Raw genomic sequence first — 53,736 nt, 5'->3', positions numbered from 1 at the left:
CGAGGACAGGTCCTGGTTGCCCGCGGCAATCTCGCCCGAGGCCGTCGCGATCGCATCGGTGCCCTGGCGCACGCCGCTCACCACGGTGGCCAGGCTCGCGTTCATGTTCTTCAATGCCAGCATCAGCTGGCCCGTCTCGTCGCGGGACGACGATTCGATGCGGCTGGTGAGATTGCCATCCGCCACGGTCTGCGCCACGCGCACGGCCTCGGTCAACGGACGCGTGATGCTGCGGGTCAGCAGCCATGCCAGCACGGCGCCGAGCAGCAGCGCGGCCACGGCCAGCACGATCACGTTCATGCGGCCCGCGCGGTTCAGGCTGTCCACGGCATCGGCGGCCTTGTCGATCCGCTCGGCCTGGTGCGTCAGCATGCCGCGGATGCTCGCGTCGTAGACCTCGAGCATCGGCACCAGCTTGTCGTTGGTGAGCCGGGCCGCCTCGTCCTGCCTGCCTTCGGCCTTGAGCTTGAGGATGGCGTTGCGCAGGCCCACGTACTGGCTGCGCTTTTCCTTGATGTCGGCACTGATCGCCTGCTCCTCGGGCGAATCCAGCATGGCCTCGAGCCTGGCCTGCGTCTCGGAGATGCCCGCGCTGGTCTTGCTCATCTGCTTCTGCAGATACTCCTGGACTTCCGCATCGTTGCTCTTGACCAATGCAAAGGTGCGCACGCTGTTGCTGCTGGTGTTCAGCAGCCAGTGGGCGGCCAGGCGCTCCTTCACGAGCGAGCGCTGCACCATCTCCTGCACCGCGTCGCCCACCCCCTGCAGGCGGAACACGCCGATGCCCGCGATGCAGGCCATGAGCGCCAGCACCAGCGCAAAGCCGATGCCCAGGCGCGTGCCGATCTTGAGGTTCTTCATGCCGGTTGCTCCTCGCGCGTCATGTCAGACGATCTTTTCGACCAGGCCCATTTCGTCGCTGGACATCAGCCGGTCGATGTCCACCAGGATCAGCATCCGCTCGTCCAGCGTGCCCAGCCCGATCAGGTAGTCGGTGTCCAGCACCGAGCCCATCTCCGGCGCCGGCTTGATCTGCTCCGCGCTCAAGGTGATCACGTCCGACACGCTGTCCACCACCATGCCCACCACCCGCCCTGCGATGTTCAGCACGATCACCACCGTGAACTGGTCGTAGCTCGGCGTGCCCAGCCTGAACTTGATGCGCATGTCGATGATCGGAACGATGATCCCGCGCAGGTTCACCACGCCCTTGATGTATTCCGGCGCATTCGCAATGCGCGTCACCGCGTCGTAGCCGCGCAGCTCCTGCACCTTCTGGATGTCGATGCCGTATTCCTCCTGGCCCAGCGTGAAGGTCACCACCTCCAGCCGGCTCGAGGTGGCAGGCGCCGCGGCGCCGCGATGTGGTGGGGGGGTCAGGATCTCTGCCATATAAATTCCTTCAGCTGAACTTCTGCATGATGCGAACGAGCTTCTGCCCGTACTGCGGATCGGTGGCGTAGCCGGCCTTCTGCAGGCCGTGCGCAGCCTCGGCGGGCGTGTCGGCGGCCAGCACGTTGGCGTAGCGCGGGTTGCGCGTGATGAACCGGGCGTAGTCGGTGAAGGCCTCGTCGTAGGAGGCGTAGGCCCTGAACTTCGCGCGCACGCGCTGCGGTTCGCCGTCCACGTATTCGGTCGTGGTGGTCTCCACCACCGGACCCTTCCAGCCGCGGTCGGCCTTGATGCCGAACAGGTTGAAGCTCTGGGTGCCGTCGTCGGCGCGGATCTCGCGCTTGCCCCAGCCCGATTCGAGCGCGGCCTGCGCCAGGATCAGCGGCGCCGGCACGCCGCTGGCCTCGCTCGCCACCTGCGCGGAGCCACCCATGCGCTGCACGAAGCTGTCGACGCTGCCCTGCAGCGAGGCCACGGCGCCCGCGGCCGAGCGGTCGCTGTTGCGCTGGTAGATGCCCAGGTCCACCGATGCGGCCGCTGGCCGGGGCGGCGCGGACGGCAAGGGCGACGAGCCGAGCGGAATGCCCGACTGCGGCGTGAGAGGAATCCCGGCGCGAGGCGCGAGCGAGATGCCTTCGCTGCCGCTGCCGTCTGCTTCGCCCGAGGGCGCCGCGCGGCTGAGCTGCGCGAGCATGGCTTCGGCCAGGCCCACGCCGCGCCCCGAGAGGTTCTGCGCGAGCTGCTGGTCGAGCATCGACATGTAGATCTTCTGGTCGCGGTTCTCGAGCAGCCCGCTCGAAGGCGTGGCCTCGTGCATGCTCTTGAGCACCATGTTCATGAACAGCGCCTCGAACTGCCGCGACACCTGCTTCAGGCCCTCTTCGGGCGAGCTGCGCACGGTGTAGCGCAAGGCATCGACGCCCTGCACGTCGAGTGCAAGGCGCTGGTCCAGCGCGCCGCTTCTGCTTTCGGTGATAGCCATGGCGATGCTCAGATGATCTCGAGCTCGGCACGCAGCGCGCCGGCGGATTTCATGGCCTGCAGGATCGACACCAGGTCCTGCGGATTGGCGCCCAGGCTGTTCAAGCCCTTGATCACGTCGGCCAGCGAGGCGCCGCCGCGCACCATCTGCAGCGCGCCGCCACCCTGGTTGATCGAGATCTGCGAGGTCTGCCCGACCACCGTGGAGCCGCCGGAAAACGCATTGGGCTGGCTCACCACGGGCTCGGTGTTGATGACCACCGAGAGGTTGCCGTGCGCCACCGCGCAGTCGTTCACACGCACGGCCTGGTTCATGACCACGGAGCCGGTGCGCGCATTGACCACCACGCGCGCGACCGCCTGCGTCGGCGTGACCTCCAGGCTTTCGAGCCGCGCGAGAAAGCCCACGCGCTGCTGCGCCGCGGGCGCCTGCACCTGGATCACGCGGGCGTCGAGCGCCTGCGCCGTGCCCGCGCCGAACTGCCGGTTGATGGCGTCGACCGCCTGCTGCACCGTGCCGAAATCGGAGCGGTTGAGTTCGAGCGTGAACGTGCTGTCGCCGCCCACCGGTGCCTCGACGCTGCGCTCCACCAGCGCGCCGGCCGGAATGCGGCCCGAGCCAAGCTGGTTGACCTGTGCCTTGCTGCCGTTGGCCGACGCGCCCGCGCCGCCAACCACCATGTTGCCCTGCGCGATCGCATACACCTGCCCATCGACCCCCTTGAGCGGCGTCATCAGCAGCGTGCCGCCGCGCAGGCTCTTGGCATTGCCCATCGAGGACACCGTCACGTCGATGTTCTGGCCCGGCCGCGCGAACGAGGGCAGCGTGGCCGTGACCATCACCGCCGCCACGTTCTTGAGCTGCATGTTCACGCCCTGCGGAATCGTGATGCCCAGCTGCTGCAGCATGTTGTTGAGGCTCTGCGTGGTGAACGGCGTCTGCATCGTCTGGTCGCCCGTGCCGTCGAGCCCGACCATCAGGCCATAGCCGATCAGCGGGTTGTCGCGCACGCCCTGGATGCTCGCGAGTTCCTTCAGCCGCTCGGCCTGCGCCGGCGAACACAGGGTGATGGCGCACAGCGCCGCGAAGCCGATCAACGAACGCACATTGCGGAAAAAATTCATGGTGGTATTCCCTTTCGCGGGACGCCGCGGAACCGGCTTTGCCGGGCCGCTGGCGTCGCCCCCGGCGAGGGGGTTGGCGTAGCGACACGAAGTGCGCGAAGACTGGGGGTGAGTCATCAGAACGGCATGACGTTGAGGAAGAAGCGCTGCATCCAGCCCATGTGCTGGGCCTCGTCGATGTAGCCCTTGGCCGTGTATTCGATGCGCGCATCGGCCACCAGCGTCGAAGGCACGGTGTTGGTTCCCGAGACCGTGCGCGGGTTGACCACACCCGAGAACCGGATGTATTCGGTGCCCTGGTTGATGCCCATCTGCTTCTCGCCGCTGACCAGCAGGTTGCCGTTGCGCATCACGTCCACCACCGTGACCGTGATCACGCCGTTGAAGGTGTTGTTGGCGTTGGCACCGCCCTTGGCATCGAGCTTGTTGCCGCCCGACAGCTTGGCGTCCTGCCCGTCGAGCAGCGAGCCCAGCAGCTTCGGAATGCCGGCGAAATCGGCAGCCATGCTGCCCGTGCGGCTTGCCGAGGCGCCCGAGTTCTTGCTCGCATTGACCCGCTCGCTGATGACGATGGTCAGGATGTCGCCCACGTTGCGCGGCCTGCGGTCCTCGAACAGCGCGCTGCCGCCGGGACCGTCCTGGAAGATCGCCCCGTTGGCGCGCCGCGGCATCGAAGCCATGTTGTCCGCCCGCGCCGTCATCGGCTGGTGCACCAGCGGCTCGCGCGGAACCTGCGCACATCCCGCTGCCGCCAACGCCCCCAACACCATCCACAGCCCGCGGCCCATTCCAGGGACACCGCGGAACCGGCTCTGCCGGGCCGCCGGTGTCGCCCCCGGCGAGGGGGTTGGCGCAGCGACACGAAGCGCGCGAAGACTGGGGGAGGTCATAACTGCGCCAAACGCTGCAGCATTTGGTCCGAGGTCTGGACCGCCTTGCTGTTGATCTCGTAGGCGCGCTGCGTGGCGATCATGTTGACCAGCTCCTCGACCACGTTGACGTTCGAGGCCTCCACATAGCCCTGGCTCAGGATGCCCGCGCCGTCGATCCCGGGGTTGACCTGGTTCGGCGCGCCGGAGGCGTCGGTTTCCGCATACAGGTTCTCGCCCTTGCTCTGCAGGCCGGCCGGGTTCAGGAAGGTGGCCAGCTGCAGCTGCCCGACCTGCACCGTGTTGGTCTGCCCGGCCTGCGTGATCGACACGATGCCGTCGCGGCCGACGGTCAGGCTGGTGGCGTTGGCGGGCAGCGTGATCGCCGGCTGCACCGGGAAGCCGCTGGCCGTGACGAGCTGGCCGTCGCGGTCGGTCTGGAACGAGCCGTCGCGCGTGTAGGCGGTGGTGCCGTCGGGCATCAGCACCTGGAAGAAGCCGCCGCCGTTGATGGCCACGTCCGTCGGCTTGTCGGTCTTGGTGAGGTTGCCCTGCGAGTGGATGCGCTCGGTCGCGACCACGTGCACGCCGGTGCCCACCTGCAGGCCCGAAGGCAGCCGGGTCTGGTCCGAGGTCTGGCCACCGACCTGGCGCAGGTTCTGGTACATCAGGTCCTCGAACACGGCGCGGCTTCGCTTGAAGCCCGTGGTGCCGACGTTGGCGAGGTTGTTCGACACCACGTCGAGTTGGGTCTGCTGGGCATCCAGGCCGGTCTTGGCGATGTAGAGCGAGCGCATCATGACGAAAAAATCCTTGGAAAGTTTGGGAGTGGGACGCGGGCTCAGCCGTACGCCAGCAGCTTGTTGGCCGACTGCGCGTTCTCGTCCGCGCTGCGCATCGACTTCATCTGCATCTCGAAGCTGCGGGCGTTGGCGATCATGGCCACCATGGCCTCCACGCCATTGACGTTGCTGCCCTCGACCGCGCCGGTGGTCACGCTCACGGCCGCATCGGGCTCGGCCGGCGGCAGGCCCTCGCGCATGCGAAAGAGGCCGTCGGCGCCGCGCACCAGGTCGGCCACGGGCGGGTTGACCAGCTTCAGCCGGCCCACCTCGGCAATGCCGATGGCCGGGTCGCCGGCGCCGCGTGCCGTGACCAGGCCGTTGGCGGCGATCGCGACGGTGGAGCCGGGCGGCACCACCAGCGCGCCGGCATCGCCGGCCACGGGCAGCGAGCCCATGGTCGTGAGCTGGCCTTCGGCGTTCACCTGCAGGTTGCCCACGCGGGTGTAGGCCTCGCCGCCGTCGGGCGTCTGCACCGCGAGCCAGCCGTCGCCGTGGATGGCGACATCGAGCGCGCGGCCGGTTTCCGTGAGCGGACCGTGGCTGAAGTCGGCGCCGGGCGTGGTGGCGACCACGTAGGCGCGCGTCGGTGCTTGCGTGCCACCGGTCACCGGCACGGCGCGAAAGCTGTTGATCTGCGCGCGGAACCCGGGCGTGGAGGCGTTCGCCATGTTGTTGGCGACCGAAGCCTGCTGCTCCATGGCCTGCTTGGCGCCGCTCATCGCGACATACAGCATGCGGTCCATGGGCGGCTCAGCGGATGTTGATCAGGGTCTGGACGACCTGATCCTGCGTCTTCACCGTCTGCGCATTGGCCTGGTAGCTGCGCTGCGCAACGATCAGGTTGACGAGTTCGGAGGTCAGGTCGACGTTCGATGCCTCCAGCGCGCCCGAGGCGAGCGAGCCCTGCTTGGTGCCCGCGCCCGGCGTGCCGGTGAGCGGCTGGCCCGAGGCCAGCGTTTCGCCCCAGACGTTCTCGCCCATCGGCTCCAGGCCGTTGGGATTGGCGAAGGAGGTCAGCACCACCTGGCCCATCAGCGTGGTCTGTTCGTTGGAGAACTTGCCGGTGATGGTGCCGTCGGGGTTGATCGAGAACGAGGTCAGCGTGCCCGAGGTGTAGCCGTCCTGCTTGAGCGTCTTGATCTCGTTGACGTTGCCGAACTGCGTGGTGCCCGAGAGGTCGACCGTGGCGTTGAGCGCCACCGAGCCGTTGCCGAAGTTCATGGCCGGCAGCGTCAGCTTGCCGCCGGCGGGCGTGAGCAGGTTGCCGTTGCCGTCGAAGCTCATCGTCGAGATCGGCGCGCCGCCATTGAGCGCGCTGCCGTCGGCCGCGCCATACACGTCCCAGGCATTGGCGCCGGTCTTCACGAAGAAGACGCCGAGCTCATGCGGATTGCCGAGCGAATCGAACACCGGGCCGAGCGCATTCGAATAATTGAAGGTGGCCGAATCGGTCGCGGAGAACGGCGTCTTGGTGGGCACCGTGCCGCGCGCGTCCAGGTTGAAAGTGGCGTTGATGGCGGTGGTCGCCTTCGGGCTCATGGCCGTGGTCTGGACCTGCAGCGGGCCCGGCGTGCCGCCGTCCAGGCCGCCCGTCGCGGAGACGCCGTAGCCCGTCAGGCGCAGGCCGGCGGCATTGACGATGAAGCCGTCCTTGTCGCGCGTGAACTGGCCATTGCGCGAATACATCACCTCGCCGCTCGGGCTGCTGAGGCGGAAGAAGCCGTCGCCGTTGAGGATCGCCACGTCCAGCGGCCGGCTGCTGGTCTGCACCGAGCCCTGCGTGAAGTTCTGCACGATGCCCGACACCGCCACGCCCAGGCCGACGCGCGAGCCTGCATACACGTCCTGGAAGGTCGCCGCGCCCGACTTGAAGCCGACCGTGCCGGAGTTGGCGATGTTGTTGCCGATGACGTCCAGGTTGGCGGCGGCTGCGGACAGGCCGCTGATGCCTTGGGAAAAGCCCATGATCGAATCCTTGTTTCAGTGCAATGAAGAAGAAGAAATGGCCTGCGGCGCACGGGCCGCTGCCGATGAGGAAGACAGCACGCGGCAGCTGCTCAGAGGAACATGCGCACGTCGGCCAGGCCGATGCTCTGGCCCGACATGAGTTCGAGCGTGACGCCGCTGGCGCCCTGCTTGACGGCGGCCACTTGCGAGAAGACCAGCGAAGTGGCCTCCACGCGCGTACCGTTGTTGGCAGCCGAGACACTGAAGCTGTAGGCGCCCGCCGGGGCCGTGGAGCCGTCGTCGGCCTTGCCGTCCCAGCTGACGGCATTGACGCCTTCGGTCATCGGGCCGAGCGTCAAGGTGCGCACGGTGTTGCCCGCGGCATTGACGATCTTCACTTCGACGGTGCCGGCGGTGGCCGGCAGCTGCACGGCAAAGGGCACGGCCGCCGGCGCCTCGCCGGCCTTCGGCTCCGCGGCGGCGATGGTGTTGCCGGGCGACAGCACGTTGTAGCCAATGAGCGATGCCGCCTGCAGCACCTGGTTGGCGCCGGTCTGGTTCACCAGTCCGCTGAGCGCGGTGTTGAGGCGCTCGATGCCGCTCACGGTGCTCATCTGCGCGAGCTGCGAGGTGAGCTCGGCGTTCTCCATCGGGTTGAGCGGGTCCTGGTTGTTGAGCTGCGTCACCAGCAGCTTCAGGAAGCGCTGCTCGCTGTCCGCTCCCGAGACGTTGCCGGCGCTCGAAGCGGCGGTGGCTGCGTTGAGCCCGGAGATGGAAGAGGTGTCGGAGATGGCCATGGTTCTTGTTGGGATGTGGGGGTTTACTGGCCGATGCTCAGCGTCTTGACCATCAGCGTCTTGGCGGTGTTGAGCACCTCGACGTTGGCCTGGTAGCTGCGCGAGGCGGAGATCATGTTGGTCATCTCCTCGACCACGTTGACGTTGGGCATGGCCACGTAGCCCTTGGCATCGGCATGCGGGTTCTTCGGGTCGAAGACCATCTTCAGCGGTGAGGGGTCCTCGATGACGCCGGCCACCTTCACGCCGCCGATGTCCTGCTGGCCCGAGGCGGCCACTTCGAAGACCACCTGCTTGGCGCGGTAGGGCTTGCCGTCGGGGCCGGCCACGCTCTCGGCGTTGGCGAGGTTGCTGGCCGTCACGTTCATGCGCTGCGACTGCGCGGCCATGGCGGAGCCCGCCACGCTGAAGATGTTCATGGATGCGCCGGGATGGGGCATGTGCGGCTCCTCTTCTTATTGCGCGGCGGAGAGCAGCGACTTGATCTTGGCGCCGACCACCGTGAGATTGGCTTCATAGCGCAGCGCGTTGTCGGCGAAGTTGATGCGCTCGGCATCCATCTCGACCGTGTTGCCGTCGATGCTGGCCTGGCTCGGCACGCGGTACAGCAGGTCGCGCTCGGGCATCGAGGGCAGCGCATCGGCCTGGATGTGGCGCGCCGACGTGGCGGCCATCTGCACCGGCTGCTGCGCTGCGCGGCCGTGCTCGACCGCCTGCGTCAGGCGGCTCGCGAAATCGAAGTCACGCGCCTTGTAGTTGGGCGTGTCGGCGTGGGCGATGTTGGCAGCCAGCACTTCCTGGCGCTGCGTCCGAAGGTTCAGCGCTTCGCGGTTGAAGCGAAGCGCCGCATCCAGCTTGTCGATCATGTGTTTCCATCTTTCGAGGCGTCGCGTCCCTGGCGGGGCATGGCGACAGATGGAAAGCGAGTCTATGCATGCACTGCGTTCGCAATGGCCCGAACAAAGGGGCATTTGGCGTGCACTTCGAATCTTCGGATCGGGTGCGCCTTCCTAGAATTGCCGGGCACCCATCATGGAAAAAATCTCCTGTCGCCCGCACCGCCTGAAGCTCGTGCTGCCAGCCCTGGCGGCGGGGTTGAGCGCGGCGATGTGCGTGGCTGCGGCGCCGCTCGCGGGCGATGCGCGCGCCGCCGTCGACCGGCTGCTGCAGGCCCAGGCCGCCGGACTGCCGGGCAAGGTCGCCATCCGCGTCGAGGCGCCGGCATCGGATCCGCTGCCGGCCTGCGATGCGCTCGAGGCCTTCCTGCCGCGCGGTGCCGCGGCGTGGGGCCGGGTGTCGGTGGGCCTGCGCTGCCATTCGGAGCTGAAGCCCTGGACGCGCTATGTGCTGGCCCATGTCGCGGTCGAGGGGCGCTACCTGGTGGCCGCGCGCAACATCGATACCGGCCAGGCCCTGTCTGCGGGCGACTTCACCATCCGCGACGGCGATCTCAGCGCGCTGCCGCGCTCGGTCGTGACCGACGCCGCCGAACTGCAGGGCGTGGTGGCCACCAACCGCATCGCGGCCGGCGCGCCGCTCAGGCGCGAACTGATGCGCGGCGTGGCCGTGATCCAGCAGGGCCAGACCATCAAGGTCGTTGCCGAAGGCCCGGGCTACGTCGTCAGCACCGAAGCGCGGGCGATGACCAGCGCCAGCGCGGGCGCGGCCGTGCGGGCCAGGACCGTGGACGGCCGCATGGTCAGCGGCGTGGCCGACGGGGAAGGCCAGATCCGCCTGCCGCAGTAGCCGCATTCATGCCGCGATGCGCACTGCCCTAAAGTTCTGGCCCGAACTGCCGATACATCAGGCAGCCCTTTGAGGAACCATCTTGAAAATCGATCCATTCGCCCCTTCGGCCACACCGCTCCCCCGAACGAACAAGGGCGCAGCGTCCTCGCCCGCCAGCGGCACCGATGCCGTCCAGGGCGGCAGGAACGCGGTGAAGCTCTCGTCGGCCCAGGTGCATTCGATGCCCGAGGCGCCCAATTCCGACTTCGACGCGGCGCGCGTTGCCTCGATCCGCGAGGACATCCGGGCCGGGCGCTACGAAATCCACCCCGACCGCATCGCGCGCGGCTTGCTCGCCAGCGTGCGCGACCTGCTCCACGAAAACGGAAAGCTCTGAACGCCATGCTGGTTCACCTGTTGGCCGAAAAAGCCTGTGTCGAGGAATTCCTGTCGGTGCTGGAGCAGGAGGCGCAGGCCATGAAGAACGGCCTCTTTGCCGAGCTGCCCGTGCTTATCGGGCGCAAGGCCGGCCTGCTCGACCGCATGGCGGCACTCGACCAGGCGCGCGAATCGGCCCAGGTGGCGCGGGGTTTCGAGCCCGGGCGCGCGGGTGCCGATGCCGCCGCCGCGGCAGACGGCGAGGCCTCGCTCGCCGCCTGGACGGCGCTGGTCGAACTGGCGCAGCAGGCCAAGGCCAGCAACCGCCGCAACGGCGCCATGGTGTACAGCCAGCTCGACTTCACGCACAACGCGCTGCACTACCTGCAGGCCGGCGCGCAGCCCTTCTACGGGCCGGACGGCATCCGCAAGCCCGCCAGCGCCGCGGGAACGCGGCTGGCGGTGGGCTGAGCCGCAAACCTACTTGCGGGACTTGCCCGACTTGGGCGGCGCCTCGAACAGCTCCGAGAAGAACGACGGATTCACCTCACCCGAGTCCTTGGCAGCGCGGCTCGGCTCGGCGGACGGCAGCTCCTGGAAATCCGACGACGCGAAATGCGGCGGCACATAGACCCCGTGCTCGTCCCTCCTGACCAGGCCGCGGCGTTCCAGGTCCCGCATGGTCTTGTTGACCTGCATCCTGGAAAGCCCCGAATAGGAGGCGATGACCGACTGGGTGATGCGCTTGTCGTAGCCGCCGTCGGTGCCCGGGGCCAGGACGGTGAGTTCGTGCAGGATGCGGCTGATGAGCCGCTCCGACGAAGCCGATGAAATCTGCCGGATCTGCCTGCGCAGCACCGTGGTGCGCTTCATCACCACATCGAGCAGGCCCATCGTCACGGCCGGATGGCGGTCGCATAGCGCCTTGAATTCCAGCGTGGGCACCAGGTACAGCGAGGTGGGCAATGCCGCCACCAGTGTCGCGCCGGCCTGGTAGCGCTCCTCGATCAGGGCCGAGTTCAGGAAGAAGTCGTCCTGGCGGATGAAGTCGGTCGTGACGTCGCCGCTGTCTTCGCTCCCCTGCACGACCACCCGCAGCAGGCCCGTGGCCACGCAGTAGATGCGGTCGGACCATTCGTCCGCCGCCAGCACGACTTCGTTGCGCCGGTAGGACCGAAGTTCGATGCGCTGGACAAAGGCTGTGCGCTCATCCGGGGGAACGCTGGCAATAAGAGGATGCAAATACATCTGTACCGTCCATGGGCTGCCTTGCCGCATATTGGCTCAAAGCGGCTGCCTGCAACTCTTCCCGCTCTTCAAAATGTGAATATTTACCAGATGAGATTCATATGCTAACAGTCAGTAACATCTGGACACGCGACATCATCGCATGACTTGACGAAAACTACTTGCGCCAGCCGTCCGAAACCAGCCATTGGCTTGTACCGCAGGCGACAACGAGTGCCGCGTAGGTCGCCATCGCGCCGTCGCGGCCCGAAAGGACCACCCCGACCAGCAACACCAGCGCTCCCACGCCTGAATTGATCGCGCCCTGGGCCCACCATGCCCGGCCGCCCGCCTTGCGCCGGAAGGCCCGGCCCATGAGCGCGCACAGGAAGCCGACGGTCAGCGCGGGCGCCACGAAGTTCAGCAGGTGATTGAGGAGATCCAGCAGGGACATGGGTAGGAATGGGTATCGAGGGCCGCCGGATAAAGCCAAGGGCGCTCGCGGCGCCCTTGTTTTATGTGGAGTTGCATGCGGCCAAGCCCCTCCGCGGCCGCACGGCTGCTGCTGATTTTATAATCAGTGGATATGTCAGTCTGGACCCTCGGGTTGAACCACACGACCGCGCCGCTCGATCTGCGCGGTCGTTTCGCGTTCGCGCTCGATCAGCTGGCACCCACGCTGCAGAGCCTGCGCAGCTCCTTCGCCAGCGGCCGCCATCCGCAGGTCGAGGCCGCGATCATCTCCACCTGCAACCGCACCGAGATCTACTGCGCCGCCGAGCATGCCGCGCTCGACCACACGGTCGGCTGGCTGGCCGAAAGCGGCGGCGTCGCGCCCGCGCTGCTGCGCTCGCATGCCTATACGCTGCACGACGACGAGGCCGCGCGCCACGTCTTCCGGGTAGCCAGCGGGCTCGATTCCATGGTGCTCGGCGAGGCCCAGATCCTCGGCCAGATGAAGGACGCCGTGCGCGCGGCCGAAACCGCCGGCGCACTCGGCAGCACGCTCAACCAGCTGTTCCAGCGTTCCTTCGCGGTCGCGAAAGAGGTGCGCACCGCCACCGAGATCGGCGCGCATTCCATCAGCATGGCCGCGGCGGCCGTCCGGCTGGCCGGCCAGCTGTTCGAAGACCTGCACCAGACGCGCGTGCTGTTCGTCGGCGCGGGCGAAATGATCGACCTGGCCGCCACGCATTTCGCGGCCAAGGACCCGAAGGCCATCGCCATTGCCAACCGCACGCTCGAGCGCGGCGAAAAGCTGGCTTCGCGCTTCGGCGGCGAGGCGATGCGGCTGGCCGACCTGCCGAACCGGCTGGCCGAGTTCGACATCGTGGTGAGCTGCACCGCCAGCACGCTGCCGATCATCGGCCTGGGCGCCGTCGAACGCGCGCTCAAGGCCCGCAAGCACCGCCCGATGTTCATGGTCGACCTGGCCGTGCCGCGCGACATCGAGCCCGAGGTGAAGGCGCTCGAGGATATCTATCTCTATACGGTCGACGACCTCGCCCAGGTGGTGCAGCAGGGCCAGGCCAACCGCCAGGCCGCCGTGGCGCAGGCCGAGGTCATCATCGACGCCGGCGTGCAGAGCTTCATGCACTGGCTGGGCCAGCGCGGCACCGTGCCGCTGATCCAGCAGCTCAATGCCCAGGCCGACGAATGGCGCGCCGCCGAAATGGCCCGCGCGCGCAAGCTGCTGGCCCGGGGCGAGCCGGTCGATGCGGTGCTCGAGGCCCTGTCGCGCGGGCTCACGCAGAAGCTGCTGCACGGCGCCATGGCCGAACTGCACGCGGGCGATGCGGCATCGCGCGAGCACACCGCGCAGACCATCTCGCGCCTGTTCCTGCGCAAAGAGCGTTAGCGACGCTCGCCAGCGGCCCGGCCTCGCCGGCCGCGGTCCCACATGCGCCCTGCCGCGGCACCGCGGCGCCCTTCCCCCCATTTTTTCGAGCTCCTTTCCGCCGTGAAGACCTTTCTGCGCCACCAACTCGAACGCTACGCCGCCCGCCTCGGCGAACTCGATTTCCTGCTTTCGCGCGAAGACATCATGAGCGACATGGCGCAGTACCGCACCATCTCGCGCGAGCATGCCGAGATCACCCAGATCGCCGGCCGCTACGAGCGCTACAAGCAGCGCGAAGCCGACATCGCCGGTGCGGCCGAAATGCTCGAAGACCCCGACATGGCCGAGATGGCGCGCGAAGAAATCGCGGGCGCGCAGGCCGAGCTCGTGCAGCTCGAGGAAGAGCTGCAGCGCCTGCTGCTGCCCAAGGACCCGGACGACGCACGCAATGCCTTCCTCGAAATCCGCGCCGGCACCGGCGGCGACGAGTCGGCGCTGTTCGCGGGCGACCTGCTGCGCATGTACACGCGCTACTGCGAGCGCGCCGGCTGGCGCTGCGAAGTGGTGAGCGAGAGCGAAAGCGAGCTCGGCGGCTACAAGGAAGTGGTGATCCGCATCGCCGGCAACGATGTTTTTGGCCGCCTGCGCTTCGAATCGGGCGGCCACCGCGTGCAGCGCGTGCCGGCCACCGAGACCCAGGGCCGCATCCATACCAGCGCCTGCACCGTCGCCGTGCTGGCCGAGCCCGACGAAACCGTGGCGGTGCAGATCAACCCGGCCGACCTGCGCATCGACACCTACCGCGCGAGCGGCGCCGGCGGCCAGCACATCAACAAGACCGACTCGGCCGTGCGCATCACGCACATCCCGACGGGCATCGTGGCCGAGTGCCAGGACGACCGCAGCCAGCACCGCAACAAGGCTAAGGCGCTGCAGGTGCTGTCCGCGCGCATCCAGGAAAAGGACCGCAGCGAGCGCGCCGCCAAGGACGCCGCCATGCGCAAGGGGCTGATCGGCAGCGGCGACCGCTCCGACCGCATCCGCACCTACAACTTCCCGCAGGGCCGGCTCACCGACCACCGCATCAACCTCACGCTCTACAAGCTGCAGGCCATCATGGAGGGCGACCTCGGCGACGTGCTGGACGCGCTGCGCGCCGCGCGCGAGGCCGAGCAGCTGGCCGAGCTCGAATCGAGCCTGCCGGCATGACGGCCACGGCCACCACGCCATCCACCGTGGCGCAGGCGCTGGCCGCGGCCGTGGCGCTGGGCATCGACCGGCTCGACGCGCAACTGCTGCTGCTGCATGCGCTCGGCCGCGCGCCGAACGACCGCGCCTGGCTGCTGGCGCACGACACCGACGCCGTTTCCGACGCGGCCTGGTCGGCGCTTTCGGCGCAGCTGCCGCGCCGGCTGGCGGGCGAGCCGGTGGCCTACCTGCTCGGCGAAAAGGAATTCCACGGCCTCGGCCTGCAGGTGGACGCGCGGGTGCTGGTGCCGCGCCCCGACACCGAAACGCTGGTCGACTGGGCCCTGCAATGCCTCGAGGGACGCAGTGCCCCGCGCGTGCTCGACCTGGGCACCGGCAGTGGCGCGATCGCGCTGGCGCTGCAGCATGCGCGCCCCGATGCAGAGGTCGATGCGGTCGATGCCAGCGCCGATGCACTGGCGGTCGCCGAGGCCAATGCGCAGCGCCTGGGCCTGCCGGTGCGCTTTCGCCGGGCCCATTGGCTCGACGGCGCGGCCGGCGGCTATGCGGTCATTGCCAGCAATCCTCCCTACATCGCAGCCGGCGACCCGCACCTGGCGGCGCTGCAGCACGAGCCGCTGGCGGCGCTGGTGGCCGGGCCCGACGGGCTGGCCGATATCCGGCAGATCGTGCAGCAGGCCCCCGCGCACCTTGCGGACGGCGGCTGGCTGCTGCTCGAGCACGGCCACGACCAGGCCGCGGCCGTGCGCCAGCTGCTCCAGACGCGCGGCTTTGCCGAGGTGCAAAGCCGCGATGACCTTGCCGGCATCCAGCGCTGTTCCGGCGGGATCTGGCGCACGGTGAAATAATCCCCCCAGCCCATTTTTCAGGAGTCCCCATGTCCGACGCCCAGCAACGCATCGACGATCTCGTCAAGTCCAACGACCTCGTGCTCTTCATGAAGGGCAACGCCAGCTTTCCGATGTGCGGCTTCTCCGGCCGCGCGATCCAGATCCTCAAGGCGGTCGGCGTCGACACCAGGACGCTCAAGACCGTCAACGTGCTCGAAGACGACGGCATCCGCCAGGGCATCAAGGAATACAGCAACTGGCCGACGATTCCCCAGCTCTACGTGAAGGGCGAATTCGTCGGCGGCTCGGACATCATGATGGAGATGTACGAGTCGGGCGAGCTGCAGCAGGTGCTGGGCGGCAGCAGCAACGCGGCCTGATTTCCGCGCCCGCCATGAGCCACGACCACGGCCATGACCACGAGGGCAAGGCCGCGCCGGCCTGGAAGCACGACGGCGTGCGCGTGATCGCGGCCAACCAGCTCGACGCCAACACGGCCCAGACGCCCGGCATGAACCGCGCCGCGGCCATCAATTTCGCCCGCGTCGGCGCGCAGAAGCTCTGGGCCGGCACCGTCACCATCCACGCCGACGCCAAGACCGGCGCCCACCACCACGGGCACCTCGAATCGGTGATCTACGTGGTGCGCGGCCGGGCCCGCATGCGCTGGGGCGAGAAGCTCGAGTTCACGGCGGAAGCCGGTCCGGGCGACTTCATCTACGTGCCGCCCTACGTGCCGCACCAGGAAATCAACGCCAGCGCCACCGAGACGCTCGAATGCGTGCTGTGCCGCAGCGACGGCGAGGCGGTTGCCGTGAACCTCGACATCGAACCGGTGGAAAAACCAGAATCGGTGCTGTGGGTCGACCCGACCCATCCGCACGGCGGAATCTAGGCTCTCCCCCAGGCTGCGCGCACTTCGTGTCGCTTCTCCCTCCCCCTTCCGGGGGCAACACCGGCGGCCCGGCAAAGCCGGTTCCGCGGTGTTCGCTGGAATGTGCCCCGGGTCATGGCACCATGGTGCACTTCGCCGTGCCACCATGACTCTCACCCAAAGCCTGCTCATCATCGTCCTGCTGATCGCGATGAGCGCGTTCTTCTCCCTTGCCGAAATCACGCTGGCCGCCTCGCGCCGCCTGCGCCTGCGCCAGATGGCCGACGAGGGCGATGCGCGGGCCGAGCGCGTGCTGCGCGTGCAAGAGCAGCCGGGCCACTACTTCACCGTGGTGCAGATCGGCCTCAACGCGGTGGCGATCCTCGGCGGCGTGGTCGGCGAGGGCTCGCTGAGCCCCTACTTCGCGCGCTTCCTCGAGGGCTGGATGAGCGTGGAGGCCTCGGCGAACCTGGCTTTCCTGTGCTCGTTCGTGATCGTCATCGCGGTGTTCCTGGTGTTTGCCGACCTGTTCCCCAAGCGCCTGGGCATGAGCGACCCCGAGCGCATCGCGGTTCGCATGGTGGGCCCGATGATGGTGCTGATCACGGCCTTCAAGCCGCTGGTGTGGTTCTTCACGCGCTCCACCGACATGCTCTTCAAGCTGCTGGGCATGCCGCTGGTGCGCGACGACAAGATCACCTCGGCCGACATCCTGGCCATGACCGAGGCCGGCGCGCGCGCGGGCGTGCTCGCGGTGCGCGAGCAGCAGGTGATCGCCAACGTGTTCGAGCTCGACACCCGGCTGGTCAGCAGCGTGATGACGGTGCGCGACAACATCGCCTGGTTCCTGCACGACGACCCGGAGTCGGTGCTGCGGGCGCGCATCGTGGCCGAGCCTTTTTCGGCCTACCCGGTGTGCGACGGCGACATCGACCATGTGCTCGGCTACGTCGACGCCAAGGAGATGTTCCAGCGCGTGCTCAGCGGCCAGCCGCTGGCCTTCGACCAGGGCCTCACGCTGCACAAGGCGCTGGTCATTCCTGACCGGCTCACGCTCACCGAAGTGCTCGAGCAGTTCCAGCAGGCGCATGAAGACTTCGCGATCGTGGTCAACGAATACAGCCTGGTGGTGGGCGTGATCACGCTCAACGACGTGATGAGCACGGTGATGGGCGACCTCGTGTCCATGCCCGACGAGGAGCAGATCGTGAAGCGCGACGAGAACTCGTGGCTGATCGACGGTGTCACTCCCATCCAGGACGTGCAGCGCGCGCTGCACATCGACGAGATGCCGCATCCGGACGACTACGAAACGCTGGCGGGCTTCCTGATGGTGATGCTGCGGCGCGTGCCCAAGCGTACCGACAGCGTGAGCTGGGGCGGCTACACCTTCGAGGTGATGGACGTCGACAGCTACCGCATCGACCAGGTGATGGTCACAAGGACTTAGCTCGCCCCCAGTCTGCGCGCACTTCGTGTCGCTTCGCCAACCCCCTACCGGGGGCAATACCAGCGGCCTGGCAAAGCCGGTTCCGCGGTATTCCTGAAACAGATATTCAGGCTGCCGAGCGGTCCCGCTCGCGTTCTCGCGCCTTGTCGTCGTAGGTCCACAGGCGCTGGTTCGCGAACACGGCATTCGGGTACGGCGCCTTGCCGCGGCTGCCGTTGTAGCGCCCGAGGGTCATGTACAGGTCGCCGTTCTCGCGGTCGAGGTAGTGGCGCAGGATCACGCAGCCGAAGCGCAGGTTGGTCTGCATGTGGAACAGCTTGGCCGGGTCGCTGTCGCCGATCACGCGGGTCCAGAACGGCATGACCTGCATGTAGCCGCGCGCACCGGCGCTGGACACCGCGAACTTGCGGAAGTTGCTCTCGACCTGGATCAGCCCGAGCACCAGGCTCACGTCCAGGCCCGAGCGCTTGGCTTCATACCAGACGGTCTGCAGGAATTCCTTGCGCGTGGGCCAGTCGGCAATCTTCTTCTTGAGGCGCTCGCTCATCTCGCCCAGCCATCGCAGGTAGGTCAGGCGGGCCTCGGTGTTCGAGAACTCGGGCACCGGCGGCGCCTTGTTGTGCACGGCCGAACTCAGCGCGGTGCGCACCGAGTCGATCAGCGGCTCCTCGATCTGTGCGCCGGCGCGCGCGGCCTGCGGCAGCGACAGCGCCGCCAGGGCGCCCGCCGCCGCCGCGCCACCCAGGCACTGGCGCCGCGAGAGGCCGCCCTGCAGGCTCATTTCGCGAGCTTGCCAGTGATGAATTCGGCGATGCCGGCCGCGGGCACCTTGGTGGCTGCCGTGTCGCGGCGATGCTGGTATTCGAGCTGGCCTTCCTTCAGGCCGCGGTCGGAGATGACCACGCGGTGCGGCACGCCGATCAGCTCCCAGTCGGCAAACATCGCGCCCGGGCGCTCGCCGCGGTCGTCCAGCAGCACGTCGACGCCGGCCGCGAGCAGCTGCTCGTACAGCGCCTCGGCCGCCACCTTGACCTCGGGGCTGCGGTCCATGCCGATCGGGCAGACCACCACCGTGAACGGCGCCAGTGCGTCGGGCCAGATGATGCCGCGCTCGTCGTGGTTCTGCTCGATGGCGGCGGCCGGCAGGCGCGTGATGCCGATGCCGTAGCAGCCCATCTCGAGGAACTGCGGCTTGCCGGCTTCGTCGAGGTAGGTGGCGTTCATGTCCTTGCTGTACTTGGTGCCGAGCACGAACACGTGGCCCACCTCGATGCCGCGCTCGATCGCGAGCACGCCCTTGCCGTCGGGCGAGGCATCGCCTGCCACCACGTTGCGCAGGTCGGCCACCAGTTCGGGCTCGGGCAGGTCGCGGCCCCAGTTGAGGCCGGTCATGTGGAAGTCGATCTCGTTGGCGCCGGCGATCCAGTCGGCCATGACCACGACTTCGCGGTCGACCACGAGCCTGACGGGCTTCTTGAGGTTCAGCGGGCCGAGGTAGCCGGGCTTGCAGCCGAAGTGGTCCTCGATCTCGGCCAGCGTCGCGAACCGGAAGCCCTTGTCCAGGCCCGGTACCTTGCCGACCTTGATCTCGTTCATGTCGTGGTCGCCGCGCAAGAGCAGCAGCCAGACCTGCGCACCCTTGGGGTTGCCGGCCTCGTCGAGGATGTCGGTGGCCAGCACCAGCGACTTGACGGTGGTCGAGAGCGGCACGCCGAGCAGTTCGGCCACGGCCGCGCAGGTGCTCTTGCCGGGGGTGGGCGTCTTCTCGAGCGCCTTGGCGGCCGCGGGGCGCGGGCCGGCCGGAGCAAGCGCCTCGGCCTTTTCCATGTTGGCCGCGTAATCGCTGCCGGGGCAGTAGACGATGGCGTCTTCGCCGGTGGCGGCAATCACCTGGAACTCTTCGCTCAGGTCGCCGCCGATGGCGCCGCTGTCGGCCGCCACGGCGCGGTAGCGCAGGCCGAAGCGGTCGAAGATGCGGCGGTAGGCATCGGCCATGACCTGGTAGCTGGCCTTGGCGGCATCCAGGTCGCGGTCGAAGCTGTAGGCGTCCTTCATGATGAATTCGCGCCCGCGCATCAGGCCGAAGCGCGGACGGCGCTCGTCGCGGAACTTGGTCTGGATCTGGTAGAAATTCTTCGGCAGCTGCTTGTAGCTGCGGATTTCCTGGCGCGCGATGTCGGTCACCACCTCTTCGCTCGTGGGCTGGACCACGAAGTCGCGGTCGTGCCGGTCCTTGATGCGCAGCAGCTCGGGGCCCATCTTGTCGAAGCGGCCGGTCTCCTGCCAGAACTCGGCCGGCTGCACCACGGGCATCGTGAGTTCGACCGCGCCGGCGCGGTTCATTTCCTCGCGCACGATCGCCTCGACCTTGCGGATCACGCGCAGCCCCATCGGCATGTAGGTGTAGATGCCCGTGCCGAGCTTCTTGATCATGCCCGCGCGCATCATGAGCCGATGGCTCGCGACCTCGGCGTCGGCGGGCGCTTCCTTGAGGGTGGAGACAAAAAATCGGGAAGCTTTCATCGGGATCGGCTGGTGGATTCGAAGATCGTGGGGAAGACGGATGCCGGCGGAGAGACCACCGGGAACCCGCGGGCCTCGAACTGGCCGCTTGCCGAGTGCAACCCGGCATGCATAATCGACTCAGTTCAAAAATTGGGGTTTGATTATGCTCGACCGGGACGGCTTCAGGCCCAACGTCGGCATCATCCTGCTCAACCAGAGAAACCAGGTTTTCTGGGGCAAACGCATACGCACGCATTCCTGGCAGTTTCCGCAAGGCGGCATCGACCGCGGCGAAAGTCCCGAGCAGGCCATGTTCCGGGAACTGCACGAGGAAGTCGGACTCCATCCGGAGCACGTGCGCATCGTGGCCCGTACCCGTGACTGGTTGCGCTACGAGGTGCCGGATCGGTTCATTCGCCGTGACGCACGGGGCCACTACAAGGGCCAGAAGCAAATCTGGTATTTGCTGCAATTGATCGGTCACGACTGGGATCTGAACCTGCGCGCGACCGACCACCCCGAATTCGACGCCTGGCGATGGCACGACTACTGGGTGCCGCTCGATGTGGTCGTCGAATTCAAACGCGGCGTCTACGAGATGGCACTGACCGAGCTTGCTCGCTACCTGCCGCGGCAGGATTTCCGCAACCGCTTCCTGCGCAGCAACGTGCGCGCCCGGGAGTTCGAGCGCCACATGCCCGATGGCGGCGCGCCCGCGGGGCTGGACCTGCCGCCCGGCGGCAGTTTCGACCCGCATCCCGACATTACTTCTGCGAGCGATGACCCTTCCCCTCCTCTCCCCCACAAAGCGCCCTTCCTTCCATCGCAGCGCTGAGGGCATCCTGCTCGCCGTGTGCCTGGCCCTGCTGGCCGGATGCGCATCGGGGCCGCACGACACCAGCAATCCCGACTGGGCGCAGGCCGGCATGCCGCCGCCGCCCAAGCGCTACGAAACCGATGCCGAATGGAAGGAAAGCGAAGCGCCGCCGCCGCCGGCCTTCGACGTCAAGCGCCTCGAGCCAATCGCGATGCCGCCCTACATGTCGCTGAAGTTTGGCGTCGATCCGGCCACCATCACAATCACCGGCGACGGTGTGGTGCGCTACGTGGTGGTCGCAACCAGCCGCAGCGGCGGGGACGCGGCGCTGAACGCCTTCTACGAAGGCGTGCGCTGCTCGACTGACGAGGTGAAGAGCTACGCGCGATACAACAACGGCGCCTGGAGCAAGGTCGAACGGTCCGAGTGGAAGAGCTTCCGCGACCTGAACTCGAGCTACGCCAAGCAGTTGGCGCAGCAGGGCCTGTGCCGCGGCCATGCGCCCCGGGTCTCGGTCAAGGACATGGTCACGAACATGCGGGACCCGGCGCGCCAGCTGCAATAAGGCCGGCTGCAGGCGGTGTTCGAACGGGGCCTCGAAAGGGCCCCGTTTCCATTTGAGCCCGGCCTCAGCCGCGCATCAGCACCATGTTGTCGCGGTGGACCATTTCCGGCTCCGCCACATAGCCGAGCAGCCGCTCGAACTCCGACGAGGGCTTGCGGCACAGCAGCCGGGCCTCGACGCTCGAGTAATTGGCCAGGCCGCGGGCCAGCTCCACGCCATCGGCATCGCGCACGGCGATCACGTCGCCGCGTGAAAACTCGCCCGAAACACCGGTCATGCCGATCGGCAGCAGGCTCTTGCCCTCGGCGCGCACCTTGGCGGCCGCACCGGCATCGACGGTGACCGCGCCGCGCAGCTGCAGGTGGTCCGCCATCCAGCGCTTGCGCGCCTGGTGCTTGGCCGTCTGAGCCACCAGCAGCGTGCCGATGGATTCGCCGCCAACGAGGCGCAGCAGCGCATCGGGTTCTCGGCCCCAGGCGATCACGGTGGAGGCGCCCGAGCCGGCCGCGCGCTTGGCCGCAAGGATCTTGGTGATCATGCCGCCGCGGCCGAGGCTGGAGCCCGCCCCGCCCGCCATGGCTTCGAGCGCGGGGTCGCCGGCCGCCGCCTCGTGCACGAACTTCGCGTCCGGGTCCTTGCGCGGGTCGGCCGTGTAGAGGCCCTTCTGGTCCGTGAGGATCACCAGCGCATCGGCTTCGACCAGGTTGGCCACCAGCGCGCCCAGCGTGTCGTTGTCGCCAAACTTGATCTCGTCGTTGACGACCGTGTCGTTCTCGTTGATGACCGGCACCACGCCCAGCCCGAGCAGCGTGACGAGGGTCGAGCGCGCATTGAGATAGCGCTCGCGGTCGGCCAGGTCGGCGTGGGTCAGCAGCACCTGGGCGCTGCCGATCCGGTTCTCGCGCAGCTTGGTCTCGTACATCTGGGCCAGGCCCATCTGCCCGACGGCCGCGGCGGCCTGCAGTTCATGCACCTCGTGCGGCCGCGTGCGCCAGCCCAGGCGCTTCATGCCTTCGGCAATGGCGCCGCTGGACACCATCACGACTTCGCGGCCGCCCTGCACCAGCACCGCCAGCTGCCGGCACCATTCGCCGATCGCCGCCTCGTCGAGGCCACGCCCCTCGTTGGTCACGAGGCTGGAGCCCACCTTGACGACGATACGGCGGGCATCCCGCAAGGCAGTGGATCCGGAGTTCGAGGTCATGGGAGGCGTGGCGGTCGTGAATGCGGCGTGCGGAGCGTCAGGAGGAGGAAGTCGAGGGATCGGGCGGCAGCTCGACGAAGCGCGGATCGACCTCGACCGGCACGTGTTCCGCCGCCTGCTGCGCCTTGACCTGCTGGTACACGGCCTGCACCAGGTGCTCGCAGCCTTCGCGCGTGAGTGCGGAGATCTCGAACACCGGGCCCTTGAAGCGCAGGCGCTTGACGAAGTCCTTCACGCGCGCGGCGCGCTCGTCCGCGGGCACCATGTCGAGCTTGTTCAGCACCAGCCAGCGCGGCTTTTCATAGAGCGCGGCGTCGTACTTCTTGAGCTCGCCGACGATGGCCTTGGCCTGCGCAACCGGATCAACGCTGTCGTCGAACGGCGCCATGTCGATCACGTGCAGCAAGAGCCGTGTGCGCTGCAAGTGGCGCAGGAACAGGTGGCCGAGGCCCGCACCTTCGGATGCGCCCTCGATCAGGCCCGGCAGGTCGGCCACCACGAAGCTCTGCTCCGGGCCGACGCGCACGACACCGAGGTTCGGGTGCAGCGTGGTGAAGGGATAGTCGGCAATGCGCGGGCGCGCGTTCGAGATGGCGCTGATCAGGGTCGACTTGCCCGCATTCGGCATGCCCAGCAGGCCGACATCGGCGAGCACCTTGAGTTCGAGCTTGAGGCTCTTCTTCTCGCCCGGCCAGCCCGGGGTCTTCTGGCGCGGCGCGCGGTTGATGGCGCTCTTGAAGCGCATGTTGCCGAAGCCGCCGTCGCCGCCCTTGGCGATGGTGACGACCTCGCCTTCCTTCAGCAGTTCGTACAGCACCTCGCCGGTTTCGGCGTCGCTGATGATGGTGCCGACCGGCATCTTCAGCAGGATGTCGTCGCCCGCGGCGCCGAACATGTCGGAGCCCATGCCGTGCTCGCCGCGCTTGGCCTCGTGGCGGCGCGAATAGCGGAAGTCGACCAGGGTGTTGAGGTTGGAATCGGCCACCGCGTAGACATGGCCGCCGCGGCCGCCGTCGCCGCCGTTGGGGCCGCCGAATTCCTTGTATTTTTCATGACGGAACGACACGCAGCCGTTGCCGCCATCGCCCGCGGCGATGTCGATGAAGGCTTCGTCGACGAACTTCATGGGGTATCCAGTGTACAAATGAAGAAGCCCCGACAAAGCGGGGCTTCGAGCTGATCGAAGTGACTCGGGCTTATGCCGGGGTCACGTTGACCATGTGCTTGTTCAGTGCGCCCTTGACACCGAACGACACGTGGCCGTCAACCAGTGCAAACAGCGTGTGGTCCTTGCCCACGCCGACGTTCACGCCGGGGTGGAACTGGGTGCCGCGCTGGCGCACGATGATCGAGCCTGCGCTGATCAGTTCGCCGCCGAAGGCCTTCACACCGAGCATCTTGGGCTTGGAATCGCGCCCGTTTCGCGTTGAGCCGCCGCCTTTTTTCTGTGCCATGGAATCTGCTCCTTAGCCGGCGATCGCGCCGATTTGCAGTTCCGTGAACTGCTGGCGATGGCCTTGACGTTTCTGATAGTGCTTGCGACGGCGCATCTTGAAGATGCCGACCTTGTCGTGCTTGCCGTGCGACAGTACCGTGACTGTCACCGTTGCGCCGGACACCAGGGGCGTACCGATCTTGATTTCGCTGCCGTTGCCGACTGCAAGAACCTGATCGATCACGATTTCCTGGCCTACATCCGCAGCAATCTGTTCTACTTTAATTTTTTCGCCGGAAGCAACGCGATACTGCTTGCCGCCGGTTTTTATGACCGCGTACATGTGAACCTCTTAAGGAATGAGCTCTACGGCGAATTCCGCAGAGCCCTAGATTCTAGCACGGTTTGCACGCGCTAACATGGTTCGGGCCGGAGAGCCGCCGGGACGGCGCGCGCTCCTCCCTATAATCTGCGCCTTCCGGCCTTGTGCCGCTGCCACTTTCGCATTCAGACGCGCCGCGCGCAAACGCCTTGCCAGTTCACGCCGCCGATACCTCCCCCACCGCCACCGTGCTGGATTTGATCGCCGGCGACATGGTCGAAGTCGACCGTGTGATCGCGCAGCGCCTCGACACGGGCGTGCCTCTGGTCAGCCAGGTGTCGAAGTACATCATCTCGGCCGGCGGCAAACGCCTGCGCCCGGCGCTGCTGCTGCTCATGTCGGGCGCGCTCGGCTACACGGGCGAGCAGCGCTTCAACCTGGCGGCGGTGGTGGAGTTCATCCACACGGCCACGCTGCTGCATGACGACGTCGTCGACGAATCGACCCTGCGGCGCGGGCGCCCGACGGCCAACGAATCGTTCGGCAACCCGGCCAGCGTGCTGGTCGGCGACTTCCTCTATTCGCGCGCCTTCCAGATGATGTTGGATGCAAACAACATGCGCATCATGCAGATCCTGGCCGAGGCGACCAACGTGATCGCGGAAGGCGAAGTGCTCCAGCTGATGAACATGCACGACGCGACGCTGGACGAATCCGCCTACCTGCGCGTGATCCGCTCCAAGACCGCCAAGCTTTTCGAGGCCAGCACGCGGCTCGCCGCCGTGCTGGCGGGCGCCACGCCCGAGGTCGAGGAAGCCTGCGCCACCTACGGCCAGGCCCTGGGCACGGCCTTCCAGGTGATCGACGACGTGCTCGACTACGCCGGCGACGCGCACGAAACGGGAAAGAACGTGGGCGACGACCTGCGCGAAGGAAAAACCACGCTGCCGCTGATCTTCGCCATGCGGCGCGGCAGCCCCGCGCAGGCCGCGCTGGTGCGTGCGGCCATCGAGGCCGGCGACACCGCCCAGCTGGGCAAGATCGTCGAAATCGTCCACGCCACCGGCGCCCTGGAAGCCTCGCGCGCTGCCGCGGCCGACGAGGCAAAACGCGCAATTCACGCATTGCGCGACTTTCCGTCCAATTTGCATGCCGACGGTTTGCTACAATTGGCGGCTCAGTTGCTTGAGCGACGTGCCTGAACACCTCACAAGAGTTGGCAAGGACGAATTCTCTTTTTTTGCAACCAATCGGGGTGTAGCTTAGCCTGGTAGAGCGCTACGTTCGGGACGTAGAGGCCGGAGGTTCGAATCCTCTCACCCCGACCAGCCTTTGGCTGGCACAAATAATGCCCGTGCCTGTTGCTGCGTAGCGATTTACAGGGACGGGTGGTTCAGCGATGATCGTGAAGCACTTTTTCACATCTCTTGCAATTCGCTGAATGGCTGCTGCCGAACTTCCTGTTAAAGAAAACACGCAAATCGCCCTCCCGGGCCTTGCGCGTGCCTTGGTCTCTGCTGGCAAGCTTCCGGCGAAGACCGCGGAAGACATCTACCAGAAGTCGCTGAACGGCCGCACCAGCTTCATTGCCGAGCTGACCGGCAGCGGCGCCGTCTCGGCCGCCGACCTCGCCCACACGCTGTCCAGCGCCTTCGGTGCGCCGCTGCTCGACCTGGACGCCATCGATCACCAGCGCCTGCCCAAGGACCTGCTCGACCCGAAGCTGTGCCACGCCTACCGGATCGTGGTTCTCAGCAAGCGCAACAACCGTCTCATCGTTGCAACGGCCGACCCTTCGGACCAGCAGGCGGTGGAAAAGATCAAGTTCGCCTCCCAGATGGGTGTGGACTGGGTCATTGCCGAGTACGACAAGCTGTCGCGCATGATCGAGGCCGCCGCAGTCACCGCAGCGGAATCCATCAACAGCATCGTCGGTGCCGAGTTCGAGTTCGACGACGTCACCGCGGACACTTCGGGCGATGCCAACGAACAGGCCATCGCCGAGGTCGAGGACGCGCCGGTCGTGCGCTTCCTGCACAAGATGCTGCTCGACGGCGTCAGCATGCGGGCCTCGGACATCCACTTCGAGCCCTACGAGCACAACTACCGCGTGCGCTTTCGCATCGACGGCGAGCTGCGCGAGATCGCGAGCCCGCCCACGCTCATCAAGGACAAGCTGGCCTCGCGGATCAAGGTCATCTCGCGGCTCGACATTTCCGAGAAGCGCGTGCCGCAGGACGGCCGCATGAAGCTCAAGATCGGGCCCGACCGCGTCATCGACTTCCGCGTCAGCACGCTGCCCACGCTGTTCGGCGAGAAGATCGTGATCCGTATCCTCGACCCGAGCAGCGCGCGCCTGGGCATCGACGCCCTGGGCTACGACGCCGACGAAAAGGAGCGCCTGCTGCATGCGATCAGCCGCCCCTATGGCATGGTGCTGGTGACGGGCCCCACCGGTTCGGGCAAGACGGTGTCGCTCTACACCTGCCTGAACCTGCTGAACCAGCCGGGCGTCAACATCGCGACGGCGGAAGACCCCTCTGAAATCAACCTGCCGGGCGTCAACCAGGTGAACGTCAACGAGCGCGCCGGACTTACCTTCGCGGCGGCGCTGCGCGCCTTCCTGCGGCAGGATCCCGACATCATCATGGTCGGCGAAATCCGCGACCTCGAAACCGCCGACATCTCGATCAAGGCCGCGCAAACGGGCCACCTGGTGCTCTCGACGCTGCACACCAACGACGCGCCGACCACGCTCACGCGCATGCGCAACATGGGCATTGCGCCGTTCAACATCGCCTCCAGCGTGATCCTGATCACGGCGCAGCGGCTCGCGCGGCGCCTGTGCCACATGTGCCGCGCGCCGGCCGACGTGCCGCGCCAGGCGCTGCTCGATGCGGGCTTCAAGGAAGAACAGCTTGACGGTACCTGGAAGCCCTACCGGCCGGTCGGCTGCGCAGCGTGCAGCAATGGCTACAAGGGCCGGGTCGGCATCTACCAGGTGATGCCGATCTCGGAGGCGATCCAGGCCATCATCCTGCGCGACGGCAGCGCACAAGACATCGCGCGACAGTCCGAGGCCGAGGGCGTGCGCTCGCTGCGGCAGTCTGGCCTGAGAAAAGTCATGCAAGGGCTCACCTCACTCGAAGAAGTGGTGGCGGTCACGAACGAATAACGAACACACTGCAAGAAATCGGAGATCGAATGGCAACAGTGGCATCCACCCGCACCCCGAACACGCTCAAGGAATTTGTCTACGAGTGGGAGGGCAAGGACCGCAACGGCAAGCTGGTGCGCGGCGAGCTCCGGGCCGCCGGCGAGAACCAGGTGCAGGCCGCCCTGCGGCGCCAGGGGGTCCTCGCGTCCAAGATCAAGAAGCGCCGCATGCGCTCGGGCAAGTCCATCAAGCCCAAGGACATCGCGATCTTCACGCGCCAGCTCGCAACCATGATGAAGGCCGGCGTGCCGTTGCTGCAGTCGTTCGACATCGTGGGCCGCGGCAATGCGAACCCGAGCGTGGCCAAGCTGCTCAACGACATCCGCAGCGACGTGGAGACCGGCACCTCGCTGTCATCCGCCTTCCGGAAGTTTCCAAAGTACTTCGACAACCTCTACTGCAACCTGGTGGAAGCCGGCGAAGCGGCCGGTATCCTGGAAGACCTGCTGGACCGGCTGGCCACCTACATGGAGAAGACCGAGGCGATCAAGTCGAAGATCAAGTCGGCGCTGATGTATCCCACCTCCGTGGTGGTGGTTGCGTTCGTGGTGGTGGCCATCATCATGATCTTCGTGATCCCGGCCTTCAAGCAGGTGTTCACCTCGTTCGGCGCCGACCTGCCCGCGCCCACGCTGTTCGTGATGGCGATGAGCGAATTCTTCGTCTCCTACTGGTGGCTGATCTTCGGCGTGATCGGCGGCGGCACCTACTTCTTCCTGCAGGCCTGGAAGCGCAACGAGCGCGTGCAGCGGGTCATGGACCGTGCGCTGCTGCGCGTGCCGATCTTCGGCACGCTGATCGAGAAGTCGTGCGTGGCCCGCTGGACCCGCACCCTTGCCACCATGTTCGCCGCCGGCGTTCCGCTGGTCGAGGCGCTCGACTCGGTGGGCGGCGCCTCGGGCAACACCGTCTACGGCGACGCCACGGCCAAGATCCAGCAGGAGGTCTCGACCGGCACGAGCCTCACGACGGCCATGACCAACGTCAACCTGTTCCCCTCGATGGTGATCCAGATGACGGCGATCGGCGAGGAGTCCGGCTCGATCGACCACATGCTCGGCAAGGCCGCCGACTTCTACGAGTCCGAGGTGGACGACATGGTGGCCGGCCTGTCGAGCCTGATGGAGCCCATCATCATCGTGTTCCTGGGCGTGATCATCGGCGGCATCGTGGTGTCGATGTACCTGCCGATCTTCAAGTTGGGCCAGGTCGTTTGATGCTGGTGTCGCAGGAGTTCGACGCCGCGTTCGCCGGCGTCCTCGGGTTGCTGGTCGGCAGTTTTCTCAACGTGGTGATCTACCGCACCCCGGTCATGATGTACCGGAGCTGGCTGGCCGACGCGGTGGCCAACCTGATGTCGTCCAAGGACGTTCCGTCGCTCTGGTCGCTGGTGTTCGGGCCGAAGGCGCAGCCCCCGGCCGGGCTCGAGGCCGCGGCGGACAAGGCGGCCGTGGCCATCGAGGCGCTGCCGCCGTTCGATCTGACCCGGCCTGCCTCGCGCTGCGGCGCCTGCGGCCACAAGATCCGCTGGTACCAGAACATTCCGGTGCTGAGCTACCTGGTGCTGCGGGGCCGCTGCGCCGCCTGCGGCACGCCGATCAGCCCGCGCTATCCGCTGGTCGAACTGGTGACCGGCGCGCTGTTCGCGCTGTGCGCCTACCGCTTCGGCCTCACGCCCACCGGCGCGCTCTGGGCGGCGTTCGCGGCGTTCCTGGTCTGCCAGTTCCTGATCGACTTCGACACCCAGTTCCTGCCCGACGCGCTCAACTATCCGCTGCTCTGGCTCGGGCTCGTCGGCGCGGCCATGGGCTGGACCGGCACCGCGCTGAGCTCGGCGGTCTGGGGCGCCGTGTTCGGCTACCTGAGCCTGTGGCTTGTGTACCATGGCTATCGCCTGGCCACGGGCAAGGAAGGCATGGGATATGGCGACTTCAAACTGCTGGCGGCGCTCGGCGCCTGGCTCGGGGCCGACTACCTCATTGCCATCATCCTCGTCTCATCGCTGGTGGGCGCCGTGATCGGCATCACGCTGCGTCTTGTCGGGAAGCTGGCGCACAAGGACATTCCCATGGCCTTCGGTCCCTTTCTGGCCGGTGCCGGCCTGGTCTGCCTGGTGGCGGGCCCGGAGCTCGTGAGGCAATGGATTCCCTTCGCCTTCCCGCTCGGCGCATTCGCTCGCTGAGGAGCGCGTGATGCGGCGCATCGGCCTGACGGGCGGCATCGGGAGCGGCAAGAGCACGGTCGCGGCCCTGCTGGTCGCCGAAGGCGCCGTGCTGGTCGACACCGACGCCATCGCACGCCGCATTGCGCTGCCCGGAGGCATCGCGATGCCGGCCGTCGAGGCCGCCTTCGGGCCCACCGTCATCGCGGCGGACGGCGGACTCGACCGCGCAGCGATGCGGCAGCTCGTGTTCGCCGACAACAGCGCCAAAAAGCGCCTCGAATCGATCCTGCATCCGCTGATCGGCGCCGAGACGGAACGCATGGCCTCCAACGCCGGCCCGGACGCGGTGGTGGTCTTCGATGTGCCGCTGCTGGTCGAATCCGGCCGCTGGCGGGCCCTGGTCGACCGGGTGCTGGTGGTCGATGCCACCGAGCAAACACAGCTGCGGCGCGTCGTGGCGCGCTCCGGCTGGACGCCCGAGGCGGTGCGCGCGGTGATCGCCCAGCAGGCGCCGCGCGGGCTGCGCAGGACGGCCGCGGACGCGGTCATTTTCAACGAGTCGCTCTCGCTGGAGGAACTCGCTGCAGAGGTCCGGAGTCTCTGGAAGCGGTGGGTCCCGCCCGGCACGCGATAATCCGGGACTGGCCGCCAGAGCGGCCGCATAACGACCAAGACAAAAAAGGCGCTCGCCGGAGTGCCCTCACCTCCTGCGATGCTTTTCAATTCGTATCCCTTCATTTTTGTCTTCTTCCCGCTGGTACTGATCGGGTTCTTCCTGATCGGCAAGCGCAACGCCCGGTCCGCCGCAGGCTTCCTTGCCCTGGCTTCGCTGTTCTTCTACGGCTGGTGGAGCGTCAAGGCGCTTCCGCTGCTGGTGGCGTCGATCTGCATCAACTACTGGTTCGGGCTGCGCCTGTCGCCCGCGCCGGGCCGGGACGACCGCAAGCGCAAGTCGCTGCTGGTGGCGGCGCTGGTGGTCAACCTGGGCGTGCTCGCGGTCTTCAAGTACGCCAACTTCTTCGTTTCGAACGTGAACGACGGGCTGGCCGCAGCGGGCCTGTCGCAGATCCCGCTGCTGCACATCGTGCTGCCGATCGGCATCTCGTTCTACACCTTCACGCAGATCGCCTTCCTGGTCGACTGCTGGCAGGGCAAGGTGCATGAGCGCAGCTTCATCCACTACGTGCTGTTCGTCACCTACTTTCCGCACCTGATCGCGGGCCCGGTGCTGCACCACGCGCAGATGATGCCGCAGTTCGCCAACGCGGCCACCTACCGGTTCGACCCCAACAAGGTGGCGCTCGGCATTGCGATCTTCACCTTCGGCCTCGCCAAGAAGCTGCTGATCGCCGATCCGGTGGGGCAGTACGCCGACATGATGTTCAACGGCGTGCACAAGGGCATCGAGCCCACGCTCTACACCGCGTGGTTCGGCGCGCTCGCCTACACGCTGCAGATCTATTTCGACTTCTCGGGCTATTCGGACATGGCGGTCGGCCTGTCGCTGTGCCTGGGCGTGCAGCTTCCGCTCAACTTCCGCTCGCCCTACAAGTCGACCAACATCATCGAGTTCTGGCGGCGCTGGCACATCTCGCTGTCGAACTTCCTGCGCGACTATCTCTACGTGCCGCTGGGCGGCAACCGCAAGGGCCCGGCCCGGCGCTACCTGAACCTGTTCCTCACGATGCTGCTGGGCGGGCTCTGGCACGGCGCCGCATGGACCTTCGTGATCTGGGGCGCGCTGCATGGCGTGTTCCTGATGATCAACCACCTCTGGAACGCCAAGGTGCGGCGCAACATTCCGGCAGGGCCGGTCGCGCGCGTGCTGGGCTGGTTCCTGACCTTCCTGTGCGTGGTACTGGCCTGGATCGTGTTCCGCGCCGATGGCGTCCACACGGCCATGGCCATCTACAAGGGCATGCTCGGCCTGCACGGCGCACCGCCTTCCGCGTTCAGCGAGTTCGGGCCGGTTCCGTTCCGCAAGCCCGAGTTCTTCCAGACCATGCTCGTGGGCATCGTGATCTGCCTCGCATTGCCGCCGACGATCACGCTCGAGCGCTGGATTCCCCACCCGAAGGCGGTGGCCGGCCAGCGCGTCATGGCGTGGTGCTCCTCGGCCGTGCTGGCGATCGGTACCTTCGCGCTCTTCGCCTGGTGCGTCTCGAAGCTGGGCAACTACAGCCCGTTCCTCTACTTCCAATTCTGATTCGACATGACGACGCCCGCGAAAGTCTGGCTGCGGTTCTTCCTGATCGGCTACATCGTCCTGATGGCGCTGTGGATCGTTTCGCTCACCAGCCCCGTGCCTTACGGCGACCTCACGCGGATCGGCCGCCTGTCCGAGCGCGAATTCGGCTGGACCGCCCCGCCGCCCAAGGTCGACCCCGCCTATCTCAAGGGCACGCCGGTGGACCAGGCCGACATCATGGTGATCGGCGACAGCTTCTCCATGACCTTCCGCTGGCAGTCGGTGCTTGCCAAGGCCGGCTACCGCGTCACGACCACCTATTGGGGCCAGTACGAGAACGCGCTGTGCAGCGACTTCGACCAATGGATCGAGCGCACGGGCTTCAAGGGCAAGCTGATCATCATCGAGAGCGTGGAACGCCTGCTCGGCGACCGCACCAAGGACAGCATGAAGTGCCAGAAGATGATCCGGCCCTACGACGCCATGGACCATCCGCTGATCACGCCCGACGAGACCGTGCCCAGCCCCGCGCCCAACTGGAACGTGCAGTTCCTGACCGGCATCACGACCTACTACAACACCTGGAAAGCGAAAAAGTCTGCAACAGACATCCACTTCGACTGGAACACCTGGGTGCGCCCGGTGCCCGACGGTTGCAAGCTCTTCTCCCACCGCCTGTGCGACAAGATGCCCTTTTTCGCTGAAGATGACGACAATGGGCCGCTGACCCTTGCGCACCTGGAATGGATGAAGAATTTCACAAAGGCGCACAGCAAGCTTCCTATCATGTGGATGGTGATTCCCAACAAGACCACCGTGTACCTGAAGCCCGACTACTCGAAGGATTTCGAAGCCGGGTTCCGCACCTCCGGGCTGGCGGGACCGGATCTCTACGCGTTCACGCGCGAGAAGCGCACGCAGATCCACGATTTCTATTTTTCGAACGACACCCACATGTCCATGCATGGCCAGCTCGCGCTGGGAGAACGCATGCTGGCGGCCGTGCGCGAGGTGGTGCCGACGCCTCCCTCGAAATCGCCCTGAAGCTATGATGGCTCGACAGGAAAGCTATAGAACCGCGTGATCCTCTACGAGTACCCCTTCAACGAGCGCATCCGCACCTACCTGCGGCTGGAGCACCTGTTCCGCCGCCTCGGGGAGCTGGTGCCCTCGGAGTCCGCGCTCTCGCACCACTACGCCCTGGTCACGATCTTCGAGATCATGGATGTCGCCGCGCGCGCCGACCTCAAGGCCGACGTGATGCGCGACCTGGACAAGCACAAGAACGTCTTCAACAGCTACCGCGGCAATCCGGCCATTGCCGAGGCCGTGCTCGACCAGGTGGTCGGCCAGCTCGAACGCAACTTCGCCACCCTCAATGCCGTTGCCGGCAAGGCCGGCCAGTCGCTGACCGAGAACGAGTGGCTCATGAGCATTCGCAGCCGCGCGGGCATTCCGGGCGGCACCTGCGAATTCGACCTGCCCGCCTACTACGCCTGGCAGCACCGCAGCGCGGCCAGCCGCCGCGCCGACCTCGAACGCTGGTCGGCCACGCTTTCGCCGCTGGCCGAATCCATCTACCTGCTGCTCAAGCTGCTGCGCGATGCCGATGTGCCCTACAAGGTCATCGCCACCGGCGGACAATTCCAGCAGAACCTGCCGCAGGGGCGCAGCTTCCAGTTGCTGCGCCTGCGCATCGATCCGCAGCTGGGGCTGATTCCCGAAATCAGCGGCAACCGGCTCATGGTGTCGGTGCGGATGATGCGGCACGAAGCCGACGACCGCCTGCACCCGAGCAGCGACGACGTCGCATTCGAACTCACGCTCTGCGCCTGAGCCGCCGGCTCGTCTCCAGGGCGCGCACCGCAGGGCAAGCACGAAGGTTATCCATCCCATGAGCGACGTGAACAAGATCGGCGAGCGGATCGTCCGCTGCCCCTCGTGTGGCGGCGACAGTGTCTACGCCGAACGCAACCCCTTTCGCCCCTTCTGCAGCGCACGCTGCAAGGGCATCGACTTCGGCGCCTGGGCCAGCGAGGAGTTCCGGATGCCGGCCGAAGCGCCGGCCGACGACGAGCCTTTCGGCGATCCGAAGAAAGTCCAGTAGGCGCGCTACGGCTGCGGCGCGAGCAGGACGCCGTCCAGATAGTCTGCGTATTGGCGCACGTAGGCCGGGCGCAGATGCTCCCGGTCCTTGTAGACCGGCGCGTCGTCCGGCGTTGCACGCAGGCACTGCCCGCCGCTGCAAAGCCTGGCCATCACGTCGATGGGCTCCGCGCCGCTCGCCCGCGCCAGCGCCTTCAGCTGCTCGTTGAGCCGCGCCTGCTCCGGCGGCAGCGGCGCCGTGGGCGTGCTGCGCAATGCCACCATCCGGCCCATGCGGCTGCCTTCGATGAGGCGCCGCGGCTCGAACTCGGGACCGCTGGCGTTGTCCAGCAGCAGGTAGACCTTCTTCTTTTGCCGCACCAGTTCGGCCAGCAGCTGCTCGAGCGAGGCCAGCGAACGGCCGAGGCCTTCGCCGCCGTTGTTCACGAGGTAGGCTGCATCGCCTTCGCGGAAGTAGAAGGGCAGCGCGAAGTTGCCCGTGAAATAGCAGTTCCAGCAGGCCCCGACCACCACCGTGTCGATCCGCGGATCGAGCGCCAGCGCCAGCATCTCGTCGCGCGCCTTTTCGCAGCCCGGGTTGCCTTCGGCGACCATGCCGGGCACCGGCGGGCAGGCGCCATAGGTCGAGAAGTACGTCGTCGCCACGCGCGCGGGCGCGCTGCCCGCGAGCGCCAGGGCGCGGGGTGCGTACTGCAGGATGTGGCTGTCGCCGATCAGCAGGACCGTGCGCGGCCCGCTGCCCACGCGCTTGACCGGATAGGCGCCGATCTTCTGCTGCTCGAAGCCGGCGTAGTAGTTGTCGTCCACGGTGGCGTCGGTCACCTTGCGCAGCAGGTCGCTGCCGTTGCGCGGCGGCATGCCGCCCAGCGCCAGCAGGCCGGCCACTGCAATCGCCATGCTGCCGGCCACCAGCGAACGCAGCATGCCCACCTGGGTCCGCGCGCGGGTGAAGCGCTCGACGAAGCGATAGGTGAGCCAGGCCAGCGCCATGCTCGCCAGCACGAGGCAGGCGCGGATCCACGCCGCCGGCTCGCCCTCTTCCACGATGCGCGCATACACCAGCAGGGGCCAGTGCCACAGGTAGAGCGGATAGCTGATGAGCCCGATCCACACCATCGGCCGGCTCGCAAGCACATGCCTGTTGAGCAGGCCGGCAGGCCCGGCCGCGATGCAGCTCGCGGCGCCCAGCGTGGGCAGCAGCGCCCACCAGCCTGGAAAGGCCTTGTCGCTGCGGGTCATCACGAGCCCGAGCACGATCAGCCCCACGCCCAGGCAGGACTGCAGGTGGCTGCGCCAGGCCGGCGCCGGCGCCGGCGCCGGCGCCTTGCCCGCGGCCTTGAGGCGCATGCAGGCCAGGATGCCACCCACCATCAGTTCCCAGAAGCGCGAAGCGGGCGAATAGAAGGCCGCCGTGCGATAGGGATGGATGGTCAGCACATTGACGAGAAAAGATGCCACCGCAAGCACCCAGAGCAGCCGAAGGACCGGCCAGCGCCGGCGCCAGGCCAGCGCAAGCAGCAGGGGCCAGAAGATGTAGAACTGCTCCTCGATGCCCAGCGACCACAGGTGCAGCAGCGGCTTGGTTTCGGCCGCCGTGTCGAAGTACCCGGCCTCGCTCCAGAAGACGAAGTTGGCGATGAAGGCGGCGCCGCCCGCTGCCTGCTTGCCGAGTTCCGTGAACTCCCTGGGCAGCAGCGCATACCAGCCGAAGCCGAGCGTGGCCAGCAGCACCAGCGTGAGCGCCGGAAAGATCCGCCGGATGCGGCGTGCGTAGAAGTCGCGGTAGCTGAAGTCGCCCGCCGCGTGGCTCTGCATGATGATGGTCGTGATCAGGAAGCCCGAGATCACGAAGAAGATGTCGACCCCGATGAAGCCCCCCGGCAGCGCATCGGGAAACGCATGGAAGGCCAGCACCGAGGCCACCGCCACGGCGCGCAGGCCGTCGATGTCGGGGCGGTACTTGGGGTGCATCATGTGGTGCTTCAGGCCCGCGGCGCCGGCTGCACGCGCTCGTCCGCCTGCGCGGCCCCGTCCATCAGGCCAGCGTCGAGACCGCCAGCGCCGCCGAGGCCGGCAGGCCGCGCTCCTGGGTCAGCCATTCGAGCACCGGCAGGGCGCCCGGCAGCACCGGCGCCACGTCCAGCGGCAGCTGCTGCCAGCGCATGGCCTGGCCTTCGCGCATTTCGAACTCGCCGCTCCAGGCCGTGACCTTGCACCAGTGCAGCCGCACCAGCGCATGCGGGTAGTCGTGCTCGGTGACCTTCCAGACCTCGGCCCCCGCAATGGTGATGCCGAGTTCTTCTTCCAGCTCTCGGCGCAGTGCCTGCTCCACCGTTTCGCCCGCTTCGATCTTGCCGCCCGGAAACTCCCAGAAGCCCGCATAGGCCTTGCCCTCGGGGCGGGTGGACAGCAGCAGCGCACCGTCGGCCGGCCGGATCAGCACGCCGACGGCCACCTCGGTGTGCTTGCGGCCTTGCGGCTGGCTGCTCATGCCGTGGCCCGTCCGGCGTAGTCACGCGCGAACTGGTAGGCCACGCGGCCGCTGCGCGAACCGCGCTCGAGCGCCCAGACCAGCGCCTCGGGCCGCGCCGCCTCGATGGCGGCGGTGTCGACGCCGAACGACGACAGCCACTGCGCGACGATCGCCAGGTATTCGTTCTGGCTGAACGGATAGAAGCTGACCCAGAGGCCGAAGCGCTCCGACAGCGAGATCTTTTCCTCGATCACCTCGCCGGGATGGACTTCGCCGTCCTCGGTGTGGGTGTAGCTGAGGTTGTCCTTCATGTATTCCGGCAGCAGGTGGCGCCGGTTGCTGGTCGCGTAGATCAGCACGTTGGGCGTGGCCGCGGCGATCGAGCCGTCGAGAATGGACTTGAGCGCCTTGTAGCCCGGCTCGCCCTCGTCGAAGCTCAGGTCGTCGCTGAACACGATGAATTTTTCGGGCCGCTGCGACACCACCTCGACGATGTCGGGCAGGTCGGTGAGTTCGGCCTTGTCGACCTCGATCAGCCGCAGCCCCTGCGGCGCATAGGCCTGCAGGCAGGCGCGGATGAGCGACGACTTGCCCGTGCCGCGCGCGCCGGTCAGCAGCACGTTGTTGGCCGGCTTGCCTTCGACGAACTGGCGCGTGTTGCGCTCGATCTTTTCCTTCTGGGCGTCGATTTCCTTCAGGCTGTCGAGCGCCATGGCGGCCACGTGCTTGACGGGCTCGAGCACGCCGTGGCCCGAGCTGCGGCGGCGGTAGCGCCAGGCGATCGAGGCGTTCCAGTCGGCAGGGGCGGCCAGCGGCTGGGGCAGGATCGATTCGATGCGGCCGATCAGCTGCTCGGCGCGCTCGATCAGCTTTTCGAACTTTTCGTTCATCGACGACCGCCCGGCCGCCCGAAGGGCGTTGAGCGCCCCCTCGGGGGGCAGCGAAGACACGAAGTGCGTAGCGTGGGGGCCATCATGACCTGTAGTCGGCGTTGATCGTGACGTACTCGTGGCTGAAGTCGCAGGTCCACACGGTTTCGCTGGCATTGCCGCGGCCCAGGCCGATGCGCACCGTGATCTCGCTCTGCTTCATCACGCGCTGGCCGTCTTCCTCGCGGTAGGACGGGTTGCGCCCGCCCTTGACGGCCACGTGCACGTCGTCGAGGAACAGGTCGATACCGGTCTGGTCGAGATCCTCGATGCCCGCGTAACCCACGGCCGCGAGGATGCGGCCGAGGTTCGGGTCGCTCGCATAGAAGGCCGTCTTGACCAGCGGCGAATGGGCCACGGCATAGGCCACCTGCCTGCACTCGGCGGCATTGCGGCCGCCCTCGACCTGGATGGTGATGAACTTGGTCGCGCCCTCGCCGTCGCGCACGATGGCCTGCGCGAGCAGGCGCGCGACGTTCTGCATGGCCTCGACCAGGGCCTTGCCCCCGGGCGAATCGAGCGAGCTGATGGCGGCGTGCGCGGCCTTCTGGGTGGCGATGACCACAAAGGAATCGTTGGTCGAGGTGTCGCCGTCGATGGTCACGCGGTTGAACGAGGCATCGGCCAGCCGCCTGGCCAGCGGCTGGATCAGCGCGGGATCGATCTTGGCGTCGGTCGCCATGAAGCCCAGCATGGTCGCCATGTTCGGGCGGATCATGCCGGCGCCCTTGCTGATGCCGGTGATGGTGACGGTGGCGCCGCCGACCTGGACCCGCTGGCTGAACGCCTTGGGGATGGTGTCGGTGGTCATGATGCCTTCGGCCGCGCGCGCCCAGTGGTTCTCCGAGGCGTCGGCCAGCGCGGCGGGCAGGCCGGCTTCGATGCGGTCCACCGGCAACGGCTCCATGATCACGCCGGTGGAGAACGGCAGGATCTGCTCGGGCGCGATCTCCAGCTGGCGCGCGAGCGCAATGCAGGTGGAGCGCGTGCGCATCAGGCCGTCTTCGCCGGTGCCGGCGTTGGCATTGCCGGTGTTGATGACCATGGCGCGGATGCCGTAGTTGGCTGCCAGGTGGTCGCGGCAGACCTGCACCGGCGCTGCGCAGAAGCGGTTCTGGGTGAACACGCCGCCGACCGCGGAGCCTTCGTCGATCAGCACGACGGTCAGATCCTTGCGGTTGGCCTTGCGCACACCCGCTTCGGCCACGCCGATGCGGACGCCGGGCACCGCGAACAAGGCGGCAGGATCAGGGGCGGACAGGTTCACGGGCATGGCGGTTTTCTCTTCTCGGAAGGGAGTTTCTGGGTCAGCTGAGCTTGCCGTGGCAGTGCTTGTACTTCTTGCCGCTGCCGCAGGGGCAAGGGTCGTTCCGGCCGACACGGGCGAAGGCCGCGGCCTCGGCACCGAGCGTGCCCAGCCCCAGCCCGGCGGCCGCGATGCGGCGCTGGTTTTCCTCATCCAGCCGCACCTCGACCTCGCCGGTTTCGGTGGGCGCGCTGTAGGTGATGTTCGACACGTTCTCGCCGCGGCTCTCGAGCGCTTCCGCGGCTTCCTCGAGCTGCTCGCCCGACTGCACGCGCACCGTCATGAGCTGGCGCGTGACTTCGTTCTTGACCGAATCGAGCAGCTGGCCGAAGAGTTCGAAGGCCTCGCGCTTGTACTCCTGCTTGGGCTGCTTCTGCGCATAGCCGCGCAGGTGGATGCCCTGGCGCAGGTAGTCGAGCGAGGCCAGGTGCTCGCGCCAGTGCGTGTCGATGCTCTGCAGCAGCACCATGCGTTCGAACTGGGTGAAGTTTTCCTGGCCGATCAGCGCCACCTTGGCATCGAAGCTGTCGTTGGCGGCCTTCACCACCATGTCGACGATGTCCTCGTCGCTCACCGCCTCGGCCGCCTCGACCTGCTGCTTCAGGGGCATGTCGATGCCCCATTCGTTGGAAAGCGTCTTCTCCAGGCCCTGCAGGTCCCACTGCTCCTCGACCGATTCGGCCGGCACGTACTGCCGCACGAGGTCGGTGAAGCAGCCTTCGCGCAGCGCCGCGATCTGCGCCGAGAGGTCGGCCGCGTCGAGGATGTCGTTGCGCTGCTGGTAGATCACCTTGCGCTGGTCGTTCGAGACGTCGTCGTACTCGAGCAGCTGCTTGCGGATGTCGAAGTTGCGCGCCTCGACCTTGCGCTGCGCGCTCTCGATGCTGCGCGTGACGATGCCCGCTTCGATGGCCTCGCCATCGGGCATCTTGAGGCGGTCCATGATCGCCTTCACGCGGTCGCCCGCGAAGATGCGCATCAGCGGATCGTCCAGGCTCAGGTAGAAGCGCGAGGAGCCCGGGTCGCCCTGGCGGCCCGAACGTCCGCGCAGCTGGTTGTCGATGCGGCGCGACTCATGGCGTTCGGTCGCGATGATGCGCAGGCCGCCCAGGGACTTGACGAACTCGTGGTCCTTGGTCCATTCGGCGCGCACGTGCGCGATGTCGGCTGCCTTGGTGGCTTCGTCGCGGCCTTCGTCGTTCTCGATGGCCTCGATCATCTTCTCGATGTTGCCGCCCAGCACGATGTCGGTGCCGCGGCCGGCCATGTTGGTCGCGATGGTGATCATCTTCGTGCGGCCGGCCTGCGCCACGATGTCGGCTTCGCGCGCATGCTGCTTGGCGTTGAGCACCTGGTGCGGCAGGCCCGCCTGCGTGAGCAGGCCGTCGATGATCTCGGAGTTCTCGATCGACGAGGTGCCCACCAGCACGGGCTGGCCGCGCTCGTAGCATTCGCGGATGTCCTGGATGGCCGCTTCGTATTTCTCGCGCGTGGTCTTGTAGACGCGGTCGAGCTGGTCGTCGCGCTTGCTGATGCGGTTCGGCGGGATGATGACCGTCTCGAGGCCGTAGATTTCCTGGAACTCGTAGGCCTCGGTGTCGGCCGTGCCGGTCATGCCGGCCAGCTTGCTGTAGAGGCGGAAGTAGTTCTGGAAGGTGATGGAGGCCAGCGTCTGGTTCTCGGCCTGGATCTGCACGCCTTCCTTGGCTTCCACGGCCTGGTGCAGGCCGTCGCTCCAGCGGCGGCCGGTCATGAGGCGGCCGGTGAATTCGTCGACGATGACCACTTCGCCCTGCTGCACCACGTAATGCTGGTCGCGGTGGTACAGGTGCCGCGCACGCAGCGCGGCGTTCAGGTGATGCATCAGCGTGATGTTGGCCGGGTCGTAGAGCGAAGCGCCCTCGGGCAGCAGCTTGAATTCGCCCAGCAGCTGCTCGGCCTTCTCGTGGCCGTCCTCGGTGAGGAACACCTGGTGGGTCTTCTCGTCGACCGTGAAGTCGCCCGGCACCGTGACGCCCTCGCCCGTGCGCGGATCGGCCTCGCCTTCCTGCTTGGTCAGCAGGGGCACCACCTTGTTGATGGCCAGGTAGAGGTCGGTGTGGTCTTCGGCCTGGCCGCTGATGATCAGCGGCGTGCGGGCCTCGTCGATCAGGATGGAGTCCACCTCGTCGACGATGGCGTAGTTCAGCACGCGCTGCACCCGGTCACCGGGCTCGTACACCATGTTGTCGCGCAGGTAGTCGAAGCCGTACTCGTTGTTGGTGCCGTAGGTGATGTCGCTGGCGTAGGCCTGCTGCTTTTCCTCGCGCGGCATCTGCGGCAGGTTGATGCCCACCGTGAGGCCCAGGAAGTTGTACAGGCGGCCCATCCACTGGGCGTCGCGGTTGGCGAGGTAGTCGTTCACCGTGACCACGTGCACGCCCTTGCCGGACAGCGCGTTCAGGTACACCGGCAGCGTGGCCGTGAGGGTCTTGCCCTCGCCGGTGCGCATTTCGGCGATCTTGCCGTTGTGAAGGGCCATGCCGCCGAGCAGCTGCACGTCGAAGTGGCGCATCTTCATGACGCGCTTGGAGCCTTCGCGCACGGTGGCGAAGGCTTCGGGCAGCAGGTCGTCGAGGCTTTCGCCCTTGGCGATGCGGTCCTTGAACTCCTGGGTCTTGGCGCGCAGCCCATCGTCGCTGAGCTTCTCGAATTCGGGTTCGAGTGCATTGATGCGCTCCACCGTCTTGCGATACTGCTTGAGGAGCCGGTCGTTGCGACTGCCGAAAATCTGGGTCAGGAAGTTGGTTGCCATTGGCGTGGAGATGGGCGTGCACCTGACCAGGCAGGCACTGCGACCGGATTCCCTAAGATATGGTGAAAGCAGTTGGGCGCATCTTCTTCGAATGCAAGCTCCGAAGAAGGCAAGCGGCTCCAGACCGGATCTGCCGGCGCAAGCGTCGGCAAACCGGGCATTTTAGCTGCCCTTGTTCCACCCTCCGGATTACCCATGAATCGCCGTTCCGTCCCCCCCTTCACGCTGCAGCAGGCCGCCGAAGGTTCGCCCACCCTGGCGAGCCTGATCGCCCGTGCGCGCGACGCGAGCGAGCGGCTGCGGGCGGTCGAGGGGCTGATTCCGCCGGCCATGCGACCGGCCGTGCAGGCCGGCCCGGCCGAAGGCGACGTGTGGTGCCTGCTGGTCAACGGCAGCGCGGCCGCCGCCAAGCTGCGCCAGCTGTCGCCGATGCTGGTCAGCCGGCTGCGCAGCAAGGGCTGGGACGTGAACACGATCCGGATCAAGGTGCAATCCGGGCGTTGACCGGAACGAACGGGCCCAGGCCTGCCGCCAGCTACTTCCACCCGAACTCGTGGTTCAGCCCGACGACGAAGCCGCGCACGCCGCCGGGCCCCGTCCTGGAGGCGCTCACATCCACGCTGACCTGCGGCGTGAGGCTGAAGCGCCCGCCGACGCGCGAAGTCCACACACCCGAAGCGCGGCTGCGCTCGGCGATCAGCGAGACCTTGTCATCGAGCGCCCACTCCGCCGCCAGCCCGCCGCGCGGCGTGCGCGCGCCCGTGCCGGTGGCCCAGTCGGCGCCGAGGTTGGCATGGATCTGCAGGCTGTCCGCGGGACGCCAGGTGACCGGCAGCACCAGTTGCCCGCCGGCACGGCCGCCGCGCCTGAGGTCGAACACGGCGCCGAGCGACAGCGCCGCGCTCAGCGGCGCATCGGCCGCAGCTCCGTAGAAATTCCATTTGAGCTGCGGCCCCGCAATGACCGAGTGCACGCCCTGCGCCGACAGCCGGTCGGCATTGAGCCCGAGCTCGACCGGCCCGACACGGCAGGACGGACCGATGTGCAGCCCGTTCACCGGTTCGGTGCCGGTGCGGCCCCACCAGGCTTCGTACTGGCACTGGCCCGGATCGAGCATGCCGGCGTCGTCGACGTCGAAATGGCCTGCCGCATGCGCACCCGCGCTTGCCACCAGGCAGGCCGCCACCCACGGCCAGGCAGGTTGCGGCCGTCGAATGGTTGTTGTTCTGCGTCTGTTCTTTTTCATCGCCCGTCATCCCGAAGTCCCCGGCATTCTAGGGAGGGCAAAAGTCGCCGCGGCGGCGCGGCGCCCGCGGGGCCGATTCTCAGATCTCGAACTGCGGCTGCAGCTCGCGGATGCGCTTGATGGCCACGCCCGCGGCGGCGGTGCGGGTCTCGACGCCGAGCTTCACGTACACCCGCTCCAGGTGCTTCTTGGCCGTGGCGGGGCTGCTGCCCAGGATCTCGCCGATGTCCTTGTTGGTCTTGCCCTTGACCACCCAGTAGAGCACTTCGGCCTCGCGCGCCGTAAGCTTCAGGCTCAGGCTCATGGCCTCGATCACGGCGGTGTCGGAGACCTCGCGCATGACGATCATCCATTCGTCGCCGTCGTCGTCCTGCCCGGTCTGCCGATGCAGGCGCAGACTCAGGCTGCTCGCGCTCGCGCCCTGGGACGGGCCGGCGGAACCCTGCACGATGGAAAGCGCCGGCGGCTCGATGCCCTGCTGCCTGGCCTCGGGCGCATGGCGCCGCAGCCATTCGAGCACCACCGGCGGCGTCTCGGGCGCGCGGGTGTCGCAGTAGCGCTGCAGCAGCTCGCGCGCGAGCGCCGTCTGCCAGATCAGCTTGCCCTCGGGCAGGCGCACCGTGATGCTCGCGTAGCCGAAGGCGTCGAGCGCATTGCGCGCCTGGCCGGCCTGGCGCGCGTCCTGCCGGGCGCGGCGGGCGCCCTGCAGGTGCACGTTCATTCGGGCCAGCACTTCCTTGGGTTTGATCGGCTTGGTGACGTAGTCGACGCCGCCGGCCTCGAGCGCGGCCACCAGGTGCTCGGTTTCGGTGAGGCCGGTCATGAACACGATGGGGATGTGCGCCGTCGCGGCATCGGCCTTGAGCCGGCGCGCCACCTCGAAGCCGTCGATGCCCGGCATCATCGCGTCGAGCAGCACGATGTCGGGGCGCGCCTGCGCGGCGCGCTGCAGCGCCTGTTCGCCGTTGGTGGCAATGAGCACGGTGTAGCCCGACTCGTCGAGCGCATCGTGCAGCACCGCGAGGTTGTCGGGCACGTCGTCGACGATCAGCACCAGGTCGCTGTTGGCGCCCTGTTCGCGCAGCGTTCTTGCAAGCGGTGTGGTTTCCATGGACTTGTTGTTCTTCAGGCCGCGCTGACCGCGGCAGCCAGCGCCCGGCTCATGGCCTCGAACTGGAACTGGCGCGCGAGCACGCGCTGCGCCTCGGTCCAGGCCAGGCATTCGGGCTCTTCGGTATCGATCTCGTCGAGCTGGTTCATGATGCCGCGAAAGTAGCCCAGGTTCACCGCTTCGTCGAGTGCGCGCAGCCGCGCCAGCGAAGGCGCCCGCATGGCGCGCGCCGCGGCGGTGGGCGCGGGCTTGGCCGCCGTGTCGGTCCACCGCAGGCCGAGGCGGCGCTCGAGCCAGTCGAGCAGTTCCGTGTGGCGCACCGGCTTGACGAAGAAATCTTCGGGCGCAATGCCCACGTCGTTCTCCAGGCCCTTGTCGAAGGCATTGGCCGAGACGATGGCCACGCAGGCATCGGCCAGCCCGAGCCTGCGCGCGCGGCGGATCGTCTCCCAGCCATCGATGCCCGGCATCGCGAGGTCGACGAACATCGCATCGGGGCGGTAGCCGGCCGCGACGAGGTCGAGTGCATCGTGGCCGCTGGCGGCGCTGCGCAGCTCGAAGCCGAGCGGCGCCAGCACGTGGCCGAGCAGTTCGCGGTCGGCCTCCTCGTTGTCGACCACCAGCAGCCGCCGGCGCGGGCCTTCGTAGCCGCGCCGCGCAGGCTGCAGCGGCACCGGCCGGCCCGGGGCGCCGGCCGCATCGTGCACGCGCGGCAGGAAGAGCCGCACGCAGAAGAGCGAACCTTCGCCCGGGGTGCTGCGCACCTTCATCTCGCCGCCCATCAGGTCGGTCAGCATCTTGGCGATGGTGAGGCCCAGCCCCGCGCCAGGCGTGGAGGCCGCGGCCGCATCGCCGCGCGTGAAGGGCTCGAAGATGCGCTCGATGTCTTCGGCCGTCATGCCGGGGCCGGTGTCCTCGATCTCGACTGAGGCGAATTCGCGTGCATAGGACAACCTCAGCGTCACCTCGCCCGCGGCCGTGAACTTGATGGCATTGCCCAGCAGGTTGATGAGGATCTGGCACACGCGCTTCTCGTCGGCGCGCACCACCTCGGGCAAGCTGCCCGTGGTCTCGAAGCGGAAGCGCAGGCCCTTCTCGGCCGCCTGCAGCTCGAACATGTCGGCCAGCTCGCGCAGGGTGTCGGCAAAACGCATGGGCCTGGCATGCAGCGTGAGCTTGCCGGCCTCGATGTGCGCAATGGCCAGCGTGCCCTCGATGAGCGACAGCAGATGCTCGCCGCCGCGCTTGATCACCGCCACCGCCTGCTGGCGGTGCGGCGGCACGGACTGGTCCTCGCCCATCAGCTGCGCGTAGCCCAGGATGCTGTTGAGCGGTGTGCGCAGTTCATGGCTGATGGCACTGATGTAGCGGCTCTTGGCCTGGTTGGCCTGGTCGGCGGCGCGCCGCGCCTGCTCGGCCGCGAGCTTGGCCTGCTCGGCGACTTCGCGCGCCTCCTCCGCGGTCTGCTTGGCCGACTGCAATGCGCGGTCGGTCGCGCGGTGCAGTTCGATCTCTCGCATCAGCAGATGGGTCTGGCGGTTCGATTCTTCCTGCGCGACTCTCCGGCTCTGGTGCGCCAGCACCAGCCACCAGGCCACCACGCCCGCAATCACCAGCAGCGCCATGTACGCCTTCAGAAAGCCCGAGCGCAGCGCCGACTGCTGCACGCCGGCCAGCGCCTCGGCCAGTTCCGACTGCGAGGCGAGCTGCTGCGCGCTCTCGGCCAATGCGCGCAGCTCCTGCTGGTAGAGCACGCCGAACACCACCGCCAGCACCGGCACGATGATCAGCATCAGCAGCAGGAAGTGCCCCAGCCCGGTGTCGAGGTAGCGCCAGCTGAAGCGCGGCAGCAGCCAGCGCAGCACCGACGACCATTGCGCCGACAGGCTCGCATGCGGCTTGCACAGGTCGCCGCAGCGCGCGTCGAGCGTGCAGCACAGCGAGCAGATTGCGCCCTGGTAGGCCGGGCAGTGGGCCATGTCGGGGCCTTCGTACTCACGCTCGCAGATCACGCAGTGCTGCACTTTGAGGCGCTGGTAGCTGCCTTCCGCGCCACCCTCGTCCACGGCATGCTCGACCCGTGCCCAGCGCACCGCGCGCGGGCCCGCGGCCGGCGCGAAGGCGACTGCGCCATGGCCGGCCGAGCCCCGCGCCAGGTAGTACTTGCCGCCCGTGGCCCAGGCCAGCAGCGGCGAAACCACCAGCGCCGTGCCCAGCGCGATGAGCGCCGAGAAAGCCTGCGCGAGCGGCCCGAACACGCCCAGGTGCGCGGTGATCGACAGCACCGAGGCCAGCGCCATCGCGCCGACGCCCACCGGATTGATGTCCCACAGGTGGGCCCGCTTGAACTCGATGCCCGGCGGCGACAGGCCCAGCGGCTTGTTGATGACCAGGTCGGCCACCACCGCCATCATCCAGGCGATGGCGATGTTGGCGAACAGGCCGAGCACGTCGCCCAGCGCCTCGAACACGTTCATCTCCATCAGCATGAAGGCAATGAGCGCGTTGAACACCACCCACACCACGCGCCCCGGATGGCTGTGCGCCACGCGCGAGAAGAAATTGCTCCAGGCCAGCGAGCCCGCATAGGCGTTGGTCACGTTGATCTTGAGCTGCGAGATCACCACGAACAGCGCGGTCGCGGCCACGGCCCAGCCGTAGTTCGGAAACACGTACTCGTAGGCCGCCAGGTACATCTGGTTGGGATCGACCGCCCGCTCGACCGGCACCATGTGCGTGATCGCCAGATAAGCCAGCAGCGCGCCGCCCAGCATCTTGACCACGCCCAGCACCACCCATCCCGGCCCGCCGGCCAGCACGCCGGCCCACCAGCGCCGCGCACCCGCGGCGGTGCGCGCGGGCATGAAGCGCAGGTAGTCGGCCTGTTCCCCCATCTGGGTGATCAGCGCGATGCCGACCGTCAGCGCCGCGCCAAACAGGTGCAGGTCGAAGCCTTTGGCGCCGGCCTTCACACCGTTGTAGTGCACGATGCCCGCGAACGCACCAGGATCGCGCACCAGCACGAAGACAAAAGGCACCACCAGCATCACCAGCCAGAGCGGCTGGGTCCACAGCTGCAGCCGGCTGATGGCCGAGACGCCGTGCGTCACCAGCGGAATCACCACCAGCGCGCACACCAGGTAGCCCCAGACCGGCGGCACGCCGAGCGCGAGCTCGAGCGCATAGGCCATCACCGCCGCTTCGAGCGCGAAGAAGATGAAGGTGAACGATGCGTAGATCAGCGAGGTGAGCGTGGAGCCGATGTAGCCGAAGCCCGCGCCGCGCGTGAGCAGGTCCATGTCGACCCCGTAGCGCGCGGCATACACGCTGATCGGCAGGCCCGCCAGGAAGATGATGAGCCCGGTGGCCACGATGGCCCAGAACGCGTTGGCGAAGCCGTACTGCACCAGCAGCGTCGCGCCCACCGCCTCCAGCACCAGGAACGAGGCCGCACCGAAGGCCGTGTTGGCCACGCGCCATTCGGACCACTTGCGAAAGCGCTGCGGCGTGTAGCGCAGCGCGTAGTCCTCGAGCGTCTCGCTCGCCACCCAGCTGTTGTAGTCGCGCCGCACCTTGACGATGCGCTGGGGCGCGTCATCGGGGCTGGAGGTGGCGGCATCGGGATTCACACCGTTTCGGTGCATCTTTCGTGCCATCCATACGTCTTTTGGCGAACACCGGCACGACTGTTGCAAAGACGAAGCCTGCCCAATAATGGCCGACCTCCACGCCACCCGAAGCCGCCTCTCATGGAACTGACCCCGCGCGAAAAAGACAAGCTGCTGATCTTCACCGCAGCACTGCTGGCCGAGCGCCGCAAGGCGCGCGGGCTGAAGCTCAACTACCCCGAAGCCGTCGCGCTGATCTCCGCCGCCGTGATGGAAGGCGCGCGCGACGGCAAGAGCGTGGCGGCGCTGATGAGCGAGGGCCGCACCGTGCTCACCCGCGCCGACGTGATAGACGGCATCGCCGAGATGATCCCGGACATCCAGGTGGAGGCCACCTTTCCCGACGGCACCAAGCTGGTCACCGTCCACCAACCCATCGTCTGACTTTCCCTACAGAACAAGAAAGCCTGCCATGCGCCACAACGCTTCCAAGACGCTTGCCCTCATTGCCATGCTGCTGCCGCTCGCAGCCGGCGCCCATACCGGCGCCGACGGCGGCGTGCACCACGGCTTCGCCACCGGGTTCCTGCACCCGCTGACCGGCGCCGACCACCTGGCGGCCATGGTCGCGGTCGGCCTCTGGAGCGCGCTGGCCGCACGCCGCGCCTGGCCCGACCTGCTGTGGGCACCGCTGGCCTTCGCGGGCATGCTGCTCGTGGGCGCGCTGATGGGGCTGGCGGGCGTGCAGCTGCCGGCGGTCGAGCCGATGATCGCGGCCTCGCTGCTGGTGCTGGGCCTGCTGGTCGCCACACGCATCCGCCTGCCGGCCGCAGCGGCTGCGGCGCTGGTGGGCCTGTTCGCCGTCTTCCACGGCGTGGCGCACGGCCACGAACTCGCGGGCGAACAGGGCGCCGCCCTCACGCTGGCCGGCATGGTCGGCGCCACCGTGCTGCTGCACGCAGCGGGCATCGCCGCCGGCTGGGCGCTGCGCCACGCCAACGCATGGCTGCCGCGCATGGCCGGCGCCGCAGTGCTCGGCCTGGGCGCAACGCTGCTGGCACAGGCCATCTGAGGCGGGCCATGATCCCCGGCGAACTCTTCACCGACGACGGCGAGCACACGCTCAACCCGGGCCGCCGCACCCTCACGCTGGTGGTGCAGAACACCGCCGACCGGCCGATCCAGGTCGGCTCGCACTACCACTTCGCCGAAACCAACGGCGCGCTCGGCTTCGACCGCGAGGCCGCGCGCGGCATGCGGCTGAACATCGCCTCGGGCGCCGCGGTGCGCTTCGAGCCGGGCCAGCAGCGCACGGTCGAGCTCGTCGACTTTTCGGGCGACCGCGTCGTCTACGGCTTTCGCGGCCTCGTTCAAGGAAAGCTCTAAGCCATGGCAACGATTGGACGGCGTGCGTACGCCGAGATCTTCGGACCCACCGTGGGCGACCGGGTGCGGCTCGCCGACACCGAGCTCGTCATCGAGGTCGAGGCCGACTACACGCTGCGCGCCGGCGGCTACGGCGAGGAAGTGAAGTTCGGCGGCGGCAAGACGATCCGCGACGGCATGGCGCAGTCGCAGCGCACCAGGGCCCAGGGTGCGGTCGACACGGTGCTGACCAACGCGCTGATCCTCGACCACTGGGGCATCGTGAAGGCCGACATCGGCCTGAAGGACGGGCGCATCGCCGCCATCGGCAAGGCCGGCAACCCCGACGTGCAGCCGGGCGTGGACATCGTCATGGGCCCCGGCACCGAGATCATCAGCTGCGAGGGCAACATCGTCACGGCCGGCGGCATCGACAGCCACATCCACTTCATCTGCCCGCAGCAGATCGAGGAAGCACTCGCCTCCGGCATCACCACCATGCTGGGCGGCGGCACCGGCCCCGCCACCGGCACCTTCGCGACCACCGCCACGCCCGGCCCCTGGCACATCGAGCGCATGCTGCAGGCCGCCGATGCGTTCCCGATGAACCTGGGCTTCCTCGGCAAGGGCAACGCGAGCCTGCCCGATGCGCTGCACGAGCAGATCGAGGCCGGCGTGATCGGACTCAAGCTGCATGAAGACTGGGGCACCACGCCTTCGGCCATCAGCAATTGCCTGGACGTGGCCGACGCCACCGACACGCAGGTGGCGATCCACAGCGACACGCTCAACGAATCGGGCTTCGTCGAGAACACCATCGCGGCCGTGGGCGGCCGCGCGATCTGCGCCTTCCACACCGAAGGCGCGGGCGGCGGCCATGCGCCCGACATCCTGCGCGTGGTGGGCGAGGACAATTTCCTGCCCTCCTCCACCAACCCCACCATGCCCTACACCGTGAACACGCTCGACGAGCACGTCGACATGCTCATGGTGTGCCACCACCTGGACGCCGGCATTGCCGAGGACCTGGCCTTTGCCGAGTCGCGCATCCGCAAGGAAACCATCGCCGCCGAGGACGTGCTGCACGACCTGGGCGCGATCAGCATGTTCAGCTCCGACAGCCAGGCCATGGGCCGCGTCGGCGAAGTGGTTCTGCGCTGCTGGCAGACCGCGCACAAGATGAAGCTGCAGCGCGGCAAGCTGCCCGAGGACAACGAGCGCAACGACAACTTCCGCGCGAAGCGCTACGTGGCCAAGTACACGATCAACCCCGCCATCTCGCACGGCATCGCGCACGAGGTGGGCTCGATCGAGGTCGGCAAGTGGGCCGACATCGTGATCTGGAAGCCCGCCTTCTTCGGCGTGAAGCCCTTCACGCTCCTCAAGGGCGGCACCATCGCCATGGCCGCCATGGGCGACCCCAACGCATCGATCCCCACGCCGCAGCCGGTGCACTACCGCCCGATGTTCGGCAGCTACGGCGGCTCGCTGGCCAGGAGTTCGCTGACCTTCGTCTCGCAGGCCGGGCTGGCCGCGGGCATCAAGGAACGCTATGGTCTTTCGAAGCACCTGAGCGCGGTGAAGAACATCCGCAACGTGCGCAAGAAGGATCTGGTCCACAACGGCTACACGCCGAAGATGGAGATTGATGCGCAGACCTATGCGGTGCGCGCCGACGGGCATCTGCTGACCTGCGATCCGGCGGTGCAGCTGCCGCTGACGCAGCGGTATTTCCTGTTCTGACGCGAAGCCTGCGGGGCCTTGAAGCGCCCCTCGGGCATCCTCTTGACAGGCTGCGTATCCTCACAGGTATTCATCCTGTCGTTTCACGCCTCCTGGGGCGTTCCATCCGCACCATGCTCACCGCCAACAAACTCATGCCCCAAGGCCGCGGCCTTGCGCCCGTGCTGCTCAAGCGCGCCGCCACCGTCGAACTCGACTGGGACGTGCGCCAGAAAAGCCGCTTCGACGCCACCGATTCGCAGGGCCGGCAGATCGGCGTGTTCCTGCCGCGCGGCACCGCCGTGCGCGGCGGCGACGTGCTGGTGGCCGAGGACGGCTCGCTGGTCCGCGTCATCGCGGCGCCGCAGCCGGTGCTGCGCATCACGCATTGCACGGCCCACGGCACGCCGTTCGACCTGACGCGCGCGGCCTATCACCTGGGCAACCGGCATGTGCCGATCGAGCTCAAGCCCGACCACCTGAAGATCGAGCCCGACCATGTGCTGGCCGACATGCTGCGTTCGATGCACCTGATCGTCGTGGCAGTCGAGGAAGCCTTCGAGCCCGAGGGCGGCGCCTATGGCTCGCACGAGCATTCGCGCGGCGCCGGCCACGATCACGCGCACGACCATGGCCACGCGCACGGCGGCAGCAAAGGCCCGAAGCCGCTCGTGCTCGCACCGGAACTGCTCGATGACCATGACCATTCGCACGATCACGGCCACGGCCATCACGGGCACTCTCACTGAAATGAGATCCTGCTTGTTGTTTCGCCGCGAGCACCCCACAACACAGCGCGCGGCGAAAAGCTGACATGCCCGACGCCCGCAGCCTCCTGCAGCTCATCTGGCTCGCCTCCCCGGCCCTGCCCGTCGGCGGCTTTTCCTATTCGGAAGGCGTCGAGGCGGCCGTCGAATGGGCCGGCATCGATTCGGAAGCCAAGGCCATCGAGTGGCTCTCCGACCAGTTGCACCTGAGCTTCGCGCGCGGCGACCTCGCGCTCGTGGCACAAGCCATCCCGGCCTGGCGCGCGGGCGATGCGGCGCGCATCCGCGAACTCAACACATGGGTGATGACCACCCGCGAGTCGGCCGAATTCTTCCTGCAGACCGAGCAGATGGGCCGCTCCTTCGTCGAATGGCTCAAGCTGCACCACGGCGACACAGCTGCCATTTTTGCCGACCTGCCCGCGAGCTATCCCATCGCCTTTGCCTTTGCCGCGAGCCGCACCGGTGCCTCGGCACACGACGGCTGCCTGGCCTTCGCCTTCGGCTGGGCCGAGAACATGGTGGCCGCGGCGGTCAAGGCCGTGCCGCTGGGCCAGAGCGCGGGCCAGCGCATCCTGGCGCGGCTCGCCAACGAGATTCCCGCCGCCGTCGAGCGTGCGACAAGACTCTGCGACGATGAACGCCAGGCCTTTGCGCCCCTGCTGGCCGTGTTGTCGGCCCGCCATGAAACACAATATTCCCGCCTTTTCCGAAGCTGATCGAACCGGACAACCTCCATGACCTCCGCCCTGCACCACATTCCCCACCGCACCAAGAAACTGCCGCCGCTGCGCGTGGGTATCGGCGGCCCGGTCGGCTCGGGCAAGACCACGCTGCTCGAGATGCTCTGCAAGGCCATGCGCGACAAGTACGACCTGGTCGCCATCACCAACGACATCTACACCAAGGAAGACCAGCGCCTGCTGACCGTGGCCGGTGCCCTGCCCGCCGAACGCATCATGGGCGTGGAGACCGGCGGCTGCCCGCACACCGCCATCCGCGAAGATGCCTCGATCAACCTCGAGGCCATCGACCGCATGCTCGAGGACTTTCCCGATGCCGACGTGGTGTTCGTCGAATCGGGCGGCGACAACCTCGCGGCCACCTTCAGCCCCGAGCTGTCGGACCTGACGATCTACGTGATCGACGTGGCGGCCGGCGAGAAGATCCCGCGCAAGGGCGGGCCCGGCATCACCAAGAGCGACCTGTTCGTCATCAACAAGACCGACCTCGCCCCCTACGTCGGCGCGAACCTCGACGTGATGGAACAGGACACGCAGCGCATGCGCCGCCAGCGCCCCTACGTGATGACCAACCTCAAGACCCACGCCGGCGTGGCCGAAGTGGTGGCGTTCATCGAAAAGCGCGGCATGCTCGGCGCGGCCTGAGCGGGCCGTTACGTCAAGAACCCGCGGCGCAAGCTGGGCGCCGCCACGCCCTCGCACGACTGGATCCGCCCGGTCTACAACGTGGGGTTTGCGTGAGAGGCGCCGGGGCCAGGCTGAGCATTTCCCGCCAGCGACTCGATCAGCGCGCGCGAAGCGGAGGAGAGCCGCCGATGCGGCGCGTAGATCACTGAAAAAGGCCGTGTGCGCCCGCGCGCCTGCGCCAGCAGTTCGACGGCCCGGCCCTGTGCAACGAGATCGCGTGCGATGAAATCGTAGGTCTGGCAGATGCCCAGGCCGCTCAGGGCCAGCGAGACCACGCCAAGCACATCGTCCGATACCTGCAGGCCGCCATGGGGAAGCCAGTCCACGTCGCGCCCTTCCCCGCGCAGCAGCCAGGGCGATACACGGCCGGTGCTCGGCATCACGAAGGGCAGGCAGCTGTGATGCGCAAGCTCCGCGATGCTGGCCGGCGCGCCTGCGCGTGCGACGTAGCCCGGCGCCGCGAGCAGGCACATCGGCGCGTCTTCGAGCTTGTGCGCGACCAGGCCGCTGTCGGGCAGTTGGCCCAGCCGGATCGCAAGGTCGTAGCCCTCGGCCACCAAGTCCACGTTCCGGTTGGTGATGTTCAGTTCGACGCGCACCTGCGGGTGCCGCGCGGAAAACCGCTGCAGCAGCGCCGGCAGCCGATGGTGGCCGTAAGTGGTCGGCACGCTCAGGCGCACGCTGCCCGCCAGCTCGTCGCCCTGGCCCTGCATCGCGCGCTCCGCATCGTCGATCAGCGCAAAAGCCGCGCGCGACTGCTCGAGGTAGGCCCGCCCCTGCTCCGTGAGGCTCAAGCGCCGCGTCGTGCGGCGCAGCAGTTGCACGCCCAGCCGCGTTTCCAGCCGGGTGATGGCACGGCTGAGCACCGACGGTGTGGTGGCCAATGCCACGGCAGCGGCCGTCATGGAACCCTTCTCGACCACCGTGACGAAGGTTTCCACATCTGCCAAGTGATCGAATCGCCGTCCCA

The 53,736-nt window shown here is 67.5% G+C and carries 56 protein-coding genes and 1 tRNA gene (1 of these 57 running past the window's edge); 29 read left to right on the top strand and 28 right to left on the bottom strand.

Annotation, left to right across the window (positions count from 1 at the left end; all coding sequences use genetic code 11):
- The 11 genes from FB547_RS06310 to flgB all read right to left on the bottom strand — a co-directional run.
- Positions 1-861 (bottom strand): MCP four helix bundle domain-containing protein (locus FB547_RS06310; RefSeq protein ID WP_145740495.1); only part of this gene is annotated, 861 nt, incomplete at its 3' end.
- Between the two features lie 24 nt (positions 862-885).
- Positions 886-1,392, bottom strand: coding sequence for a chemotaxis protein CheW (locus FB547_RS06305; protein WP_145740493.1), 507 nt, complete (start codon positions 1,390-1,392; stop codon positions 886-888).
- A 10-nt stretch (positions 1,393-1,402) separates the two neighbouring features.
- A complete protein-coding gene (gene flgJ, locus FB547_RS06300) occupies positions 1,403-2,374 on the bottom strand; it encodes a flagellar assembly peptidoglycan hydrolase FlgJ (RefSeq protein ID WP_145740491.1) in 972 nt (323 codons plus the stop codon).
- Positions 2,375-2,382: 8 nt separating this feature from the next.
- Positions 2,383-3,498, bottom strand: coding sequence for a flagellar basal body P-ring protein FlgI (locus FB547_RS06295; protein ID WP_145740489.1), 1,116 nt, complete (start codon positions 3,496-3,498; stop codon positions 2,383-2,385).
- 116 nt (positions 3,499-3,614) lie between these two features.
- Complete coding sequence (locus FB547_RS06285; protein WP_145740487.1) at positions 3,615-4,286, bottom strand: flagellar basal body L-ring protein FlgH; 672 nt, start codon at positions 4,284-4,286, stop codon at positions 3,615-3,617.
- Between the two features lie 98 nt (positions 4,287-4,384).
- Positions 4,385-5,167: a flagellar basal-body rod protein FlgG gene (gene flgG / locus FB547_RS06280; RefSeq protein WP_018906819.1), complete on the bottom strand. Its 783-nt coding sequence runs from the start codon at positions 5,165-5,167 to the stop codon at positions 4,385-4,387.
- A 41-nt stretch (positions 5,168-5,208) separates the two neighbouring features.
- The gene (locus FB547_RS06275) at positions 5,209-5,955 is read right to left on the bottom strand and encodes a flagellar basal body rod protein FlgF (RefSeq protein ID WP_145740485.1); all 747 of its coding nucleotides are present in this window, start codon (positions 5,953-5,955) and stop codon (positions 5,209-5,211) included.
- Between the two features lie 7 nt (positions 5,956-5,962).
- The gene (gene flgE / locus FB547_RS06270; RefSeq protein WP_027730591.1) at positions 5,963-7,177 is read right to left on the bottom strand and encodes a flagellar hook protein FlgE; all 1,215 of its coding nucleotides are present in this window, start codon (positions 7,175-7,177) and stop codon (positions 5,963-5,965) included.
- A gap of 92 nt (positions 7,178-7,269) precedes the next feature.
- Complete coding sequence (locus FB547_RS06265) at positions 7,270-7,956, bottom strand: flagellar hook assembly protein FlgD (protein ID WP_145740484.1); 687 nt, start codon at positions 7,954-7,956, stop codon at positions 7,270-7,272.
- A 23-nt stretch (positions 7,957-7,979) separates the two neighbouring features.
- Positions 7,980-8,396 (bottom strand): flagellar basal body rod protein FlgC, encoded by a 417-nt coding sequence (gene flgC / locus FB547_RS06260; protein WP_124960768.1) that lies wholly within the window; start codon positions 8,394-8,396, stop codon positions 7,980-7,982.
- 15 nt (positions 8,397-8,411) lie between these two features.
- Positions 8,412-8,822: a flagellar basal body rod protein FlgB gene (gene flgB, locus FB547_RS06255; protein WP_145740482.1), complete on the bottom strand. Its 411-nt coding sequence runs from the start codon at positions 8,820-8,822 to the stop codon at positions 8,412-8,414.
- A 166-nt stretch (positions 8,823-8,988) separates the two neighbouring features.
- On the opposite strand from flgB, the gene flgA reads away from it, so the two are divergent.
- From flgA to FB547_RS06240, 3 genes are all read left to right on the top strand, one after another.
- Positions 8,989-9,702: a flagellar basal body P-ring formation chaperone FlgA gene (gene flgA, locus FB547_RS06250; protein WP_145740480.1), complete on the top strand. Its 714-nt coding sequence runs from the start codon at positions 8,989-8,991 to the stop codon at positions 9,700-9,702.
- A gap of 82 nt (positions 9,703-9,784) precedes the next feature.
- Complete coding sequence (gene flgM, locus FB547_RS06245; RefSeq protein WP_145740478.1) at positions 9,785-10,081, top strand: flagellar biosynthesis anti-sigma factor FlgM; 297 nt, start codon at positions 9,785-9,787, stop codon at positions 10,079-10,081.
- 5 nt (positions 10,082-10,086) lie between these two features.
- Complete coding sequence (locus FB547_RS06240) at positions 10,087-10,533, top strand: flagella synthesis protein FlgN (protein WP_145740476.1); 447 nt, start codon at positions 10,087-10,089, stop codon at positions 10,531-10,533.
- 9 nt (positions 10,534-10,542) lie between these two features.
- Here the strand turns inward: FB547_RS06240 and FB547_RS06235 are convergent, their stop codons facing one another.
- Together FB547_RS06235 and FB547_RS06230 are read right to left on the bottom strand one after the other, a co-directional pair.
- On the bottom strand, positions 10,543-11,310 hold the full coding sequence (locus tag FB547_RS06235; protein ID WP_145740474.1) for a Crp/Fnr family transcriptional regulator: 768 nt from the start codon (positions 11,308-11,310) through the stop codon (positions 10,543-10,545).
- 157 nt (positions 11,311-11,467) lie between these two features.
- The gene (locus tag FB547_RS06230; protein WP_145740473.1) at positions 11,468-11,743 is read right to left on the bottom strand and encodes a hypothetical protein; all 276 of its coding nucleotides are present in this window, start codon (positions 11,741-11,743) and stop codon (positions 11,468-11,470) included.
- A 132-nt stretch (positions 11,744-11,875) separates the two neighbouring features.
- Here FB547_RS06230 and hemA point away from each other — a divergent pair, with 132 nt between their 5' ends.
- From hemA to FB547_RS06200, 6 genes are all read left to right on the top strand, one after another.
- The gene (gene hemA, locus FB547_RS06225; RefSeq protein WP_145740471.1) at positions 11,876-13,147 is read left to right on the top strand and encodes a glutamyl-tRNA reductase; all 1,272 of its coding nucleotides are present in this window, start codon (positions 11,876-11,878) and stop codon (positions 13,145-13,147) included.
- A gap of 102 nt (positions 13,148-13,249) precedes the next feature.
- A complete protein-coding gene (prfA, locus tag FB547_RS06220; protein ID WP_145740469.1) occupies positions 13,250-14,338 on the top strand; it encodes a peptide chain release factor 1 in 1,089 nt (362 codons plus the stop codon).
- Positions 14,335-15,186 (top strand): peptide chain release factor N(5)-glutamine methyltransferase, encoded by an 852-nt coding sequence (gene prmC, locus FB547_RS06215; protein WP_145740467.1) that lies wholly within the window; start codon positions 14,335-14,337, stop codon positions 15,184-15,186. The genes prfA and prmC overlap by 4 nt, the downstream gene beginning before the upstream one ends.
- A 29-nt stretch (positions 15,187-15,215) precedes the next feature.
- Positions 15,216-15,548, top strand: a complete 333-nt coding sequence (grxD, locus tag FB547_RS06210) for a Grx4 family monothiol glutaredoxin (protein ID WP_145740465.1) — start codon at positions 15,216-15,218, stop codon at positions 15,546-15,548.
- 14 nt (positions 15,549-15,562) lie between these two features.
- A complete protein-coding gene (locus FB547_RS06205; RefSeq protein WP_145740463.1) occupies positions 15,563-16,063 on the top strand; it encodes a cupin domain-containing protein in 501 nt (166 codons plus the stop codon).
- Between the two features lie 145 nt (positions 16,064-16,208).
- Positions 16,209-17,492, top strand: coding sequence for a hemolysin family protein (locus FB547_RS06200; RefSeq protein WP_145740461.1), 1,284 nt, complete (start codon positions 16,209-16,211; stop codon positions 17,490-17,492).
- Between the two features lie 106 nt (positions 17,493-17,598).
- On the opposite strand, the gene FB547_RS06195 is transcribed toward FB547_RS06200, so the two are convergent.
- Both FB547_RS06195 and FB547_RS06190 read right to left on the bottom strand, forming a co-directional pair.
- A complete protein-coding gene (locus FB547_RS06195; RefSeq protein ID WP_145740459.1) occupies positions 17,599-18,273 on the bottom strand; it encodes a lytic transglycosylase domain-containing protein in 675 nt (224 codons plus the stop codon).
- Positions 18,270-20,015 (bottom strand): proline--tRNA ligase, encoded by a 1,746-nt coding sequence (locus FB547_RS06190; protein ID WP_145740457.1) that lies wholly within the window; start codon positions 20,013-20,015, stop codon positions 18,270-18,272. The genes FB547_RS06195 and FB547_RS06190 overlap by 4 nt, the downstream gene beginning before the upstream one ends.
- A gap of 145 nt (positions 20,016-20,160) precedes the next feature.
- Here FB547_RS06190 and FB547_RS06185 point away from each other — a divergent pair, with 145 nt between their 5' ends.
- The gene (locus FB547_RS06185; protein ID WP_145740456.1) at positions 20,161-20,832 is read left to right on the top strand and encodes an RNA pyrophosphohydrolase; all 672 of its coding nucleotides are present in this window, start codon (positions 20,161-20,163) and stop codon (positions 20,830-20,832) included.
- Positions 20,777-21,379 (top strand): CNP1-like family protein, encoded by a 603-nt coding sequence (locus FB547_RS06180; RefSeq protein ID WP_225612654.1) that lies wholly within the window; start codon positions 20,777-20,779, stop codon positions 21,377-21,379. Before FB547_RS06185 ends, FB547_RS06180 begins: the two co-directional genes overlap by 56 nt.
- Positions 21,380-21,443: 64 nt before the next feature.
- Here the strand turns inward: FB547_RS06180 and proB are convergent, their stop codons facing one another.
- From proB to rplU, 4 genes are all read right to left on the bottom strand, one after another.
- Positions 21,444-22,583, bottom strand: coding sequence for a glutamate 5-kinase (proB, locus tag FB547_RS06175; RefSeq protein ID WP_145740454.1), 1,140 nt, complete (start codon positions 22,581-22,583; stop codon positions 21,444-21,446).
- A 37-nt stretch (positions 22,584-22,620) separates the two neighbouring features.
- Positions 22,621-23,709 (bottom strand): Obg family GTPase CgtA, encoded by a 1,089-nt coding sequence (gene cgtA / locus FB547_RS06170; RefSeq protein ID WP_145740452.1) that lies wholly within the window; start codon positions 23,707-23,709, stop codon positions 22,621-22,623.
- Positions 23,710-23,779: 70 nt separating this feature from the next.
- Positions 23,780-24,037: a 50S ribosomal protein L27 gene (gene rpmA / locus FB547_RS06165; RefSeq protein ID WP_015866991.1), complete on the bottom strand. Its 258-nt coding sequence runs from the start codon at positions 24,035-24,037 to the stop codon at positions 23,780-23,782.
- A gap of 12 nt (positions 24,038-24,049) precedes the next feature.
- Positions 24,050-24,361, bottom strand: coding sequence for a 50S ribosomal protein L21 (gene rplU, locus FB547_RS06160; protein ID WP_015866992.1), 312 nt, complete (start codon positions 24,359-24,361; stop codon positions 24,050-24,052).
- A gap of 188 nt (positions 24,362-24,549) precedes the next feature.
- Between rplU and FB547_RS06155 the strand changes: the two genes are divergently transcribed.
- From FB547_RS06155 to FB547_RS06110, 10 genes are all read left to right on the top strand, one after another.
- Positions 24,550-25,542, top strand: a complete 993-nt coding sequence (locus FB547_RS06155) for a polyprenyl synthetase family protein (protein ID WP_145740450.1) — start codon at positions 24,550-24,552, stop codon at positions 25,540-25,542.
- Positions 25,543-25,591: 49 nt separating this feature from the next.
- Positions 25,592-25,668 (top strand) — tRNA-Pro (locus tag FB547_RS06150).
- Positions 25,669-25,781: 113 nt separating this feature from the next.
- Positions 25,782-27,515 (top strand): type IV-A pilus assembly ATPase PilB, encoded by a 1,734-nt coding sequence (gene pilB / locus FB547_RS06145; RefSeq protein WP_145740448.1) that lies wholly within the window; start codon positions 25,782-25,784, stop codon positions 27,513-27,515.
- 29 nt (positions 27,516-27,544) lie between these two features.
- Complete coding sequence (locus tag FB547_RS06140) at positions 27,545-28,774, top strand: type II secretion system F family protein (protein WP_145740446.1); 1,230 nt, start codon at positions 27,545-27,547, stop codon at positions 28,772-28,774.
- Positions 28,774-29,739 carry a prepilin peptidase gene (locus tag FB547_RS06135; protein WP_145740443.1) on the top strand — a complete coding sequence of 322 codons (966 nt, stop codon included), beginning with the start codon at positions 28,774-28,776 and terminating at the stop codon, positions 29,737-29,739. Before FB547_RS06140 ends, FB547_RS06135 begins: the two co-directional genes overlap by 1 nt.
- A 10-nt stretch (positions 29,740-29,749) precedes the next feature.
- A complete protein-coding gene (gene coaE, locus FB547_RS06130) occupies positions 29,750-30,355 on the top strand; it encodes a dephospho-CoA kinase (protein WP_145740442.1) in 606 nt (201 codons plus the stop codon).
- Positions 30,356-30,433: 78 nt separating this feature from the next.
- The gene (locus tag FB547_RS06125) at positions 30,434-31,927 is read left to right on the top strand and encodes an MBOAT family O-acyltransferase (RefSeq protein ID WP_145740440.1); all 1,494 of its coding nucleotides are present in this window, start codon (positions 30,434-30,436) and stop codon (positions 31,925-31,927) included.
- 6 nt (positions 31,928-31,933) lie between these two features.
- Positions 31,934-32,953 (top strand): hypothetical protein, encoded by a 1,020-nt coding sequence (locus FB547_RS06120; protein WP_145740438.1) that lies wholly within the window; start codon positions 31,934-31,936, stop codon positions 32,951-32,953.
- A gap of 36 nt (positions 32,954-32,989) precedes the next feature.
- A complete protein-coding gene (zapD, locus tag FB547_RS06115; RefSeq protein ID WP_018906807.1) occupies positions 32,990-33,745 on the top strand; it encodes a cell division protein ZapD in 756 nt (251 codons plus the stop codon).
- A 58-nt stretch (positions 33,746-33,803) separates the two neighbouring features.
- Complete coding sequence (locus FB547_RS06110; RefSeq protein WP_145740436.1) at positions 33,804-34,016, top strand: DNA gyrase inhibitor YacG; 213 nt, start codon at positions 33,804-33,806, stop codon at positions 34,014-34,016.
- Positions 34,017-34,021: 5 nt separating this feature from the next.
- On the opposite strand, the gene FB547_RS06105 is transcribed toward FB547_RS06110, so the two are convergent.
- From FB547_RS06105 to secA, 5 genes are all read right to left on the bottom strand, one after another.
- The gene (locus FB547_RS06105; protein ID WP_145740434.1) at positions 34,022-35,989 is read right to left on the bottom strand and encodes an acyltransferase family protein; all 1,968 of its coding nucleotides are present in this window, start codon (positions 35,987-35,989) and stop codon (positions 34,022-34,024) included.
- A 61-nt stretch (positions 35,990-36,050) separates the two neighbouring features.
- Positions 36,051-36,506 carry a (deoxy)nucleoside triphosphate pyrophosphohydrolase gene (locus tag FB547_RS06100; protein WP_145740432.1) on the bottom strand — a complete coding sequence of 152 codons (456 nt, stop codon included), beginning with the start codon at positions 36,504-36,506 and terminating at the stop codon, positions 36,051-36,053.
- Positions 36,503-37,378, bottom strand: a complete 876-nt coding sequence (locus FB547_RS06095; protein WP_145740429.1) for an ATP-binding protein — start codon at positions 37,376-37,378, stop codon at positions 36,503-36,505. Before FB547_RS06095 ends, FB547_RS06100 begins: the two co-directional genes overlap by 4 nt.
- An 82-nt stretch (positions 37,379-37,460) precedes the next feature.
- A complete protein-coding gene (gene argJ / locus FB547_RS06090) occupies positions 37,461-38,690 on the bottom strand; it encodes a bifunctional glutamate N-acetyltransferase/amino-acid acetyltransferase ArgJ (RefSeq protein ID WP_145740428.1) in 1,230 nt (409 codons plus the stop codon).
- A gap of 34 nt (positions 38,691-38,724) precedes the next feature.
- A complete protein-coding gene (gene secA / locus FB547_RS06085) occupies positions 38,725-41,517 on the bottom strand; it encodes a preprotein translocase subunit SecA (RefSeq protein WP_145740426.1) in 2,793 nt (930 codons plus the stop codon).
- 195 nt (positions 41,518-41,712) lie between these two features.
- Here secA and FB547_RS06080 point away from each other — a divergent pair, with 195 nt between their 5' ends.
- A complete protein-coding gene (locus FB547_RS06080) occupies positions 41,713-42,021 on the top strand; it encodes a DciA family protein (protein ID WP_145740424.1) in 309 nt (102 codons plus the stop codon).
- A gap of 31 nt (positions 42,022-42,052) precedes the next feature.
- Here FB547_RS06080 and FB547_RS06075 read toward each other — a convergent pair whose 3' ends face one another.
- From FB547_RS06075 to FB547_RS06065, 3 genes are all read right to left on the bottom strand, one after another.
- Positions 42,053-42,763, bottom strand: coding sequence for a hypothetical protein (locus tag FB547_RS06075; RefSeq protein ID WP_261380226.1), 711 nt, complete (start codon positions 42,761-42,763; stop codon positions 42,053-42,055).
- 79 nt (positions 42,764-42,842) lie between these two features.
- Positions 42,843-43,874 (bottom strand): response regulator transcription factor, encoded by a 1,032-nt coding sequence (locus FB547_RS06070; RefSeq protein ID WP_145740422.1) that lies wholly within the window; start codon positions 43,872-43,874, stop codon positions 42,843-42,845.
- A 14-nt stretch (positions 43,875-43,888) separates the two neighbouring features.
- A complete protein-coding gene (locus FB547_RS06065) occupies positions 43,889-47,518 on the bottom strand; it encodes an ATP-binding protein (RefSeq protein ID WP_145740420.1) in 3,630 nt (1,209 codons plus the stop codon).
- A 105-nt stretch (positions 47,519-47,623) separates the two neighbouring features.
- Between FB547_RS06065 and FB547_RS06060 the strand changes: the two genes are divergently transcribed.
- From FB547_RS06060 to ureG, 7 genes are all read left to right on the top strand, one after another.
- Entirely contained in the window at positions 47,624-47,926 is a 303-nt protein-coding gene (locus tag FB547_RS06060; protein ID WP_145740418.1) for an urease subunit gamma, read from the top strand.
- A 28-nt stretch (positions 47,927-47,954) separates the two neighbouring features.
- Positions 47,955-48,554 carry a HupE/UreJ family protein gene (locus FB547_RS06055; protein WP_145740415.1) on the top strand — a complete coding sequence of 200 codons (600 nt, stop codon included), beginning with the start codon at positions 47,955-47,957 and terminating at the stop codon, positions 48,552-48,554.
- An 8-nt stretch (positions 48,555-48,562) separates the two neighbouring features.
- The gene (locus FB547_RS06050) at positions 48,563-48,868 is read left to right on the top strand and encodes an urease subunit beta (protein ID WP_126746995.1); all 306 of its coding nucleotides are present in this window, start codon (positions 48,563-48,565) and stop codon (positions 48,866-48,868) included.
- Between the two features lie 3 nt (positions 48,869-48,871).
- Entirely contained in the window at positions 48,872-50,590 is a 1,719-nt protein-coding gene (ureC, locus tag FB547_RS06045; protein WP_145740413.1) for an urease subunit alpha, read from the top strand.
- A 113-nt stretch (positions 50,591-50,703) separates the two neighbouring features.
- Entirely contained in the window at positions 50,704-51,318 is a 615-nt protein-coding gene (gene ureE, locus FB547_RS06040) for an urease accessory protein UreE (protein WP_145740411.1), read from the top strand.
- 65 nt (positions 51,319-51,383) lie between these two features.
- A complete protein-coding gene (locus FB547_RS06035) occupies positions 51,384-52,055 on the top strand; it encodes an urease accessory protein UreF (RefSeq protein WP_145740409.1) in 672 nt (223 codons plus the stop codon).
- 18 nt (positions 52,056-52,073) lie between these two features.
- The gene (gene ureG / locus FB547_RS06030; RefSeq protein WP_145740407.1) at positions 52,074-52,724 is read left to right on the top strand and encodes an urease accessory protein UreG; all 651 of its coding nucleotides are present in this window, start codon (positions 52,074-52,076) and stop codon (positions 52,722-52,724) included.
- A gap of 74 nt (positions 52,725-52,798) precedes the next feature.
- On the opposite strand, the gene FB547_RS06020 is transcribed toward ureG, so the two are convergent.
- Positions 52,799-53,736: the 3' portion of a LysR family transcriptional regulator gene (locus tag FB547_RS06020; protein ID WP_145740405.1), read on the bottom strand. The gene runs 1 nt beyond the window's last position; only the last 938 of its 939 coding nucleotides appear in the window; its start codon straddles the right edge of the window (only 2 of its three bases are visible, at positions 53,735-53,736); the stop codon is at positions 52,799-52,801.

The organism is Variovorax beijingensis (assembly GCF_007828835.1).
Classification (GTDB): domain Bacteria; phylum Pseudomonadota; class Gammaproteobacteria; order Burkholderiales; family Burkholderiaceae_C; genus Variovorax; species Variovorax beijingensis_A.
The sequence above is the reverse complement of the archived record's forward strand: the minus strand, read 5'-3'. Positions and strand labels throughout refer to the sequence as shown.

Bases quoted from the DNA above. Each gene is read 5' to 3' on its own strand.
- flgJ (WP_145740491.1), bottom strand. From the start codon at position 2,374: ATGGCTATCACCGAAAGCAGAAGCGGCGCGCTGGACCAGCGCCTTGCA.
- FB547_RS06065 (WP_145740420.1), bottom strand. From the start codon at position 47,518: ATGCACCGAAACGGTGTGAATCCCGATGCCGCCACCTCCAGCCCCGAT.
- FB547_RS06105 (WP_145740434.1), bottom strand. From the start codon at position 35,989: ATGATGCACCCCAAGTACCGCCCCGACATCGACGGCCTGCGCGCCGTG.
- ureE (WP_145740411.1), top strand. From the start codon at position 50,704: ATGCTCACCGCCAACAAACTCATGCCCCAAGGCCGCGGCCTTGCGCCC.
- FB547_RS06185 (WP_145740456.1), top strand. From the start codon at position 20,161: ATGCTCGACCGGGACGGCTTCAGGCCCAACGTCGGCATCATCCTGCTC.
- FB547_RS06075 (WP_261380226.1), bottom strand. From the start codon at position 42,763: ATGAAAAAGAACAGACGCAGAACAACAACCATTCGACGGCCGCAACCT.
- FB547_RS06180 (WP_225612654.1), top strand. From the start codon at position 20,777: ATGACCCTTCCCCTCCTCTCCCCCACAAAGCGCCCTTCCTTCCATCGC.
- pilB (WP_145740448.1), top strand. From the start codon at position 25,782: ATGGCTGCTGCCGAACTTCCTGTTAAAGAAAACACGCAAATCGCCCTC.
- grxD (WP_145740465.1), top strand. From the start codon at position 15,216: ATGTCCGACGCCCAGCAACGCATCGACGATCTCGTCAAGTCCAACGAC.
- prmC (WP_145740467.1), top strand. From the start codon at position 14,335: ATGACGGCCACGGCCACCACGCCATCCACCGTGGCGCAGGCGCTGGCC.
- FB547_RS06120 (WP_145740438.1), top strand. From the start codon at position 31,934: ATGACGACGCCCGCGAAAGTCTGGCTGCGGTTCTTCCTGATCGGCTAC.
- FB547_RS06235 (WP_145740474.1), bottom strand. From the start codon at position 11,310: ATGTATTTGCATCCTCTTATTGCCAGCGTTCCCCCGGATGAGCGCACA.
- FB547_RS06140 (WP_145740446.1), top strand. From the start codon at position 27,545: ATGGCAACAGTGGCATCCACCCGCACCCCGAACACGCTCAAGGAATTT.
- rpmA (WP_015866991.1), bottom strand. From the start codon at position 24,037: ATGGCACAGAAAAAAGGCGGCGGCTCAACGCGAAACGGGCGCGATTCC.
- flgE (WP_027730591.1), bottom strand. From the start codon at position 7,177: ATGGGCTTTTCCCAAGGCATCAGCGGCCTGTCCGCAGCCGCCGCCAAC.
- FB547_RS06205 (WP_145740463.1), top strand. From the start codon at position 15,563: ATGAGCCACGACCACGGCCATGACCACGAGGGCAAGGCCGCGCCGGCC.
- FB547_RS06135 (WP_145740443.1), top strand. From the start codon at position 28,774: ATGCTGGTGTCGCAGGAGTTCGACGCCGCGTTCGCCGGCGTCCTCGGG.
- FB547_RS06240 (WP_145740476.1), top strand. From the start codon at position 10,087: ATGCTGGTTCACCTGTTGGCCGAAAAAGCCTGTGTCGAGGAATTCCTG.
- flgB (WP_145740482.1), bottom strand. From the start codon at position 8,822: ATGATCGACAAGCTGGATGCGGCGCTTCGCTTCAACCGCGAAGCGCTG.
- FB547_RS06060 (WP_145740418.1), top strand. From the start codon at position 47,624: ATGGAACTGACCCCGCGCGAAAAAGACAAGCTGCTGATCTTCACCGCA.
- FB547_RS06265 (WP_145740484.1), bottom strand. From the start codon at position 7,956: ATGGCCATCTCCGACACCTCTTCCATCTCCGGGCTCAACGCAGCCACC.
- secA (WP_145740426.1), bottom strand. From the start codon at position 41,517: ATGGCAACCAACTTCCTGACCCAGATTTTCGGCAGTCGCAACGACCGG.
- ureG (WP_145740407.1), top strand. From the start codon at position 52,074: ATGACCTCCGCCCTGCACCACATTCCCCACCGCACCAAGAAACTGCCG.
- FB547_RS06200 (WP_145740461.1), top strand. From the start codon at position 16,209: ATGACTCTCACCCAAAGCCTGCTCATCATCGTCCTGCTGATCGCGATG.
- FB547_RS06305 (WP_145740493.1), bottom strand. From the start codon at position 1,392: ATGGCAGAGATCCTGACCCCCCCACCACATCGCGGCGCCGCGGCGCCT.
- FB547_RS06285 (WP_145740487.1), bottom strand. From the start codon at position 4,286: ATGGGCCGCGGGCTGTGGATGGTGTTGGGGGCGTTGGCGGCAGCGGGA.
- FB547_RS06125 (WP_145740440.1), top strand. From the start codon at position 30,434: ATGCTTTTCAATTCGTATCCCTTCATTTTTGTCTTCTTCCCGCTGGTA.
- FB547_RS06035 (WP_145740409.1), top strand. From the start codon at position 51,384: ATGCCCGACGCCCGCAGCCTCCTGCAGCTCATCTGGCTCGCCTCCCCG.
- FB547_RS06050 (WP_126746995.1), top strand. From the start codon at position 48,563: ATGATCCCCGGCGAACTCTTCACCGACGACGGCGAGCACACGCTCAAC.
- FB547_RS06195 (WP_145740459.1), bottom strand. From the start codon at position 18,273: ATGAGCCTGCAGGGCGGCCTCTCGCGGCGCCAGTGCCTGGGTGGCGCG.
- coaE (WP_145740442.1), top strand. From the start codon at position 29,750: ATGCGGCGCATCGGCCTGACGGGCGGCATCGGGAGCGGCAAGAGCACG.
- FB547_RS06070 (WP_145740422.1), bottom strand. From the start codon at position 43,874: ATGGAAACCACACCGCTTGCAAGAACGCTGCGCGAACAGGGCGCCAAC.
- flgG (WP_018906819.1), bottom strand. From the start codon at position 5,167: ATGATGCGCTCGCTCTACATCGCCAAGACCGGCCTGGATGCCCAGCAG.
- FB547_RS06110 (WP_145740436.1), top strand. From the start codon at position 33,804: ATGAGCGACGTGAACAAGATCGGCGAGCGGATCGTCCGCTGCCCCTCG.
- cgtA (WP_145740452.1), bottom strand. From the start codon at position 23,709: ATGAAGTTCGTCGACGAAGCCTTCATCGACATCGCCGCGGGCGATGGC.
- argJ (WP_145740428.1), bottom strand. From the start codon at position 38,690: ATGCCCGTGAACCTGTCCGCCCCTGATCCTGCCGCCTTGTTCGCGGTG.
- FB547_RS06095 (WP_145740429.1), bottom strand. From the start codon at position 37,378: ATGAACGAAAAGTTCGAAAAGCTGATCGAGCGCGCCGAGCAGCTGATC.
- FB547_RS06275 (WP_145740485.1), bottom strand. From the start codon at position 5,955: ATGGACCGCATGCTGTATGTCGCGATGAGCGGCGCCAAGCAGGCCATG.
- proB (WP_145740454.1), bottom strand. From the start codon at position 22,583: ATGACCTCGAACTCCGGATCCACTGCCTTGCGGGATGCCCGCCGTATC.
- ureC (WP_145740413.1), top strand. From the start codon at position 48,872: ATGGCAACGATTGGACGGCGTGCGTACGCCGAGATCTTCGGACCCACC.
- FB547_RS06100 (WP_145740432.1), bottom strand. From the start codon at position 36,506: ATGAGCAGCCAGCCGCAAGGCCGCAAGCACACCGAGGTGGCCGTCGGC.
- FB547_RS06295 (WP_145740489.1), bottom strand. From the start codon at position 3,498: ATGAATTTTTTCCGCAATGTGCGTTCGTTGATCGGCTTCGCGGCGCTG.
- flgA (WP_145740480.1), top strand. From the start codon at position 8,989: ATGGAAAAAATCTCCTGTCGCCCGCACCGCCTGAAGCTCGTGCTGCCA.
- flgC (WP_124960768.1), bottom strand. From the start codon at position 8,396: ATGCCCCATCCCGGCGCATCCATGAACATCTTCAGCGTGGCGGGCTCC.
- FB547_RS06080 (WP_145740424.1), top strand. From the start codon at position 41,713: ATGAATCGCCGTTCCGTCCCCCCCTTCACGCTGCAGCAGGCCGCCGAA.
- rplU (WP_015866992.1), bottom strand. From the start codon at position 24,361: ATGTACGCGGTCATAAAAACCGGCGGCAAGCAGTATCGCGTTGCTTCC.
- FB547_RS06055 (WP_145740415.1), top strand. From the start codon at position 47,955: ATGCGCCACAACGCTTCCAAGACGCTTGCCCTCATTGCCATGCTGCTG.
- FB547_RS06190 (WP_145740457.1), bottom strand. From the start codon at position 20,015: ATGAAAGCTTCCCGATTTTTTGTCTCCACCCTCAAGGAAGCGCCCGCC.
- hemA (WP_145740471.1), top strand. From the start codon at position 11,876: ATGTCAGTCTGGACCCTCGGGTTGAACCACACGACCGCGCCGCTCGAT.
- FB547_RS06230 (WP_145740473.1), bottom strand. From the start codon at position 11,743: ATGTCCCTGCTGGATCTCCTCAATCACCTGCTGAACTTCGTGGCGCCC.